At 64.3% G+C, this 45335-nt stretch carries 34 protein-coding genes (1 of these 34 cut by a window edge); 13 read left to right on the top strand and 21 right to left on the bottom strand.

Going from position 1 to position 45335, the window contains the following annotated elements:
• The 4 genes from ACN0YF_RS02890 to ACN0YF_RS02875 all read right to left on the bottom strand — a co-directional run.
• Positions 1-840 (bottom strand): alpha/beta fold hydrolase (locus tag ACN0YF_RS02890; protein WP_417493277.1); only part of this gene is annotated, 840 nt, incomplete at its 3' end.
• The gene (locus ACN0YF_RS02885; RefSeq protein ID WP_417493276.1) at positions 837-1691 is read right to left on the bottom strand and encodes an SDR family NAD(P)-dependent oxidoreductase; all 855 of its coding nucleotides are present in this window, start codon (positions 1689-1691) and stop codon (positions 837-839) included. The genes ACN0YF_RS02885 and ACN0YF_RS02890, both read right to left, overlap by 4 nt.
• Positions 1692-1815: 124 nt before the next feature.
• Entirely contained in the window at positions 1816-5007 is a 3192-nt protein-coding gene (locus ACN0YF_RS02880; protein ID WP_417482452.1) for an efflux RND transporter permease subunit, read from the bottom strand.
• 39 nt (positions 5008-5046) lie between these two features.
• Positions 5047-6234 carry an efflux RND transporter periplasmic adaptor subunit gene (locus tag ACN0YF_RS02875; protein WP_417482451.1) on the bottom strand — a complete coding sequence of 396 codons (1188 nt, stop codon included), beginning with the start codon at positions 6232-6234 and terminating at the stop codon, positions 5047-5049.
• Between ACN0YF_RS02875 and ACN0YF_RS02870 the strand changes: the two genes are divergently transcribed.
• On the top strand, positions 6216-6965 hold the full coding sequence (locus tag ACN0YF_RS02870; RefSeq protein WP_417493275.1) for a TetR/AcrR family transcriptional regulator: 750 nt from the start codon (positions 6216-6218) through the stop codon (positions 6963-6965). The two genes, ACN0YF_RS02875 and ACN0YF_RS02870, sit on opposite strands and share 19 nt — an antisense overlap.
• Here ACN0YF_RS02870 and mgtE read toward each other — a convergent pair.
• Positions 6962-8341 (bottom strand): magnesium transporter, encoded by a 1380-nt coding sequence (mgtE, locus tag ACN0YF_RS02865; RefSeq protein ID WP_417482449.1) that lies wholly within the window; start codon positions 8339-8341, stop codon positions 6962-6964. The two genes, ACN0YF_RS02870 and mgtE, sit on opposite strands and share 4 nt — an antisense overlap.
• A gap of 100 nt (positions 8342-8441) precedes the next feature.
• On the opposite strand from mgtE, the gene ACN0YF_RS02860 reads away from it, so the two are divergent.
• From ACN0YF_RS02860 to ACN0YF_RS02845, 4 genes are read left to right on the top strand one after another with little or no spacing between them, the layout of a single operon-like run.
• On the top strand, positions 8442-8723 hold the full coding sequence (locus ACN0YF_RS02860; protein ID WP_417482448.1) for a hypothetical protein: 282 nt from the start codon (positions 8442-8444) through the stop codon (positions 8721-8723).
• Positions 8720-9199 (top strand): ATP-dependent zinc protease, encoded by a 480-nt coding sequence (locus ACN0YF_RS02855; RefSeq protein WP_417493273.1) that lies wholly within the window; start codon positions 8720-8722, stop codon positions 9197-9199. The genes ACN0YF_RS02860 and ACN0YF_RS02855 overlap by 4 nt, the downstream gene beginning before the upstream one ends.
• A gap of 59 nt (positions 9200-9258) precedes the next feature.
• Positions 9259-10164 carry a 30S ribosomal protein S6--L-glutamate ligase gene (gene rimK / locus ACN0YF_RS02850; protein WP_417482446.1) on the top strand — a complete coding sequence of 302 codons (906 nt, stop codon included), beginning with the start codon at positions 9259-9261 and terminating at the stop codon, positions 10162-10164.
• Positions 10164-11207, top strand: coding sequence for a succinylglutamate desuccinylase/aspartoacylase family protein (locus ACN0YF_RS02845; protein WP_417482445.1), 1044 nt, complete (start codon positions 10164-10166; stop codon positions 11205-11207). Before rimK ends, ACN0YF_RS02845 begins: the two co-directional genes overlap by 1 nt.
• Positions 11208-11258: 51 nt before the next feature.
• Here ACN0YF_RS02845 and ACN0YF_RS02840 read toward each other — a convergent pair whose 3' ends face one another.
• The 5 genes from ACN0YF_RS02840 to ACN0YF_RS02820 form a co-directional block, all read right to left on the bottom strand.
• A complete protein-coding gene (locus ACN0YF_RS02840; protein ID WP_417482444.1) occupies positions 11259-12026 on the bottom strand; it encodes a metal ABC transporter permease in 768 nt (255 codons plus the stop codon).
• Between the two features lie 5 nt (positions 12027-12031).
• On the bottom strand, positions 12032-12949 hold the full coding sequence (locus ACN0YF_RS02835) for a metal ABC transporter substrate-binding protein (RefSeq protein WP_417493272.1): 918 nt from the start codon (positions 12947-12949) through the stop codon (positions 12032-12034).
• A gap of 17 nt (positions 12950-12966) precedes the next feature.
• Positions 12967-14316: a carbohydrate porin gene (locus ACN0YF_RS02830; RefSeq protein ID WP_417493271.1), complete on the bottom strand. Its 1350-nt coding sequence runs from the start codon at positions 14314-14316 to the stop codon at positions 12967-12969.
• A gap of 67 nt (positions 14317-14383) precedes the next feature.
• Positions 14384-14785, bottom strand: coding sequence for a hypothetical protein (locus tag ACN0YF_RS02825; protein WP_417493270.1), 402 nt, complete (start codon positions 14783-14785; stop codon positions 14384-14386).
• 145 nt (positions 14786-14930) lie between these two features.
• Entirely contained in the window at positions 14931-21947 is a 7017-nt protein-coding gene (locus tag ACN0YF_RS02820; protein ID WP_417493269.1) for a hypothetical protein, read from the bottom strand.
• A gap of 323 nt (positions 21948-22270) precedes the next feature.
• Here ACN0YF_RS02820 and ACN0YF_RS02815 point away from each other — a divergent pair, with 323 nt between their 5' ends.
• A complete protein-coding gene (locus ACN0YF_RS02815) occupies positions 22271-23476 on the top strand; it encodes a TIGR03032 family protein (protein ID WP_417493268.1) in 1206 nt (401 codons plus the stop codon).
• A 20-nt stretch (positions 23477-23496) separates the two neighbouring features.
• Here the strand turns inward: ACN0YF_RS02815 and ACN0YF_RS02810 are convergent, their stop codons facing one another.
• A complete protein-coding gene (locus ACN0YF_RS02810) occupies positions 23497-25296 on the bottom strand; it encodes a histone deacetylase family protein (protein WP_417493267.1) in 1800 nt (599 codons plus the stop codon).
• A gap of 120 nt (positions 25297-25416) precedes the next feature.
• On the opposite strand from ACN0YF_RS02810, the gene ACN0YF_RS02805 reads away from it, so the two are divergent.
• Positions 25417-26097, top strand: coding sequence for a putative 2OG-Fe(II) oxygenase (locus ACN0YF_RS02805; protein ID WP_417482439.1), 681 nt, complete (start codon positions 25417-25419; stop codon positions 26095-26097).
• 97 nt (positions 26098-26194) lie between these two features.
• The gene (locus ACN0YF_RS02800) at positions 26195-27973 is read left to right on the top strand and encodes an arylsulfatase (RefSeq protein ID WP_417493266.1); all 1779 of its coding nucleotides are present in this window, start codon (positions 26195-26197) and stop codon (positions 27971-27973) included.
• Here ACN0YF_RS02800 and ACN0YF_RS02795 read toward each other — a convergent pair.
• Positions 27954-28589, bottom strand: a complete 636-nt coding sequence (locus ACN0YF_RS02795; RefSeq protein WP_417493265.1) for a TetR/AcrR family transcriptional regulator — start codon at positions 28587-28589, stop codon at positions 27954-27956. The two genes, ACN0YF_RS02800 and ACN0YF_RS02795, sit on opposite strands and share 20 nt — an antisense overlap.
• Positions 28586-28966 (bottom strand): hypothetical protein, encoded by a 381-nt coding sequence (locus ACN0YF_RS02790; protein WP_417482436.1) that lies wholly within the window; start codon positions 28964-28966, stop codon positions 28586-28588. The genes ACN0YF_RS02795 and ACN0YF_RS02790 overlap by 4 nt, the downstream gene beginning before the upstream one ends.
• A gap of 116 nt (positions 28967-29082) precedes the next feature.
• Between ACN0YF_RS02790 and ACN0YF_RS02785 the strand changes: the two genes are divergently transcribed.
• From ACN0YF_RS02785 to ACN0YF_RS02765, 5 genes are read left to right on the top strand one after another with little or no spacing between them, the layout of a single operon-like run.
• Positions 29083-29793 carry a glutathione S-transferase family protein gene (locus ACN0YF_RS02785; RefSeq protein ID WP_417482435.1) on the top strand — a complete coding sequence of 237 codons (711 nt, stop codon included), beginning with the start codon at positions 29083-29085 and terminating at the stop codon, positions 29791-29793.
• Positions 29794-29796: 3 nt separating this feature from the next.
• Entirely contained in the window at positions 29797-31452 is a 1656-nt protein-coding gene (locus ACN0YF_RS02780) for a sulfatase-like hydrolase/transferase (protein WP_417493264.1), read from the top strand.
• 9 nt (positions 31453-31461) lie between these two features.
• Positions 31462-32787, top strand: a complete 1326-nt coding sequence (locus ACN0YF_RS02775) for a DsbA family protein (protein WP_417493263.1) — start codon at positions 31462-31464, stop codon at positions 32785-32787.
• Positions 32784-33878 carry an MBL fold metallo-hydrolase gene (locus ACN0YF_RS02770; protein ID WP_417493262.1) on the top strand — a complete coding sequence of 365 codons (1095 nt, stop codon included), beginning with the start codon at positions 32784-32786 and terminating at the stop codon, positions 33876-33878. The genes ACN0YF_RS02775 and ACN0YF_RS02770 overlap by 4 nt, the downstream gene beginning before the upstream one ends.
• Positions 33879-33891: 13 nt before the next feature.
• On the top strand, positions 33892-34848 hold the full coding sequence (locus tag ACN0YF_RS02765) for an SUMF1/EgtB/PvdO family nonheme iron enzyme (protein ID WP_417493261.1): 957 nt from the start codon (positions 33892-33894) through the stop codon (positions 34846-34848).
• A 10-nt stretch (positions 34849-34858) separates the two neighbouring features.
• Here ACN0YF_RS02765 and ACN0YF_RS02760 read toward each other — a convergent pair whose 3' ends face one another.
• From ACN0YF_RS02760 to gspD, 8 genes are all read right to left on the bottom strand, one after another.
• The gene (locus tag ACN0YF_RS02760; protein ID WP_417493260.1) at positions 34859-35689 is read right to left on the bottom strand and encodes an enoyl-CoA hydratase-related protein; all 831 of its coding nucleotides are present in this window, start codon (positions 35687-35689) and stop codon (positions 34859-34861) included.
• A gap of 187 nt (positions 35690-35876) precedes the next feature.
• Complete coding sequence (locus ACN0YF_RS02755; protein ID WP_417493259.1) at positions 35877-37007, bottom strand: hypothetical protein; 1131 nt, start codon at positions 37005-37007, stop codon at positions 35877-35879.
• 79 nt (positions 37008-37086) lie between these two features.
• Positions 37087-37548: a hypothetical protein gene (locus ACN0YF_RS02750; RefSeq protein ID WP_417482713.1), complete on the bottom strand. Its 462-nt coding sequence runs from the start codon at positions 37546-37548 to the stop codon at positions 37087-37089.
• 134 nt (positions 37549-37682) lie between these two features.
• On the bottom strand, positions 37683-38954 hold the full coding sequence (locus tag ACN0YF_RS02745) for an SEL1-like repeat protein (RefSeq protein WP_417493258.1): 1272 nt from the start codon (positions 38952-38954) through the stop codon (positions 37683-37685).
• Complete coding sequence (locus ACN0YF_RS02740) at positions 38944-40161, bottom strand: SEL1-like repeat protein (RefSeq protein ID WP_417493257.1); 1218 nt, start codon at positions 40159-40161, stop codon at positions 38944-38946. Before ACN0YF_RS02740 ends, ACN0YF_RS02745 begins: the two co-directional genes overlap by 11 nt.
• 2 nt (positions 40162-40163) lie before the next feature.
• Positions 40164-43292 (bottom strand): FG-GAP-like repeat-containing protein, encoded by a 3129-nt coding sequence (locus ACN0YF_RS02735; RefSeq protein ID WP_417493256.1) that lies wholly within the window; start codon positions 43290-43292, stop codon positions 40164-40166.
• A complete protein-coding gene (locus tag ACN0YF_RS02730; protein ID WP_417493255.1) occupies positions 43289-44044 on the bottom strand; it encodes a general secretion pathway protein GspK in 756 nt (251 codons plus the stop codon). The genes ACN0YF_RS02735 and ACN0YF_RS02730 overlap by 4 nt, the downstream gene beginning before the upstream one ends.
• A 59-nt stretch (positions 44045-44103) precedes the next feature.
• Positions 44104-45335, bottom strand: the 3' portion of a protein-coding gene (gene gspD / locus ACN0YF_RS02725) for a type II secretion system secretin GspD (RefSeq protein ID WP_417493254.1). 664 nt of this gene lie beyond the right edge of the window; only the last 1232 of its 1896 coding nucleotides appear in the window; the start codon falls outside the window, past its right edge; its stop codon occupies positions 44104-44106.

Below are 45335 nucleotides of genomic sequence, written 5' to 3'. Positions count from 1 at the left end.
GAGGGCATCGAGATGCAGCCGGTGATCGAGGACGCGATCGCGGTCGCCATACAGCACACCGACCGGCATTTTCAGCTCGCTGAAACGGGCGGTCAGGTCCGGCAGGTCCAGCGCGACGGCCTGATAGTCGGTCGAGGCCGCCATGAAGGCACGCGGGCGCAAGCCGAGCAGGCCACCGCCGCGCATGCTGAAATCGGACGGCGGCGGATTGGGTGCGAAAACAAAGGCCAGGCTCTCCTCGCCCCGGCGGATCGACATCGGAACCGCAAGGGTTTCGGCCACCAGCCGCCTCACGCCCGGATTGGCGATCTTCAGCGCGTCAAAGACTTTCGCGCCCTCGTCAGGAAGCGTGGTCAGAGGGGCAATCAGGGCGAGACCGGACACGGATTCCGGGTAGAGCAGGCCCAGGGCCAGCGCCACCGCACCACCCAGCGAATGACCGACGATCAAGGGTTTCTCGATACCTTTCGCCGCCAGAAATTCGGCGATCATCCGCGCCTGTTCCGGGATGCGCGCCTGTTCATCACTGTCGCGCTCGGAATAGCCGCTGCCGGGACGGTCCAGCGCGATCACGCGGTACTCGCCGGCCAGGGCGCCGGTCGTGGCATAGGTGAAATTCTGCAAATGCCCGGCCAGCCCGTGAATCATCACGATCGGCCGACCCTCGCCCTGGTCGGTGAAATGGATCTTGCCGCCGGCAACATCGGCGATCTCGCCCGCCGGCGGCAGCGCCGTCTCGACCTTGCCGGCCACCATGCGGGACCAGACCCACAAGCCGGCCAGAACCGCCAGGCCAAGCAGGAGCAACGCCCCCGCGACGATCGCGATGGTAGAAATCATGACTCTGCCCCTGTTGTTGAATCCGCGTCCGCCTGCATCGCCTTGGGACCGATCAGGCTCCAGTAATGGGCCGGGAACAGACGTTCGAAGAACGCCATGAAATGCGCATCGCGCCCGACCAGCACGCGCGGACGGCGGCGGGCGACGCCGCGAAGAATGATCTCGGCCGCCTGCTCGGGCGGCATGACGAGAAGCTTCTCGAAGCGTTCAAGGCCTGCTTCAAGCTCGGCCTTCGACGCGCCGGCCGCATGGCGGGCATTTTTGGCGATGGAGGTCTTGATGCCGCCCGGGTGGACAGTCGTGACGCCAACCGATGTGCCCGCCAGCTCATGGCGCAGGGAGTCGGAGAAGCCGCGCACGGCAAACTTGCTGGCGCTATAGGCCGTCTGACCGGCAGGGGCGACGAGCCCGAACAGGCTGGAAATATTCGTGATATGTGCCTGGTCGGCTTCCTGGAGCAGGGGTAGTAAAGCCCGCGTCATGCGCACGACGCCCCAGAAATTGATCGACATCAGCCAGTCGAAATCGGCTTCGGAGACATCCTCGAACCGGCCCCCGACAGCGACGCCGGCATTGTTGAACAACAGGGCCGCACCGCCATGCGCCGCGCGCACGGCTTCAGGAAACGCGATGATCGCCTCCCGGTCAGAGACATCGAGATGATGCAGGCTGACCCGGTCCGGCGCGATATCGAGGGCAGCCGCGACCCGCTCGAGCCCGTCCTGGTCCTTGTCCGCCAGCGCCAGACGGCAGCCCCGCGCTGCGAGACCCTGCGCCAGGGCGGCGCCAATTCCGCTCGCCGCTCCCGTGACAACCGCGTTGCGGCCGGCGAATTCGAACTGGGCTGGCATGGGCACTCCTGGACATATTCCGCGCCGAATACACGGATCACGCGAATACTTGCCCAAGTATGCCGTCACGCCAAGCCACAAAAGCGGAAAGCCCCGCCTTTCCCGAACCCGGTATGGCCCGTAATCAGGCCGTGCTGTCATCCTCATTGCCCTGGCCGGTGTCCGGCTTGGGCAGGCGCGCAGAGATCCAGCGTCCAACGACATAGAAGGCCGGCGTGAAGATCAGGCCGAAAATCGTCACGCCGATCATGCCGGAGAACACCGCCACACCCAGCGCCTGGCGCATTTCCGCACCGGCTCCGTGGGCAAAGGCCAGCGGCGTGACGCCGAGGATGAAGGCCAGGGCCGTCATCAGAATCGGACGCAGGCGCAGCCGCGCCGAGATCACCGCCGCCTCACCGGCCGAAACGTGTTCACGCTCCTCGGACTGTTTGGCGAATTCGACCAGCAGGATCGCGTTCTTGGCCGCAAGGGCGATCAGCACGATCAATCCGACCTGGGTCAGGATATTATTGTCCATTCCGGCCAGATTGACCCCGATCATCGCGGCAAGCACGCACATCGGCACGATGAAGATCACCGCCCATGGCAGGGTGAAGGCCTCGTATTGTGCCGCCAGCACCAGGAAGACGAAGACCACCGCCATGGCGAAGACGAACAGGCCGGAATCGCCGGCGGCCTTTTCCTGGTACGCCAGCTCGGTCCATTCATAGCCGAAGCCCGGCGGCAAGTTGGCATCGGCGATCTCTTCCATCGCCGTCAGCGAGTCACTGCTCGAATAGCCCGGCGGCGTGCTGCCCTGTACCTCGACCGCCGAAAAGATGTTGTGGCGGACGACGCGGGTCGGGCCGGAATCGGGGCTCACCGTCGCGATCGCGGAAATCGGCACCATCTCACCGGTCAGCGACCGCACCCGCAAGCGTCCGATATCGGCGACATCGTCGCGGAAGGGTGCATCGGCCTGGGCCATGACGCGGAACGTCCGACCCAGGAAATTGAAATCATTGACATAGCTACTGCCCAGATAGATGCCGAGCGTCGTGTAGACATCCTCCGGATCGACCCCGATGCGCTGGGCGCGGTCGCGATCGACATCAACGCGGATACGCGGCGAGCTGGTGCTGAATGTCGTATAGACACGCTGCACGCGCGGGTCCTGGTTGGCAGCCCCGATGACAGCATTGGCGGCCTGTTGCAGCGCTTCCATGCCCTGGCCCGAGCGATCCTGGATCATCAGCTTGAAACCACCGCCATTGCCCAGGCCACGGACGGCGGGCGGTGCGATGATGAAGGCAAACCCCTCCGGAATGGCCTGGCCGAGAACGCCGGTCAGACGCTGTGACAGCTCCACCGCCGACATGCCCGGGCGGCCCAGCCGTTCCTCATACGGATCCAGCCGGATAAACATCGTCGCGGCATTCGAGCCCATGGTGAAGCTGGAACCATCCAGCCCGACCAGCGCCGCCAGCGTATCGACACCCTCGGTGTTGAGCAGCACTTGCTGCGCACGCTGGACGACTTCATCGGTCCGCGCCAGAGACGCGCCCGGCGGCAGCTGGATGACGCCAATCAACGAGCCCTGATCCTGTTCCGGGATGAAGCCGGTTGGAGTGTCCATGAGACGCCAGGCTGTCAGGCCGAGCAGGGCGCCATAGGCGATCAGCACGATTGCGAGCGTGCGCACCAGGCGCGCCACCGACTGGCCGTAGAAATTCGCGAGCTTGTCAAAACCGGCATTGAACTGGCGTCCCGCATAACGCAGCGGCGCCATGAAGCCGAGACGGCCCGGAGTCTCGCCATCGCTATGGGGTTTGAGCAGCAGCGCACACATCGCCGGCGTCAGCGTCAGGGAAACGAAAAGTGAAATCACGGCCGCCGACGCGATGGCGACGGCGAACTGGCGATAGAAGATTCCGGGAATCCCGCTCAGGAAGGCCGTCGGGACAAAAACCGACACCAGAACCAGTGTCATGGCGACCAGGGCGCCGCTGACCTCATCCATGGATTTGCGCGAGGCATCGCGGGCCGACATGCCCTGCCGCATCAGGCGTTCCACATTCTCGACCACAACGATGGCGTCATCGACGACAATGCCGACCGCCAGCACCATTGCGAACAGCGAGAGCGAATTGATGGAATAGCCGAGCGCCAGCTGGACGGCGAAAATGCCGATGATCGAGATCGGAATGGCGGCAATCGGAACGAGCGCCGCGCGCCAGCTCTGGAGGAAGATGACCACCACCAGGACGACGAGAAAAACCGCTTCGATCAGCGTGCTCTGCACGGCCTCCACCGAGGCCTCGACGAATTCGGTCGGGTTGTAGGGAATGATATAGTCCATGCCCTCGGGGAAGGAGAGCGCAGCATCCTCGATCGTGTCGATCACGCGCTCCGCCGTAGCCAGCGCGTTGGCGCCGGGCTGCTGCACGATCGCGATACCGACGCCGGGAACGCCACCGAAATAACCGCGCACGAGATAGGATTCCGAGCCGAGCTCGATCCGGGCAACATCGCTGAGCCGGGTGACCGCACCGTCGGCATCACGGTGCACGACCACATCGGCGAACTCGTCGGTTCCGATCAGGCGTCCACGGACCTGGACCGGCAACTGGAAGGCGGCTGGCTGATCCTGGGCGAAGGGGGGCTGGCCGAGATTGCCGCCGGCAGCCTGGATGTTCTGGGCCCGCAGGGCGCCTACGATATCGGCCGCGGTCAGGCCGCGCGCGGCAGCCCGGTCCGGGTCGATCCAGACGCGCATGGAATAGCTTCCGGCGCCGAAGATGCGGACATCGCCAACCCCGTCCAAGCGCAGCATGCGGTCACGCAGGTCGGAGGTCGCGTAATTGCCGAGATAGTCGGCATCGAGCTCACCATCGACCGAACGCAGGGCGATGAGCAGCAGGAAGCCGCTCGCCTGCGCCTGCACCGAGACACCGGTCTGGCGCACGGTATCGGGAAGCCGGGTCTCGGCCCGGTTGACGCGGTTCTGGACGAGGACCTGGGCGGTATCGATATCCGTGCCGGGCTGGAAGGTGACCGTGATCGAGGCCTGGCCGTCGGCCGTCGAGGACGACGCCATGTAGAGCATGCCCTCGACACCGTTGATCTCCTGCTCCAGCGGCGCGGCGACCTGTGCCGCCACATCTTCCGCGGTCGCACCGGGATAGCTCGCGCTGACCTGGATCGTCGGCGGCGCGATCTCGGGATATTGCGCCAGCGGCAATTGCGGATAGGCGAAGACACCCATCAGGATCGTGAACGCCGCCAGCACCATCGCGAAGATCGGCCGGTCGATAAAGAAGTGGGAGAGGCGCATGATGTTGAGTTCCTGGTCGCGGGGGACGGCGCGAAATGATTACTGCTCGGCCGGGTAGGCTGCCGATGCCGGCTGGGACTGGGTCAGCGCAGTGGGCGCGGTCGTGTCCAGCCGGACGATCTCAACCGGCTGAGGCGTGACCGGCGCGCCCGGACGTGCCCGCATGAGACCGTTGACAATCACCCGGTCCGTCGGCTCGAGCCCGGCCGAGATAACCTGCAGATTGCCGCTCGGCGGTCCCGGCACAACAACGCGCAGCTCGACAACATTCTCGGCATTGACGACGTAGACGATCCGCCGCGGCCCATCGGACAGGATCGCTGTCTGCGGGATCAGCAGGGCTTCGTAGAAGGCACTGCCACCCACACGGGCCGCACCCAGCATGCCCGGCCGGATCAGGCCATCAGGATTGGCGACGCGCGCCCGCACCCGGATCGTGCCGGAAGCCGGATTGATACGGTTGTCGGCAAACACGATTTCACCGACATGCAGATAGTCGGTCTCGTCCTGCAGCCGGATTTCGACACGCGAGGCGATATCCGTACGTTCACGGCGCTGATAGCGCAAATAGACGGCCTCGGACGCGTCGAACTCGAAATAGAGCGGATCGGAACCGACAATCGTCGTCAGGACATCGCCGGAAGAACTGCCGCCGGAAACGAGGTTGCCCGGATCGACCATGCGCGAGGATGTGCGCCCGGCCGTCGGAGCCGTGACCTGGGTGAATTCGAGATTGAGTGCTGCCGCATCGGCGTTGGCGCTGGCCGAGGCCACGCCGGCCTCTGCGGTGCGCACGGCTGTCCGGCGCTGTTCGAGCGTTTCTTCGGATATGGCACGCGAGCTCACCAGGCGCTCGGCCCGGTCAAGGTCCGCGCGGGCCTGGACCAGTTGCGCACGGGCCTGGGCGAGCTGGCCGTTGGCGGCAGCGAGCACGGCCTCGAAGGGACGCGGGTCGAGCGTGAAGAGGAGCTGGCCGGCCTCGACGATGGCGCCATCCTCGAAATGCACCGCATCGATGTAGCCACTGACGCGGCTGCGCACATCGACATGTTCAGGAGAATCAAACCGGCCCGTAAACGCATCCCAGTCGGCCACGCGCTCGGCGAGCGGAGTCGCGACCTCAACGGGCGGCGCACCCGGCGCTTGTTGGGAACCGCCACCGGCACCGCAGGCTGTCAGCGCAAGCGAAAGGCAGAGAATAGCGACGAATGAAGCGAGGCGAGTCATGTCTGATCCTTGGAAAGCCGGTCGGTATGCCTGCGGCCGAGGCCACAAGTCATCACCCGGTGACATTCAATGTCGGATTGGCTATGGTATGTCAACAGCTGATGACAAACTCGCTCATGAAAGACCCAAATTCAATGGCCAGACCTGCCCGACCACGTAATGCCGAAGCCACACGCGCTGCGATTCTCACCGCGGCACGCGACTGCTTTTCGCATGAAAGCTACGACCAGGTCGGGATCCGCGACATCGCCCAGAAGGCGGGAGTCGATGCGGCGCTGATCTGCCGCTATTTCGGGTCCAAGGAGGATCTGTTCAAACTTCTGCTGGCGCGCCCCGACAAGCCGCTGGAAATCATCGAACAGGGACGTGAAGGCCTGAGCGCCCGCGTATCGGAAATGGTCGCGAGCAAGTCGGGCGACCCGGAGGCGATTGAGGATCTGCTGATCATGTTGCGCTCCGCCTCGTCGAAGACGGCCGCCAGCCTGGTGCGAGACACTATGGTGAAGCGCTTTGACGAACCAATCGCGCGGCTGCTGGAAGGGGAATACCCGGCACTGCGCGCGCGCCTGATGGGCAGCGTTATCATCGGGCTGATCGTCAGCGAAATCATCCGGGGCCCCTGGGACGGCAATGGACCGGTGCCGGACGACTTCCTGCAGCGGATCCAGGATCTGGTCCGCTTGAGCATCAAGGAATTTCAACCCGGCGGCGAGGCAGCGGACGCCGGCTAGACCATCCAGGGCATGAAGGCCGAGGCGAGGCTGAGCACGAGGAAGAAGCCGGCCATGTCGGTGATGGTGGTCAGTAGCGGACCACTCGCGGCCGCAGGGTCCTGACCGAAGCGCTTGAGCAGGAGGGGCACCACGCCGCCGATGGAGACGGCGAGAATGGTATTGAGCGCCAAAGCGAAGCCGATCACGGCTCCGAGAACGGCATTGCCTTTCCACACCCAGGCCACCAGCCCGATCAATATCCCCAGCACGACGCCGTTGAGCACACCGACCGAGGCCTCCTTCGCCCAGACCCGGAAGGCGTCGATCGGCTTGACCAGGCCGAGCGATAATTCACGCATGGTGACGGCGACGGCCTGGTTGCCCGAGCAACCGCTCATGTCGGAGACCATCGGCAGGAAGACGGCGATGGCGATAATCGCCGTCAGCGTCTCCTCATAGGCGGAGATCACACAGGCAGCGATAATGTTGAGGACGATATTGGTCGACAGCCAGGCCAGACGCCGGCGCGCCCGCAGCAGGGTCGGCATGGAGCGCAGCTCATCGCCGACCACACCCTGACGCTTGAGCCCGTCCGACTCGGCCTTTTCCAGCACCGCCTCGTCCATCGCAGACCGCGAGACGACGCCGGCCAGCCGGCCATCGGCCTCCACCACCGGGATGCCGAGAAAGGCGTGCCTGTCGAAGACATCCCGCAACTCGTCCAGCGAGGCCCCGGTCGAGACCGTGATCGGTGGCGTCATGATGCCGGACAGGGGCGCGCTGCGCTTGGAGGTCAGAAGACCGCGCAGGGACACCACACCGACGGGGCGTTCCCCGGCATCGAGGATATAAGGGTGCTGGCCGCGATAGCGTTCGAAATCCTCATCATCCGACGCCAGCCGGCGCAGGACCTGGCCCACCGTATCGCCCTCATGGAAGGTGAAGGCCTCGGCGATCATCAGGCCACCCGCAGTCCCGTCATCATAGGAGACCAGGCGGCGGACATCGGCCGCGTCCTGCTCGTCCATCTCGGCCAGGATCGCCTCGGCATCCTCATCGCTGAGCTCGCCTATCACATCGGCCTGCACGTCCGAATCCAGCTCGTCGATAATATGGACGGCCGTACCGGCCTCGAGACGCTCGACCAGTTCGACCGCAATCTCGTTCGGCGCTTCATTGATCAGTTCGGCAGCGCGGTCAGCGTGCAGCATGCCGAAGACGCGGTCGCGCTCCTTCGGCGGGAATTGCAGGATTTCGCGCAGGGCATCGCTGAGCGTCAGCGTCGCCAGCAGGGCTTCAAGGCCATCGACATCATCAGTCTCGATCGCATCGCGGATCCGCGCGTGGATATCGACAGGCTCTTCAAGCTCGGGCTCTGGATTGGCAACGGACAAGGCAAGCCCTCCATTTCGGCGACTGTTATTTGAAACGATATCTCGTATGACAGAAAAAACTTTCCCTAGACAATTATTTTTTACCCTGCGATAAATCCGTATGGATGCTGAAACCCCTTCCCTGGCCCGGGCTGCCGACAAGCTCGTGACGCTGTTCGACGCGCCATTCGGTGGCAAACCGAAGGGCCGTTTCCGGATATCGAACAAGCTTGTGCGCCAGATCCTGGGACGTCGGCGCCTCTATGAAGACGACATCCGCCAGCTGACCCGCGCCCTGCTGGAGCGTGGCTATGTGCTGGTCGACATGGACAGTTTCTTCGTCGTTCTCAGCGCGAACTCATTCGTGAACTACCGCCGTGCCAATGAGGAGTGCCTTCGATGACGGCAGCGCGAACCGCCCGGCAGCCGACCCGGATCGGATGGCGCGAAATAGTCGGCCTGCCCGGTCTCGACATCCCCTCGCTTCACGCCAAGATCGACACGGGCGCGCGCACCTCGGCCCTCAATGCGGTCATCATCCGCGAGTTTGAGCGCGACGGCACCAAATGGGTCGAGTTCGACGTGACCTTTACAGAGGACCGTCATGTCCAGCGCTGTTCGGCCCCGGTCGCCGACCGCCGCGAAATCAGGAACACAAGCGGCATCCCCCAACTGCGCTATGTGATAGAAACAAGCCTGACCCTGGGCTCCCGCCGGTGGCAGATCGAACTCTCCCTCGCCGACCGGGAACCGATGAAATTCGACCTGATACTGGGCCGGACCGCCCTGAGAAACCGGCGCATCTGCGTCGATCCCGGCCGGTCCTTCCTCAGCGGACTGCCCGTACACCCCACGCCGGACATCATCCGCTCCGCCTGAACACACCAAGCACCAGCCAGCCGGCTGGCCGCCCGCCATTTTCCGAAAGGACGTCCGCCATGAAAATCGCCATGCTGGCCCGCAATGCCAATCTCTACTCGCACAAGCGCCTGAAGGAGGCGGCCGAAGCCCGCGGCCATGAGCTGGACATCATCGATACCCTGCGCTGCTACATGAATATCGCCTCGCGCAATCCGGCGATCTATTACAATGGCGAGAAACTGCCCAAATACGACGCCGTCATTCCGCGTATCGGCGCCTCGGTGACCTTCTACGGCCTCGCCGTGCTGCGCCAGTTCGAGATGATGGGTGTCTATCCGCTCAATGAATCGGTCGCCATCGGCCGTTCGCGCGACAAGTTGCGCTCGCTGCAGCTGCTGGCGCGCGACGGGATTGGCCTTCCGGTCACCACCTTTGCCCACGACCCGAAACAGACCACCGAAGTCCTGGCCGTAACCGGCGGCTCACCGCTGGTCATAAAGTTGCTCGAGGGCACCCAGGGTATCGGCGTCGTGCTGGTCGATTCCGACCGTTCCGCCAAATCCGTGATTGAGGCCTTCCGCGGCGCCGGCGTGAATATCCTGGTCCAGGAATTCATCAAGGAAGCCGGCGGCACCGATATCCGCGCCCTGGTGGTCGGCGGCAAGGTTGTCGCCGCGATGCAGCGCACCGGTGCCAAGGGCGAATTCCGGTCCAATCTGCACCAGGGTGGCACCGCCGCGCCCGTTAAAATCTCCCCGGAAGAGCGCTCCACCGCCGTGCGGGCCGCCAAGAGCATGGGGCTCAATGTCTGCGGCGTCGACATGCTGCGCTCCAATCACGGTCCCGTCGTGATGGAGGTCAACTCCTCGCCCGGTCTTGAAGGCGTCGAAAAGGCGACCGGCATTGATGTCGCCGGCAAGATCATCGAGCTGCTGGAAAAGACCACAGTGCCCGGCAAGACCAAGACCAAGGGTGCCGGCTGATGCCCTCGCGCCCGGGTTTCCGGATCGGCAATCACGAGATCGCCGCCGGCACACGCGCCACGGTCGATCTGCCGGTCAGCGTCCTGTCGGACCACACGCCGGTGACAATGTCGGCGCATGTTGTTCACGGCAAGCGGCCCGGCCCGACCCTGTTCGTCAGTGCGGCGATCCATGGCGACGAGATCATCGGCGTCGAAATCGTGCGCCGCCTGCTGCGCAGCCCTGCCCTCGCCCGGCTGCGCGGAACACTGCTCACCGTGCCGATCGTCAATACCTACGGCTTCATGTCGCACTCGCGCTATCTGCCCGACCGCCGCGATCTCAATCGCTGCTTTCCCGGCAGCACGCAGGGTTCGCTCGCAGCACGGCTGGCGCACATCTTCATGACAGAGATCGTCAAGCGGTCGGATGTCGGCATTGATCTCCACTCGGCCGCGATCAATCGCACCAATCTGCCGCAGATCCGGATTTCACCCGCCCATCCGCGCACCATGGAGCTGGCTGAAGCCTTTGGCGCACCGCTGATCCTGACCTCGAAGACCCGGGAGGGCTCGCTGCGCCACACGGCGCAGGAGGCCGGGGTTGATGTCCTGCTCTACGAAGCCGGTGAAGGCCTGCGCTTCGATGAATTCGCCATCCGGGCCGGGGTCTCCGGCATATTGCGGGTGATGCGTCAGCTGGAAATGATCAGCACCAAGACCGTGCAGCCGACCCGCACGGCGCCGATGAAATCGCGCTCGAGTTTCTGGATGCGGGCACCGGCCGGCGGTCTGATGCGCAGCTACAAGACGATTGGTGACCAGGTCTCGCCCGATGACGTGCTGGGCGTGATTTCCGACCCCTTCGGCGAGATCGAGATCGAGCTGATTGCCGAACAGGGCGGGCTGATCATCGGCCGCACCAATCTTCCCGTGGTCAATGAAGGCGACGGCCTGTTCCACATCGCCAAGCTGAGCGGCAAGGCCGATGCGGAAACGACCCTTGAGGACATGGCGTCGGAGCTCGATGCCGAACCGATCTTCGACGAAGACGAGATCATCTAGCCAGTCACCGTATCCGCCAGGGCCCGGGCCCCGGCGGATACGGTGTCAGCTCTAGTGTTCCGCCGGACTGACTTCGCGGCCACGGATCAGGATCGATCCCGCCATCAGCACGACGATTGCCACGACAATGACGGCACCGGTCGGCAGGTCGAACGCGGCCGAGGCAAGCAGTCCGATGACATAGCCGGCCAGGGCCACACCATAGGCGATGGCCAGACCGAAGCGTTCCGGCCAGAAGCGGGCCGCCAGTGCCGGTGCAATCAGGGTCGCGAAGACGAGATAGATCCCGACCAGCTGCACCGATTGCGTCACCACAAGCGCGAACAGGCCGTAGAAACCGATCCGGCCAATGCGGTCACGCGCCAGGAACCAGACCGCCAGCACCACGAGATACATCAGTGCGACAGGCCAGAGGCTGTCGAGCGAAACCCAGAGGATCTGCCCGACCAGCAGGTCCTTGAGATGCTCACCGCCATGGGGATTATTGGCCAGCAGCAGAAGTTCCACACTGGCCGCAAACACGAACAGCACGCCGATCAGCGCCTCCTGCACGGACGGCCAGCGCTTCTCGGTCCAGCGCAGCAGCAAGGCTCCCAGCATGGCAGCCCCGACGGCGGCGACCTGGACTTTCCAGCCCGAGGCGTCGAAGCCGAAGGCCGCCGCAGCGGTGACACCGAGACCGGCGACCTGGGCTATTGCCAGGTCGATGAAGACGATGCCGCGGGCCAGCACCTGGCGCCCCATCGGCACATGGGTGGAGATCACCAGCAGTCCCGCCACCAGGGCGGGAAACAACAGACTGAGTTCAAGCGCTCCCATGGCGCCTACTCCTGCCCGGCGGCGGCGAGCAGCCGGCGCAGGGTTTCATCATAGAGGCTGAACAGGTCATCAGCCCCTTCCGTTCCACCAACGGTGAAGGGCAGTTCCACAGCAGGAATGCCCGAGCGTTCGGCGATGAAATTGGTCGGACGGTCATCTTCATAGGCCGCACGGATCACCATGCGCACCGGTTGGGTCTGCAGCGTCTGGACCACTTCGGCGAGATGCCCGCTTGATGGCGGCACACCGGGCTGGGATTCCAGCACGGCAATACGGTCGAGGCCGAGCCACTCCTCCAGATAGACCCAGCTCTGATGCTGGGTCACGACCGGAAGTCCCCGCAGGGGTTCGGCCGCGGCCTCCCAGCGCAGCAAAGCCGCGTCCCAGCGTTCCAGAAAGTCTGAGAGCCGCGCCTGATACACCGCAGCATTGTCCGGATCGAGCTCGGCAAAGCGCTGCGCCAGGGCGCGGGCGACGAGCCCGATATTGTTGGGATCGGTCTGGATGTGCGGATTGCCGGGAGCATGGACATCCCCCTGGCTACGATCCAGCGAGGTCGGCACTTCCAGCATGGTGACGAAGCTGGTCGCCTCGAAATTCCCCGGCTGGCCTTCGGCGATGTCGCGATTGGCCGCCTGGCGCAGGACCTGTGGCAACCAGCCGATTTCCAGTGTCGCACCGGTGCAGATCAGGATATCGGCGCGGCGGGCCCGGGCGATCAGGGATGGCCGGGCCTGGATCTGGTGTGGATCCTGGCCGCCGGTCGTGGCGGTGTAGATATTGACATGATCACCGCCGAGCTCCTCGGACAGTGCCGCCCATTCCGGTTCGCAGGCAAAAACCCGCAAATCGGCGAAAGCGGGAACGGAGACGGCGAGGCTCAGCGCGGCGGCGAAGGCAGCGCCCGTGATGGTTCTACGCATGGTGCTTGGTCCTTCGATCAATAGCGGTGGGCGCTGTGCGGCCCGTAGATGACGGTGTATTGCAGCCGGAACTCATCATTCTCGATGGGGCCGGTCTCATCATGCGTGAATTGCGCCCGCAGACGACCGAACTCGCTGGTGTCGAATTCCAGCAGCGCAGTCACAGCCCAGGGATCGAGGCCATCGGCATCCAGCGCCGAACCGGCCAGCGCCGCCGGCACATTGTCCGGGCTCATCGCGGCATAGCGCAGACCGGCACTCCAGCGGCGGCGGAATTGGTACACCCCCTGGGCATACCAGCCGCTGCGGTCGAGATTGACCGCTACCGCGTCATAATCACCGTCCATCGTGTCGAAGAAATACTCGCCCGACAGGGTGAGGTTACGATCGCGGCGATTGCCGCCCGGTGCCCATTTGTAGACGAAGGACACAATCCCCAGCGTCTCACTGCCGGTGAACAGGCTGCCATCGATCTCGCGATCCTCGGCTTCGGCATTCATGTAGGAGGCCGAGGCGAGCCAGCTCGAGCTGTCGCCAATATCACCGCCGGTCCGTACCCAGACGGCCTGGGTGCCGGTGCCGCCATTGGCCGCTCCGCCAGCCGGGAAGCTGTCGCCCTTGTAGAGCTCGGCGCCGAATTCGACATACTGGTCCAGCGGGGCAAGCCAGCGCATCTGCACGCCGTCATCGCCATACTGGCCGCCGAGGAAGGCACGGTAGGGCAGCGGCTGGTCGGAGAAGGACCAGTTATGGCCGTGCACTTCATTGAGATAGCCGACACCGGAGAAGAGGCGCCCGCCACGCAAGGTCACGCCGCCGCCCAGAGCCGTGGTCTGGATATAGGCTTCTTCAACCTCGACCTCGCCTTCGGGGGTCAGGGCGAAGGTCAGATTGCCATACAGGGTCGGATCGATATTGGCGGTCAGGACCACCTCGGACTCACCCAGATTGAAGCCGCGCTCGGGACGGCCGGCCTCTTCGTCAAGCGCGAAGCCCGGCATGCCGACGCCATCGGGGTCCTCGCTGCTGGCCGTGTACTGGCCGTTGAGGACCACGGAGATGGCCGGATTGAAGGCATTATCGCCGGTGCGTGCCGGGCGTGACGCGGCCACCGTCTGGCGGGGTGCCGGAACGACCGCGGGGGCCGCCGCGACGGCGCGCTGGGCCGAATTGGCGGTCGCCTCGGCATTGGCCGCGCGGCTTTCCGCTTCGGCAAGGCGGGCCTCGAGTTCCGAAATCCGGGATTGGTATTCGCTCCGCATCGCGTCGATTTCGGCGCGGATGGACGACAGATCGTCGTCGGCGAAGGCAGGGCTACAAATACTCGTCAGGCCGGCAAGTGCGGCCGCATTCATTAGACGTCTCATGGACGGTCTCCATCAAAAGCTGGATTGGCCGCCATCGCTCGTGTCGGACGATGCGGCAGATCGGCAGTCAGGTGTGGAGTGAGATCGGTGGGCCGCGCACCCGCCAGGCGCCGTCTGGCACCGCGAGCGGAGGGGGCTGGTGAAGCACCGGGCGTGCCACCCTGGAAACCATAAAGGCCGCGGACAGGATGCCCTGTGACACCGGCAGGATCGAAACGGCACCGATGGAGGCATGACAGAGCTTGCATTGCGCCGCCGGGGCCGGATTGCCCGGCATGGGCGCATCAAAACCGGACTGCGCCATCAGGCTGGCGTGATCCTGCTCGAACTCCTGATAGTGCGCGTTGCGGTGCGCCATGGCCGCCGCGCCCTGCAGACTCATCAGCAAGACCACGACCAGGCCAAGGCCCAGCCGCCGCCAATCGGGCATGACTGCCGAATTGCGATGATGACTCTGCTGCAGGCGCATGAGCTTTTGTGACTCCCTCAGAGACAGAATGCCACTGATATAAGATAACGTCACATTACAGAACCGACAGGATGTCGCATGCCGGCCGCAAAAAGCCCGGCACGAGGGTGCCGGGCTGATTGTATGCGACACAGTCTTATGGAGGCTAGAAGCGCTTGGTGATACGGATTTCGGCCCCGACGCCCTCGAGATCGCCAAACTGGGCGAAGCCGCCAATCGTTGCCGAATAGCCGTTTTCCGTCTCGCTGCGGAAGCGGGCCCCCAGCACATACTCCTCTTCGATGCCGCGCCCGGCAATCGCGAAACTGTCCGGTCCGTTGAGGCCGGAGGCCGCGAAGCTCGGTGAGAAGGCCGCGACGGCATCGCCGGTATGGCGCACTCCGGTAGCGCTGACGGCGAACGAATTGCCGCCCCCCCATTGATGCTCGAAGCTGGCGCCATAGCCGTAAGAAACCCGGTCGAGCTCAATGCCCGGCATGGCGATGGCGGCGACGCCATCGGTGCCGATCTGATGCGCGGACTGATCATACCGGTCGGCGGCAATAACAAGATGCGGCCGGACAGCCCAGCCATGGTCGTTATAGCCATCCAGTGTCAGGCGCAACGCCCCGGCCAGCGTATTGAAATGTGTGCTGCCCGTCTGGGTCTGGCCAAGCCCGGCCGCCGGCGCGACGATCTCCATCCGCGTATCCTGCTGCCCCCGGCCCAGGGCCAGGCTGCCATCGAGATGGGCCTGCAGGCCTGTCGCTCCGGCATTCAGATCATAGCGGCCGAACAGGCCGTAGCGGAACATTTCCGTCGACACATGATCGTCATCAGCACCCGACAGCGCCGATTCCAGATCGGCATAACCGACCGCAAACCCGAAGCTGAACGCACCGGCCCGGAGGTCTGCGGTACCGAAGGCGAGTTCGAGGCCATTCGTGCTGTACTCGATATTGACGCCGCCATTGCCCTGCTCATAGCCGGCCAGTTGCAGCGATCCCCAGACATGGGCCTTGTCCTCGCTTGAGGACCAGTCCGGCAGGGCATTGTCGAGCGAGGCAACCTGGACCGGTTGCGGCCCGCGCGCAGGTGCACCATTGCGGTCCATCAGGCCCGTCAGGAACAGGAACTGGGATGTGCGGGCGACCTGGATCCCGGCATCAATGATTTCCGGATTGAGCTGTTCCAGGGTTTCCGCAAGCAGCGGCCCGTCCGAGATTCCTGCGACGGCATAGCCGAAGTCAGAAAAATCATCATTGTCCGGCAGCGCCGCCAATTGGTCTATCAGGGCATCGGCAATGCTGATCTGGTTGGGGGTCAGCCCGTCTATGGTCCCGGCATCAGCAAAGACCGTGACGAGATTCACGTCGAAACCGGCCCGGTCATATTCGAGCACTTGCGACGCCAGCAGGGACTGGTCGAGCAGGCCTGTCACGCTGTCGAAACTGCCCGCGAGCCCGGTGCTGGCGTCGATCAGTGTGACCGGGGCACCGAAGGCTCCGTATTGCCGCAGGACCAGCTCGCCCGCGAGTGTGACATCACCCGATACCGCGAGCCGGTCATTCCATTGCCCTGAGGCGCTGAGATCCAGCGTCAGATCGCCCGTCGCTGCCTGGGTGAAATCACCGTCAATACCGAAACGGCCAACACCGCCCGCATTGATCCCCAGGCTGCCGGCATTGGTAAGATTGCCGATCAGGCTCGCATCAGCGCCGGTTTCAAGCCCGGCACCGGCGTCGATCATGACGTCCCGGGAGGCCAGCGTCCCCATCAGGTAATTCTCACCGGCGTGGAAATGGGTCTCGATCAGGCCCTGGTGCAGCCCGTCCAGCACATAGCCGCCGCCGAAGAAGTGGTAGAGTTCGAAATCGGCAAACACGTCCGCCGCCGGGTCCCCGGAATTGGTGATCCACACGCCCGGGCCGCTGAAGTTCAGCCTGTCGGTGCCGTCGCCGCCGCGCGCGACACCGAAGCTGCCACCGTCATAATTGAGAACGTCTTCGCCATCACCGAGCAGGATGGCGCCATTGACCGCGCTGCCCGCCGCCAGGGTGACCACATCAGCGCCATGGCCGGTACCGATATGCCCATTGACGGTGCCCAGAATATTGAGCGTGTCATTTGAGGTGCTGGCGCTGGTATCGGTGCCGGTCAGAATGCCCCAGACGCCGCCGGTCACGATCTGGCCGGCGCGGATAACGAGATCCGTGCCCTCAACCGTCTCGGTCCATATGCCGTAGCTGCCGCCGGTGATGTCGCCGCCAGCATCGATGGCCAGCTCACCGGCCAGGTTCTCCGCGCGCACCCCGATGGTGCTGCCCGTGACGTCGCCGGTCGTCGTGATGGATAGCCCGCCGCTGCCGGCATTATAGGCGCTGATGGCGACACCATTATCAGCCGTCACCGCGGCGGCGTTGATCGAGAGCGAGCCCGTTGGAGACAGATTGGCGGCGACGATGCCTGCGTCCTGGCCAGCCACATCTCCGGCTACATTCACCGACAACGCCCCGGAACCGGTGCCGGCATAGGCCGTAACCGCAGAACCGGCGAGCGCCGTCACGCTGGCAAGGGTGATCGAAGCATCCCCCGAGCCCAGATGTGAAACCGCGATACCCGCTCCCGATGTCGAGGTGAGGTTGCCAGCGGTGATCGACAGATCTGCCGCCCCGGTGCCGGTCTGCGCCAGAACACCCGTGCCGCTGCCGGCATTGACGTCGGCCGCATTGATTACAAGGTCGCCCCTGCCGTCATTGAGGACCGCGATGCCGTTCACCCCACCGGAAACCGTACCGTTCGCGGTCAGGGTGAGGTCGCTTCCGCCCGTTCCATTGAAGGCCGAGATGCCATTCCAGTCCGAGCCGGTGACTGTTTCGGTCGTGATGACCAATCCGCCCAGGCCGTGGTTCACACCCTGGACACCGGTCCACCCACTGGTGATCTCGCCTGTCGCCACAATGGTCAGATCGGTGCCTGCAGCAGAATTGCTGGCAAATATCCCGAATTCACCGCCGGAGACGGCAGCCGCATTGATCGTCAGCGCACCGCTGCCGGAATTGAAGGCCTCGATCCCGTCATCGGCGCCGCTCACCAGGCCCGTTGCCGTCACCGAGAGATCGGTGCCGGCGGCAGTGTTCCCGGCCACAATGCCGTCAACAGCTGTGCCGGTTACGGCGGCTGTCGTTGCGCTCAGTGCGCCGCTGCCATCATTCCAGGCGAGCACACCGTTGATGCCTCCCGTGACCGTTCCGCTTGTTGCAATGGAAAGATCGGTCCCGGCGCTGGAATTGGTGGCCACGACGCCTTGTTGGCCACCCGTAATGGCCGCCGCAGTGATGGAAAGCGCGCCGCTGCCGAGATTCGCGGCGTAAACGCCAAAGGCGCTGCCGGTGATCTCGCCGCTTGCTGTCACGGTCAGATCGGTGCCTGCAGCGGAATTGCTGGCATGGATCCCGTGGGTCCCGCCAGTGACGGCGGCCACATTGATTGTCAGCGCACCGCTGCCGTAATTGAAGGCGTCGAGCCCGCCTGCTGCACCGGTCACCAGACCCGTCGCGGTCACCGAGAGATCGGTGCCGGCGGCACTGTTGACGGCAGAGATCCCGTCTGTGCCCGCGCCGGTAACCGCTGCGGACGTGATACCCAGGGCTCCGGTGCCATAATTGCGGGCATAAATGCCTGCATCGCTGCCGGAAACCGGGCCGGTCGCCGTGATGGTCAGGTCGGTGCCGGCAAGGCTGTTCAGGGCCAGGATGCCCTGACCGTCCGCGCCGGTGACTGCGGCTGTGGTGATGCTCAGCGCGCCGCTGCCATCATTCCGGGCCGACACGCCGTCATCGCCCGCCGTGATCGCTCCGCTCGTGGTAATGGAAAGGTCGGTCCCGGCGCTGGAATTATAGGCGAAGACGCCATCTTCACCGCCCGAAATGGCCGCCGCATTGATGGACAGCGCGCCGCTGCCGAAATTGGTGGCGTAAACGCCAAAATCGCCCCCGGTGACCGTGCCGCTCGCCGTGATGGTCAGATCGGTGCCGGCAAGATTGGTGGCGTAGATGCCATCCCCGTCCGCACCGGTGACGGCCGTCGCCGAAAGGTTCAGTTCGCCGGAGCCCTCGCTTCGGGCCCGGATGCCGTCGGAGCCGCCGCTGATCGCACCCGTGGCGACCAGGGTCAGATCGGTACCGACATCATCATTGATGGCCCAAATGCCCATTGTCGTGGTGCCGGTAACAGCCCCCGTCGCCAGACGCAGCGCGCCGGTGCCGCTGTTTCGGGCGAAAATGCCATTATCACCGCCGCTGATGGCACCGCTCGCCGTGATGGTGATACCCGTGCCGATCAGAGCATTGCGGGCATAGACCCCGTCACCTGTCGCGCCTGTGACCGCGCCGAGATCCAGGGTCAGATCTCCGGTGCCGGTGTGGTGCGCATCGACGCCATCTTCACCGCCCGAGACCAGACCGCTCGCCAAGATCGTCATCCCGGTGCCGTTCGCGCCGGAGACGGCGCTAATTCCGTCAGCCTCCGTGGCGGTAACATCCGCTGCCGTGATGCTCAGCGCGCCGCTGCCAGCCCCCTGAGCCCGAATGCCAAAGCGACGACCGGTGACCGTGCCGGTTGCGGAGACCGTCAAGTCGGTTCCCGCCGTACCGCTGTAGGCGTAAATGCCCGCGGTGTCCGTGCCGGCAACGTCCACTGCGGTAATGCTCAGCGCGCCCGTACCACTGTTTCGGGCCCCGATCCCGACTTCACCCCCGGTGATCGCGCCGGTCGCCGTAATCCTGAGATCGGTACCGAAGTTCGCTGCGTAAATTCCATAGTGGGTCGTGCCATTGGTGGCCCCAGCCGTGATGCTCAGCGCGCCGCGACCCAGATTCATGGCAAAAATGCCGGACAATCCACCCTCGACCGGGCCGGTTGCCGTGATCGTGAGTTCGTCTGCGCCCGCGCCGTTGCGTGCTTCGATGCCATAACGTGCCTGACCGGTGACTGCCGCCGAACTGATGTTCAGCGAGCCGGTGCCGGTATTTGACGCCGCGATGCCGGTTGTCCCACCTGTGGTCGGGCCGCTGGCCGTGATGGTGAGGTCGGTGCCGACACTGAGCGCTACGATGCCGGCACCTGCGGTTCCGGTGACCGCATCGGCTGTGATAGTAAGCGGACCGGTACCGAGATTGCCAGTCTCGATCCCGTAATTCGCGCCGCTGACCAGACCTGTCGCGGCCACCGACAAACCGGTGCCGGTCGCGGCATTGAATGCATATATGCCGCTGGCGCCCGCGCCAGTTACGGCGGCCGTCGTAACACTCAGGGCGCCGGTGCCATAATTGCGGGTGTAGATGCCGCTACTACCGCCGGAGACCGCGCCGCTCGCGGTGATGGTGAGGCCGCCGCCGGCGGCAGCATTGACGGCTCGGATACCATCACCGCCGGCTGTGACGGCCGCAGCATTGATCGCCAGGACGCCGGTGCCGAGATGCTCGACATCAATGCCGTTGCCCGCACCTGAAACCGTACCGCTCGCGGCAATCGACACCCCGGTGCTCGTCGCGGCGGTGCGCGCATAGATGCCATAATCCGTCGTGCCGGTAACGTCCGCGGCCGTAATGTTCAGCGCGCCTGTGCCATCATTCGTGGCGCGAATGCCGGCAAAGCTACCGGTGACCGGACCGCTCGCCGTGATATCCAGGTCGGTCGCTGTCGCACCATTCGAAGCAAAAATGCCGGAAAACCCTGTACCGGTGACGGCCCCGTCCGTCGTGATGCTCAGCGCGCCGGTGCCGCTATTGATGGCGCGAACACCATCGACACCACCCGAGACGGCGCCATTCGCCGTGATGGTCAGATCCGTGCCCGAGCCATTATTGGCGGAGATTCCGTAATTGCCCGTACCGGTGACGTCCGCAGCCGTGATGATCAAGGCGGCACTGCCCAGATTCGAGGCCCAGATGCCCGTCTCACCGCCCGAGACCGTGCCGGTCGCCGAGACGGTCAGGTCGGTGGTGGAGCCGGCATTATTCTGGGCGTGGATACCTTCGATGGCCGCGCCCGACACGGTGCCTGCGGTGACGGTTACCCGGCCTGACCCGACTGCCCGGATACCGTAATCGGCGCCGCTGACGGCGCCGTGGGCGGTAATGATGAGATCGCCGTCAACAGCCGAATTGAAGGCGCGAATTCCATCCCCCGCCAGGCCGGTGACCGCCGAGGTCGTGGTGATATTCAGCGCGCCGATGCCGTAATTTCCGGCGAGGATGCCGGTATTGCCGGCGGTGACGGTGCCGCCCGCGCTGATATCGACATCGGTGCCGTTCACGCCACTGAAGACGTTGATCCCGTCACCCGCCGCAGTGATGGCAGCGGTATCGATCGTCACTGAGCCAATGCCGTAGTGATCGACCTCAATCCCGTCCTCGCCACCGGTTATCAGGCCCGAGGCGTAGATCGAGATATCATCGCCGATCCCGGTGTCGCTGACCCGGATCGCGTCACCGGTCGTGCCGGTGACAGTGCCGAGATTCAGAGTCACATCGCCGTTGCCGGCATGGTGCACATCGATGGCATTGTCGGCGCCAGCGACGGTACCGCTCGCGGAAATCGTCAGCCCGGTAGTGGTCGCGGCGGTGCGGGCATAGATGCCATCAGCTGTCATGCCGGTGACGTCCGCAGCGGCAATGTTTAGCCTGCCAGTGCCCCCGTTCGAGGCGCGAATGCCGTACTGATTGCCCGCGATATCGCCGTGCGCCGCAATGGTGAGATCGCTGCCGCCTCCGGTCTGTTGCATGAACACGCCATCGGTCGTGCCCGTAATGCTTGAACCGGCTGCGGTCAGGTTAAGGGTGAGCCCGTCGGCACCGGTCATGCTGACGCCGGCGCCAGCAATGTTCAGGACGGTCGTCGGGGTCACCGGCGAGCCAATATTAATCGTCAGATCATCAACCGTCGTGGTGATGCCGTCGATGGTGGCCGGGCTGGCCGTAACGCAATCGATCGTATCGCCGGCCGTCGCAGGTGTCGGCGTGCAGCCCGCCGGCACGGCCTGGCCGAGCGCCATCGCAGGGAGAAGGGAGGCCAGAACACCGGCAGAGGCACTGACCAGAAAGGCCTGGGCAAGGCGCGAACGCCCATAGGAACGACCAGCGAGCGGGCGCCCGGCACTCGAAACAACACAATCACTCATACTCACAGGAATCCCCCCTGTACGCAGGCAAAGAGTCCCCAAGACAATCCCCTGCACGCTGTAACTGTAGCCCAAAACGTCCGCTTTTGAAAACACCACTCCAGGAAACGGAGTGCAATAGGCGCGCCATTTTCCTGTTCGCTGAATCAGGCCCGCCACCCGGGACGGGACATCGCGGGCCGTTCTGGACGATGCCATGTGCGGGCCGGAACCAGGCTGCGCGGCAAAACTTGACGCCCCCGCCAAACTCGAGGCGGAATAAGCACCAGAAGGAGCGCCCGCAATCCGGCGTGGTCGCCAACCAAACACAGGGCGGATCCGTTTTGAGCCAGAAAGACACTCCTGTTCCGACTGTGGCAGCGGGGACGGGAGCCGAAGTCGCGACCAACGCTCGTGAAACCGCCAAGCCTGCGGCCGATGCGCCGGACACGATCGAGCCCGTCACCGAGACTCCCGCCGACCAGGCTACCGCAGCGGTTCCCGCGAAGGTTGATATCAGTTTCTCACGAGGGCTGGCGCCGTTTCTGGCCGCCAATGCGATCTCGATCGCCTTCACGTCCTATCAAAGCGGACGGCTCTATCTGATCGGCCATGGTCCGGACGGGAAACTCTCGCTGCACGAGGCGCTCTACCCGCAGGCCATGGGTGTCGCCGGCGATATGAACCGCATCTATCTCGGCACCCTGACCTCGATCGTGCGGATGGAAAACGTCCTCGCGCCGGGCCTGCTGGCCAACAAGGCTCACGACAAGGTCTATGTGCCGCGCAATATCCAGACCACCGGCGATATCGATATCCACGAAATCGGCATCCGCGAGAATGGCAGGATTGTTTTCGTCAATACGCGCTATTCCTGCCTGTGCGAACCGAGCCTCACCCATAGTTTCAAGCCGATCTGGAAGCCCGATTTCATCTCCAAGATCGCGCCGGAAGATCGCTGCCATCTCAATGGCTTGGCCATGGTCGATGGACGTCCGAAATATGTCAGCGCCGTCAGCCGCTCCGACGCCGTCGATGGCTGGCGCGACCGGCGCCACGATGGCGGCGTGCTGATCGATGTCGAGACCAACGAGATCATGGCCGAAGGTCTGTCCATGCCGCATTCGCCGCGCTGGCATGACGGCAGGCTCTGGGTCCTGAATTCCGGCACCGGCGAACTGGGCCATATCGATCCAGCCACCAAGGCCTTCATCCCCGTCGCCTTCTGCCCCGGCTTCCTGCGCGGGCTCGGCTTCCATAATGGCCATGCCATTGTGACGCTCTCGAAGCCCCGCCATGGCCGGTTCGAAGGCCTGGCGCTCGACGACAGGCTCAAGGAAAAGGATGTCGATGCCTGGTGCGGCGTGCAGGTGATCTCGCTCGCCACCGGCGATGTCGTGCAATGGCTGCGGCTGGATGGCGGTATCAGCGAATTGTTCGATACCTGCGTCCTGCCGGCCGTCGCCAATCCGCTGACCCTCGGCCCCAACTCCCAGGAGATCCGGGACTTCATCACCATTGAAACGCCGGACTGGGCAACATCAGCCTGACGCCGCCCGATCCGGCCTGATCAGACTTTTGATGTGCGACGCCTGGAATTGTCGCGGGATGGCGCGGTCTGCCCGGCCGCAAAACCGAGCAGGAATTGCTGCACACCTCGCCTGATATTCGCGAGGCTATAGCCGCCCTCCTGGACGATCAGGGTCTTGTATTTTTCCTGGCCGATCGCTTCAGCAATGCGGTGCATCCCCTCCGGTGTGATGAAGAAATTGCCCGTCGGATCGCCCTTCATGATGTCGACGCCAAGGCTGACCACCAGATAGTCCGGTGCAAAGGCCCTGATGCGCCGCAGCGCCCGTCCGAGCACGGTGAGATAGCCGGCATCATCGACGCCGGGCCGGATCGGGTAATTGCGGTTGAAGCCGAGCCCGGCATCGCGGCCGCGCTCATCCTCGAAACCGGCGAAGAAGGGGTAGCAATCCTCCGGATGGCCGTGGATCGAGACGGTGAGGACATCATCGCGCTCGTAGAAGATATCCTGGGTGCCATTGCCGTGATGATGGTCGATATCGAGCACCGCGACGCGAGCCGGCCTGGCCGTCTTGCCGGCGGCCTTGCCCTGGCCTGACAAATGGTGCGCGGCAATCGAGGCATTGTTGAAATAGCAAAACCCGCCAAAGGCCCGCCGCTCGGCATGATGCCCCGGCGGCCGCACCACGACATAGGCCCAGGGGCTGGTGCCGTCCCTGAGCAGTTTGGCACCACTCAGGGCCGCATCAACGGCACGGCGGGCGGCCGGATAGACGGCGCGGGTCAGCGGCGTTGAGGTGTCGATACAGAAATACCCGGCCCGCATGTCGAAATTGCGCGGCAGGCGGTCGGCATGGCGGATCGGGAATATCTCCGGATAGACGATGCGCCCTTCGGGAATACGGGTCGCGGTCTCCTCGAGAAATTTCACCATGCGATGGTCATGCACCTCGAGGATATGCTCCAGCCCCCAGCGGCCGGCCTCGTGATCATTGACCGGCAGGCCTTCCAGCGCCTTGCGCACCGCAGCGACGCGGGCCGGGCGCTCATAATAGCCCTTGAAGGGCGAGTGCTCGATCGAGGGTGCTTCGTCGGCGGTGATGACGACATCGATCGGGCGCGCCAGAACCGGCAATTTCTTCGGGCGCAGATTGGTGTATTGCGGCGGCCGGATCCGCACCGGTTCGTCCTTGATCGAAGCCAGCAGCTCGACCAGCACCGGATCGTCGGCGGCCATGCCATTCTTGGCCTGCATGATACGGGAAATGACGGCTTTCAGCGTGCGGCGGTGGAGCGGTTTTTCATCGCCCATCCCGTCATGCAGCAGCATATTGGCATCGCCCATATTCGACTTCGTGACCAGGCGCTCATAGCCGGTACCGAGCACCGGCCGCGCGCCGAGCCGCTCGTAAAAGGCCATGCGCCTGCGGCCATCGGCGAGGAGCCCGTGTTCATTGAGCAATTCGGCCTCGTCGGGGAGGCTGTCGAGAAAAAGCCGCTTCGAGCCGCGCTTGCGCTGATCCTCGCGCGTCATCTCATACAGCGCCCCGCCAATCCCGCGCGAGGCGCGCGCCGGATCGCTGGCGATATAGTCGAAATAGGAGACCTTGATATCGGCAAAAAAGAATGTGACGGAGAAGCCGAGCACCTTGCCGGCCTTCGTGGCGCAGAGCAGAATGACCTCGCAATCGGGCGGGTATTCTCCGGCGGAATAGCGGGCGATTTTTTCGATATAGGCGGCATTGAACGGGAAGGTCTTCAGGAATACCTCCTGCATGCCTTCCAGGTGGCGCTGATAGTCCGGATCGATGCCCGCTATCACCCGCACGAATTTCAGCATTGAAGTGATCCGTGTCGCAAGGTGCCAGTCCGATGCTCACTGGCGTCCCGCACGCGGAAACATCCCGATCGGCCTGTCGGGCAAGGGATAAGCCTGCCCGTCACTGGAGTCTCAAATCGCATGACCGAAAGCAAGCAGGAAGTTTCACGGCGCTACGACCTTTTTCCCACACCGGTGATGAGCTGGGAGCATGATCGGCCCGATCTCAATGCGGCGCTGAAACAGGCACTGATCGACGATCCCTTCTATCGCAGCGCCGACCAGGCCCAGAAATCCGACTCGATCAATCTGTGCGATCTCTCCGACAAGGTCCCCGCCTTCAGGCAGCTGGAGGCGCAGGCGCTCGCTGACCTCACCGAATATTGCCGCCAGATCGGCTGGATCGGTGAGTTCGATGTCGAGATGCAGATGTTCGCCAATGTCTCGGCCGCGCGCCACTACGTGCCCTCGCACAATCATGTCGCCCATATCGCCTCGGTCTATTACGTCGCCACGCCGCCGACCGAGAAACCGGTGCTGCAGGCCGAGACGGCGATGAAGGGCTATTGGCAGCCGCCCGAGGGCGCGCTGATCCTGCATGATCCACGCTTCAACGCCTCGCTGATGGGCGGCTGGCAATTCCACGCCCATGTCCATCCGCGCCCCGGCCTGATGATCATGTTTCCGGCCTTTGTCTGGCACGAGGTCGTGCCGCATTTCCAGAGCGAGCCGCGCCTGTCGATCGCGGTGAATTTCACCCTCACCTATCGCAATGTCGACCAGGCCCAGAAGCTCACACGGCTGACCGTCGACCCGGCCTGACGGGGCCGTCCGCGACGTCATGGATTGTCCCGCCCGATATTATGTCATAGTGTCTGCCACAATAATGATCTGACAGAGATAACGGGACGGGGAAGCCATGCGGGCGAGAACAAGCGGAATTCTGGCCGGGCTGTGCCTGCTCGGCTCGCTCATGGCGACGCCTGCACTGCTGGCGCAACAGGAGCCGGTCGAGCCCGCCGGGCGCCCGAATTTTGTGCTCGTGCTGGTCGATGACGCCGCCTACATGGATTTCGGGATCTATGGCGGCGAGGCGCGCACGCCGGTGATCGACCGGCTGGCTCGGCGCGGCGTGATGTTTTCCAACTACCATTCCTCGCCGCTCTGCGCGCCCTCGCGGGCGATGCTTCTGACCGGTCTCGACAATCACCGCACCGGCCTGGCGACGATTCCCGAAGTCCTGCCGCCGGAACATCGCGGCCAGCCGGGCTATGGCATGGATCTCGAACCGGGCGTCGTCACTGTCGCCGACCGGCTGCAGGCGGCCGGATATCGCACCTATATGACCGGCAAATGGCATCTCGGCCATGGCGAGGGCGCGCTGCCCGACGCCCATGGTTTCGACCGTTCCTTCGTGCTCGACGCCTCCGGCGCCGACAATTGGGACGAGACGCCCTACATGCCCTATTACCGCACCGCCGACTGGTTCGAGGACGGGCAGCGCACGCATCTGCCGGACGAGTTCTATTCCTCTGAATTTCTCGTCGACCGGATGATCGACTATATCGACACCGATGCCGGCAGCGACGACCCGTTCTTCGCCTATCTCGCTTTCCAGGCGATCCACATCCCGGTCCAGGCCCCGCGCGAATTCACCGATAATTATGCGGGGACCTATCAGGCCGGATGGGAGACCTTGCGGCAGGCCCGCACCCTGCGGGCGATCAATCTGGGCCTGATACCGGAATCGACAGAAGCCATGCCTCTGCCGGACACGATGCGCGCCTGGTCTGACCTGTCCGCGGCTGATCGCGAACTCTATGCCCGCTCGATGGCGGTCAATGCCGGCATGCTCGAGGCAATGGACCACCATCTCGGACGCCTGGTCGAGCATCTCGAGGCCACGGGCCAGTTCGACAATACCATTTTCATCGTCACCTCCGACAATGGTCCGGAACCCAGCAATCCGGTCGCCGAACTCGGCTTCACGACCTGGATGAACCTGCACGGCTATAGCCGCGAGGTCGAAAACCTGGGCGAGAGGGGCAGCTATGCCTTCATCGGCCCCGAATGGGCCATGGCCGCCGCGGCACCCTTCAACCTGTTCAAATTCTACGCTTCCGAAGGCGGCCTGCGCGTCCCCTTCCTGGTCGCCGGTCCGGGAATCGAAGCCGGTCGCAGCAGCGGCGCCGCCGGCTATGTCACCGATGTCACGCCAACCATACTGGACCTGGCCGGGCTCTCCCACGCCACGGAGGAGCTGACCGGCCGCAGCCTGCGCGGCGTCATCTCCGGCGAGGCCGAGATCGCCTACCAGCCCCATGACGCGGTCGGTTTCGAGGTCTCCGGCAATTCGGCCCTGTTCCGGGGTGACTACAAACTGGTCCGCAACATGCCGCCCTGGGGCGATGGCAGCTGGCAGTTGTTCGATCTCTCGGTGGATCCGGGCGAAACCCGTGACCTGGCCGGCGAGCGCCCGGAGATTCTCGCCAGCATGCGGGCGGACTACCATGTCTATGCAGCGACAAACGGCGTTCTCGATCTGCCGGAGGATTATGACATCCACAGCCAGATCTCGATCAATGCGTTCAAACGGCAGCTCGAATTCTACGGCTGGCAATTCGCGCTGGTGCTTGTCTTTGGTATCGGGCTGATCACGGGCGGTATCCGCTGGTGGCTCAGCCGCCGGCCTCGATAGGCACCGGTCCTGCATCAGGCCCGGTGTCGAAGATCGCCAGCGCCGCGGCCAGCATCACCTCGGCCGCAGCCTCGGGGGACAGGCCCTGGTCGGCGCGCAACCGGCGCCAGAAGTCAAAACAGGTTGTCGCCGACAGGGCCTCGAAGGTTTTCGGGTCCAGGGCATCGTCCGGATTGACGGCAGCAGCCAGGCGCTCGCGCTCCGTGGCGACCAGGAAGGCGTGATCACCCTGCAAGGCCGGCGAGCCATGACGCCGGGCTTCGGCCGCGAGGCGGAAGGGCGTCATGTCCTCGAACATCGAGGCGCGATTTCTTACCACCCGCTGCAGGCGCTCGCGCCGGTCCGGCGTCGACAGGTCGAGCCGGGCCCGGGGCAGGAATTCACGGTGTACGGCGTGGATGATTTCCCGGTTGAGAGATTCCATATCCTGGAAACAGCGAAACACCGTGCGCGGGCTGACTTCCGCACGCTCGGCGACCGCATGCGCACTCGGCGAAACCACACCGCTCCGGACCAGTTCCAGCAAGGCCGTCACAATACGGGCGCGGCTCGCAGCGCGTCTGCGCTTGCGGCCATCGGTCGACAGGCCTGCAGGAACGGGATCGGTTGTGGTCACACAGCGCTCCGCATTTTCCAGCGGCCGAGCAACAGGACCAGCATCAGGCCGAAATCGGTGACGAACAGGGGCGCCGCCGCCAGCCCGCCCGCATCAAGCGCCATGCCGATGATCCGGCCACCGAGCAGCAACATCACCCAGATGATCGGAATCATCAGCTTGTTGCCGTCACCGGCAATCGCCGCCCGCGCGACAAGACCGCCGATCAGGAGCAGCGAGGCGCCAGCATCGCCGCGCAGGAAATTGATGCCCACGGCGCTTTCCGCGCTCAGGCCAAGCGGCTCCATCGGCACGCCGGGCACGAACAGGAAACCGGCGCCCAGCGAAAGAAGGACGAGGGCGGACAGAGCGACGAGGGCTCTCAGGACAAGCTGCATGTTCAATTCCGATCTTCGGGTTTGCATCCATCGCAAACAATTGACGCATAGTGTGACATATCATACCGTCACTTGAAACCACCGGCCTTGTCAAATGCCGGGACAGGGAGCGGGACATGATCGACCTCTACACATCAGCCACCCCGAATGGCTGGAAGGCCTCGGTAGCGCTGGAAGAACTGGGCCTGCCCTACACGGTCCACGCCATCGACCTGATGCAGGGCGAGCAAAAGACCCCCGAATTTCTCGCCATGAACCCAAATGGCCGTATTCCGGTCATTCTTGATCGCGACGCGGATGATTTCACCGTGTTCGAAAGCGGCGCGATCATGATCTATCTCGCCGAAAAGACCGGCAGACTCCTGCCTGCTGACCCGAAAGGGCGCTCGCGCGTCATCCAGTGGCTGATGTTCCAGATGGGCGGCCTGGGTCCGATGATGGGCCAGGCGAATGTCTTCTACCGCTACATGCCGGAAAAGATCGACATCGCGATCAAGCGCTACCAGGGCGAGACGGCCCGCCTGCTTGGCGTACTCGATGGCCAGCTGGAGAAGCATGAATATCTCGCCGGTGAATACTCGATCGCCGACATCGCCAACTGGTGCTGGGCGCGCACCGCCGCCTGGTCGGGCGTCGAGCTGGCACCCTTCACCCATGTGCAACGCTGGATCGACCAGATCGCGCAACGTCCCGCCGCGGCAGCCGGCATCCGCGTCCCCTATGACCTCGCGGAGATGCTCGCGAAGACGAAGGGCGCCGAAAGCGCCGCCGAGACCTTCGCGAAAAATGCGCGCTCGATCGTCAATACCGGCGAGGATCGGAGCTAGGCCATGACCAAACGTCTCTGGATCCCGCTTCTCGTCTTCGTCGGTGTGCTAGGCGCCGCCTACGGAACCTTCCTGCACTACCGGATCGCAATTCCCGGCATCATCAACCGCCTTCGTGACCCGATCATGGAGACCCAGCCGGTGGTGTGGGAGCAGGGTCCGCAGATACCGGCTGCAGCGGCGTCCGAGCGCCAGCCCAACATCATTGTCATCCTGGTCGATGATCTGGGGATCAACGATATTTCCACCTTCGGCGGCGGCGTCGCCGGTGGCTTGCTGCAAACGCCGAATATCGACGCCCTCGCCGCGCGCGGCGCCATTTTCACCAATGGCTATGCCGGCAATGCGACGTGTGCGCCCTCGCGGGCAGCGATCATGACCGGCCGTTTCGCGACCCGGTTCGGCTTCGAATTCACGCCCGCCCCGGTCGCCTTCCACCGGCTGCTCGGCTCGTTCGACTACGGCCCGCAAGAGGCCGTCTACCACGCCGATCGCGAAAGCCAGACCATCCCTCTTGATGAGCAGGGCCTGCCATCAAGCGAGATCACCATGGCCGAGCTCCTGCGTGACCAGGGCTACCACACCATGTTCTTCGGCAAGTGGCATCTGGGCGCGGCGGAAGCCTTCCGGCCGCAAAACCAGGGTTTCGACGAATGGCTGGGCTTCCTGCCCGGCGCGGCCCTGTTCATGGATGTCGACGATCCCGAGGTCGTCAATTCGATCCATGATTTCGATCCGATCGACCAGTTCATCTGGCCCAATCTCGACTTTGCCGTCCGTCACAATGGCGGCCCGCGCTTCCATCCCGATCAATACATGACCGATTATCTCGCCGACAACGCGGTCGCGGCGATCGAAGCCAATGCCAACCGGCCCTTCTTCATGTATTTCGCGCTCAATGCGCCGCACACACCGCTGCAGGCCCTGCGCTCTGATTATGATGCCTTGCCGCAGATCGAGGATCATCGCCTTCGCGTCTATGCCGCAATGATCCGGGCGGCGGATCGCGCCGTCGGCGAGATCACTGCGGCGCTGGAAGAACAGGGTCTGGCCGACAATACGCTGATCCTCTTCTCCAGCGATAATGGGGGCGCCAGCTATATCGGCTTCCCGGAAATCAACGCCCCCTATCGCGGCTGGAAGGCCACCTTCTTCGAGGGCGGCATTCGTGTGCCGATGTTCCTGAGCTGGCCGTCCCGGATTCCCGCAGGGTCCATCGCCGATGCCCCGGCAACCCATGTCGACATCTTCGCCACCGCGGCCACGGCGGCGGGCGCGCCCCTGCCGCAGGACCGGACGATGGACGGTGTCGACCTCCTGCCCTTGATCGGCGCCGATGCGGCGTCAACGGCGGGCCGTGACCTGTTCTGGCGCTCGGACCGCTACCGCGTCCTGCTGCGCGACGGCTGGAAATTGCAGATTTCAGAACTTCCGCCCCGGAGCTGGCTGTTCAATCTCAACGAGGACCCGACCGAGCAGGTCAATCTCGCAGAGCGCGAACCGGAACGCCTTGCTGTTCTGACAGCGGCCCTGAATGCGCTCGACGCAGAGCAGACTGAACCCATCTGGCCAAGCCTGGTGGCCCCGCCAGTCTATATCGACCGCAATATCCTGGAAGTGAAAACCGAAGACGATGAATTCATCAATTGGGCGAATTAAGGGGTGGGGATGCGGGTCTGGCTGAGACGACAAGTCTATCGCGCGCTGACGAGTACGGATCGGCGCGAACGCCGGCGCAAGCGCGCTGAAGCGAAGCGCCAACGCCTCGGCGAGCCGCATCACGTCCACTATTTCCATCGCCCGGCCGACCCGGTCTGCGCCTTGATGGCACCTCTGGCCGCGGCATTGTGTGACCGTTTCGACATCGAACTCACAGTGCATCTCGCCGCGCCGCCCGCGGCTGACGTCAATCCCGACCCCGACCGGTTGCCCGGCCACGCACGCCGCGACTCGGCCGCCCTCGCCGGCCAATACGATCTGCCCTTCATTGATCCCGGCCACGAACCGGACGCGGAACTCGCAGCGCGCGCCGCCCGGATCATTGCGTCAGCCCTGGGCAATGGCGATGCCATCCAGGCGGCCACCGCAACCGGCGAGGCATTATGGCGCCGGGACGAAGCCGGCATGACGGCCGCAGCCGCCGGTTTTGGCGAGGCGGGCGAAAAAGTCACGGTGCAAGCCACGGAACGCGGCACGGCCCTGCGCGATCAGCTCGGTCATTTCCAGAGCGGCACCCTGTACTATGCCGGCGAATGGTATTGGGGCGCCGACCGGCTGCACTATCTCGAGACCCGCCTGGCCGAACTCGGCGCGAGCCGCACCAGCGAGGCGCCGGCATCGCTTGCCCCGCCGCTGCTGGAAAGCCAGGCAAGCGGCGATTGCGACGGCGCCGTGCTGGACATCTATCCCTCACTGCGCAGCCCCTACACCTATCTGGCCATAGAGCGCGCCTTCGCACTTGCCGATCGCTGGAATGCGCGGGCCGAGATCCGCTTCGTGTTGCCAATGGTGATGCGAAGCCTGCCGGTACCGCGCCGCAAGGGCGTGTATTTCATGCTCGACGCGAAGCGCGAGGCTGAACGTCTGGGCCTGCCGTTTGGCGATGTCTGTGACCCGCTCGGACGCCCGACCGAGCGTGGCCTTGCCGTCCTGCACCATGCGATGCAACAGGGCGAGGCCGAGGGTCGCGCCTTCCTGCTCAGCTTCCTGCGCGGCGTCTGGGCCGAGGGCATCGATGCCGGCTCCGATCGCGGCCTGCGCCGGCTGGTGGAGCGTGCCGGTCTGGAGTGGGGCGCTGCCAAGGCAGCACTCGAAGATGAAAGCTGGCGCGAGGTTGCCGAAGCCAATCGCGAACGCCTGCTCGGACTGGATTTGTGGGGCGTGCCCTCCTTCCACACCGGCGAGGTCGCCGTCTGGGGGCAGGACCGTCTCTGGCAGATCGAGGACGAACTCTCTCGCCAGGCGGTGCCGCGGGCGATGGAACTGCGCCAATGACCCTGCTCAAGCGCGCCCTGTTCGCCATCCTGGCCCTCGCCCTCGTCCTCGCAGGCCTGGCCGCTATTTTCCAGACCCGTCTGGCAACAGCGCTGTATGAGCGGCGTGTGGACCGCCAGATGTCGCTCGACCGGATCGGCACCCTGCCCGACGGCCTGCACCTGGCCTTTTGCGGCACCGGTTCGCCCCTGCCCGACCCGTCCCGGGCGCCGAGCTGCGCCGTCGTTATCGCCGGCGACCGCTTGTTCGTCGTCGATTCCGGCGCCGGTTCGGTCGGAAACCTGCTGCTCATGGGCATACCGGCCGGCGAGATCGAGGCGGTCCTGCTGACGCATTTTCACTCCGACCATATCGGCGGCTTGGGCGATCTCGCCCTGCAGCGCTGGATCGGGACCGGGCATACAGACCCCCTGCCGGTCATGGGTCCGGCGGGCGTCGATGATATCATTGCCGGCTTCAACCAGGCCTATGCCCGGGATGCGACCTACCGCACCGGCCATCACGGCGAGGCCATTGCCCCGCCCTCCGGCTTCGGCATGATCGCGCTACCTTTCGAGACAACCGGTTTTGAACAGACAGCGCCGGTAAAACTGCTGGAAAATGGCGGGCTCACAATCTGGGCTGTCGCCGTCGACCACGATCCGGCAGGCCCCGCCGTGGCCTATCGCTTCGACTATCAGGGCCGCTCGCTAGTCATGAGCGGTGATCTGGTGGCCGACAACTCGCCCGGCTTCCAGGCTCTCGCGGCAGCGTCAGACCTGCTCGTCGTGGAGGCCCTGCAACCCCGCCTTCTGGACATCATCAATGAGGGCGCGCAACGGCGCGGCAATGACCGGCTCGACACGATCATGACCGATATCCGCGATTACCATACGACACCGGAACAGGCGGCGGCGGCAGCGCAAATGGCGCAGGCCCGCGCGCTGGTGCTCAATCATGTCGTGCCCGCCGTGCCGACCCGCAGCCTCAATGCCGCCTTCCTGGGCGAGGCCGGCACCGCTTTTTCCGGGCCGATCCGCGTCGCCGAGGATGGCATGGTCGTCAGCCTTCCGGCGGGCGATGACAGCGTTTCTTTCCAGAGCTGGCGTTGAGACGGGAGAGCGGATGATGCAGGTCTGGAAACTGGGCGCCGCCGCAGCGCTGCTGGCATCGGGCGGTGTAGCCACGGCCTTCTTGCTACCGCACCGCGAGGCCGTGTCGTCCGCGGCACCGACCCACCAATGTGACAGCATCCCCGCCGATGACCGCGTCCATGTTCCGGCCGGCCGGTACGAGATCGGTGCACCGCGCCAGTATCGCGAAGAGACCGGGCCGATACAGGTGGAAACGGCTGGCTTCTGGATCGACCGGCATGAGGTCACCAACGCCCAGTTCGCCCGCTTCGTGGCGGAGACCGGCTATGTCACCATCGCGGAAAGGGACCCGGACCCGGCCGCCTATCCCGGGATTGACCCGGCCGCTCTGGTGGCGGGCTCCGCCGTGTTCGGGGTCAGCGCCGGCCAGGGCTATTGGTGGAGCTTCCTTCCCGGTGCCTCCTGGCGCGCGCCCTATGGGCCGGGCAGTTCGATCGACGGGCTGGACAGCTATCCGGTCGTTCACATCGCCTATGCCGACGCCCTCGCCTATGCGCACTGGGCTGGCGGCGAACTGCCGAGTGAAGCCGAGTGGGAGATCGCGGCGCGGGCGGGGGCGGCGGGCCATGAATTCGAATGGGGCGATGAGTTCCGTCCGGATGGAGAGTGGCGCGCCAATAGCTGGCAGGGCCCCTTTCCGGCGATCGACACCGGCGATGACGGCTTCGCCGGTCTGGCGCCGGTGGGGTGTTACCAGCCCAATGATCTCGGCCTGGTCGACATGACCGGCAATGTCTGGGAATGGACCTCTAGCCCGTTCAGCGCCGACCCGGCGACCGGAACCATCCGCGGCGGCTCCTATCTGTGCGCGCCGAATTTCTGCGCCCGCTTCCGCCCTGCCGCCCGGCAGGCCCAGGAGTGGGACTTCTCCGCCTCACATATCGGCTTTCGCACCATCAGCCGCGATCCGGCCCCCGGGCAACCCTGATCGCCGCAGCTCAGTCCGTCGATCCGGACGCTGCCGGCGGGACCAGCGGAGCGAATTCGGCCGTCCGTTTCTCGGCCCGGGCAACCAGCGCCTCGCCGACCTCGGCAGGGGAGAACATGCCGGCATTCCAGTTGGCGATGAATTTCAGGCCGTCGGCAATCGCCGCATCGCGCGCATTCTGGAGGCTGCGCTTGATCCCCGCCGTCATCAGCGGAGATTTGGCCGCAATGGTTTTGGCAATCTCGAGCGCCCGGGCCCGGCACGCCTCATCACTGGCCTCCACGGAGGCAACCAGTCCATATCGCGCCGCCTCCTCGGCCGGCATGCGCCGCCCCGTCAGCGCCATATCGCACATCACGCCATAGGGCAGGGCATGAACGCCGCGTTGCAGGCTGCCGAGATCGGCCACGATGCCGATATTGCTCTCCTCGATGCCGAAACTGGCATTCCGGGAACAGACCCGGATATCGCAGGCCAGGGCCAGATCCAGACCGCCGCCCAGGCAGGCCCCCTGGATGGCTACCACGACAGCGAAATCTGTCTGCTCCAGGCGGGTCAGGGCCTCTTGCAGGACCAGAAGGTTGGCGCGAAAGCGAAAACGGTCATGCGGACTATCGCTGCCGCCAAGCGCCGTGAAGGCATCGGTATCCATGCCGGAACAGAAATGCCGCCCCTCCGCCTCGATCAGCAGAACGCGGGTCTGGCCGGCACGATCGAGGGCATCAATCGCCGCCGGAAAGGTTTGCCAGAAAGCCGCCCCCAGCGCATTGGCCCGCTCCGGACGCGTGAAGGTGAGGCGGGCGATTGGCCCGTCCTGGACGATTAAAAACGGCTCGGACATCTATTCACTCCGGCAGGGTTGCTTGGATCTGGCGTCACCATAGCAGGCCGAAACCGGTCACGGGAAACCGCCAGCCGCAGCAATCACCTGCCGCAAGGCGATGGCCGGACCGGCCGCATAACGAAATCACCCCGCACCGGCAGACGCCGGGCGGGGTGTTGTACTTCGACACTCAAGGACGATGAGGTCAGTCGGCCGCGCGTGGCGAGCCGGAATCGGCGACCTGCTGCTCGAGCGCAACCAGACGGGTGTTGAGTTGCTCGATATAGATGTGAGCGACTTCAAGCTCGTGCAGGATTCCGCCGACCTTCTCGGTCACGTTGAAAGGCTGATCCGGGCTGGTCGGCCCGACGGCGTCCAGATACCGGTTTTCCCACATCGATGCGGCGTGGTCCTCGATCGAGGCAACCTGGAAATACTCCGGATCATACGTGCGGTCACAAGGGCCAGGATTACAGGTCGGCCCGACGGTCGTCAGACCGGTCGCATCAATCGTCGCCCACACGTCATTGGGGCCGGTGAAGCGAATATCGGTATCGTTGAAAATCATCTGGGTGAGCCTGGAGTCACCCGCGGCATTCATGGCAACGATCCGCCGGTTCGGACTGTCGGCTTCGAGACGAATTTGCACGCCGCCACCGTCATTACTGGTGAGGTGGAGGAATTTCGTGCCGTTACCGCTGAAGCTGGCCAGCGAACCTTCGGTGGAGCGCACATCCAAGACAGCCTGGTTGGGATCGGTCGTCCCCATACCGACATGGCCGGTGGATTCCAGATACATGGTGTTCGACGGCGTGTTGGGCTCCACGCGGATCGGCATACGGCTGCCGTGAGTCAAATCACGAAGAAAGAAGTTTGCTTCGTTGCCGCCAAGGTCCCAGGTCTGCGCCGTGAATCCGGAGGTGCCGTTCTGCTCCAGCCGCAGGGTCGGCGTATTGCCGGAGACGGTATGAAGGTTGACGACGGGGGTGGATGTCCCGATCCCGACATTGCCGGAACTCGCTACGTAGAGCGAGCTGGCCGGAGCACCGGCGACAACGCGGAAGGGGATGCGGCCTGCGGTCGAATCTTCAATGGCAAAATAATTTGCGCCGCCATTGGCCGAATCATTGGCTACCAGGCGCCAGTCATTGTTCGGGAATGATGACGAGACACTCGTGTCATCGAAATGGAGACGAAGGTTGTTCTCTTTCAGCCGGAGCGTGTCAAAGCCGAAATTCTCGCCATTGTTACAGTCCGTGCCGACACAGAGGCTAAAGGTGATGATGACATCGTCCAGATGCTGGATATCAGCTGACGCCTGGCCAGCCATGCCCATCAGGGCGGCGGCCGCAATCGCGGCGGTACTCGTCGTGTTCAAGAATTTCAACATCGTCATCCCCAGTTGATGTGTGAGATCAGCGCTCAGTAGCCGCCGAATCCTGCTGCAAAATCTGCCCGTTCAGCACCCGAAACGTGCCGGTCGTCGTGGTTCCCACCAATCCAGGCCGGGCCCCGCCCGAACGGCCATTGGCGCCGTCAATCTCCGGAGTTGCCCGGACAAGCTGCTGCGTCGTCGCTGCGGCCAGCTCATAAGTGTAAAGCCCGTCAGGCACCGAGCCGAAATCGGCCAGGCGGAAGGTCGGGGCCACGCGCGCCGAGGTAACTTCACCCGTATAGCCTTGCGGGCCCGAGACCCGCAGGGTGAAATTGCTCAATGAAGAGTCGGCGTTGAAGCTCAGGCGCGAACCGATAAACTGCGGAGTCACGTCGCGTGGAAGCTCACCCTGCGTCAGTGTTGCCGGTCGCTGAGCCATGGCCGGAACCATGACCATACCCGTCGCAAGCGCGACTGCAGCCAAGAGGCTTCTGGTAAACATTCAGCTATTCCCCTGTTGAGCGCTGCGTGAGCGCATCTCCCATGCTGCTGAACTTATACACGAACCGGTGCACTGCGACACCCCTCGGGCGCGATTTTCTTTCCCGGGCAAGGGCCGCGCGGATCGTATGGGCCTCAATCGCCCTCCTGGTCGTGCAGGATGTCCGATACGGCCTGTTGTGCGCGCCGCAACTGCGCGACACTCATTTGCGCCGCCAGCGCATCACGGACAACATCGGCCTCGGGGACCCCGCGCAGCGCCGCATGGCTGACCCAGGCATAGGCCATCAGATAGTCTTGCGGCACCACCCGCCCGTTCGCATACATCAAACCCAGCATAAATTGCGCCGACCCCATGCCCGCCGCCGCGGCCCGTTCAAGCCGTTCGACGCCGCGGGCTGTATCTATTGGCACACCGGCACCGTTCAGATAGCGCAGCGCCGTGAGATAGAGCGCAACCGGCTCGCCATAGCGCGCCGCCTGCTCATCCTGGGCGCCCAGCGGCGCGTCCCAGTCAGGCACGGCGAGGCGTGAATCGAACGGGAAACCGACAGTCTCCAGCAAGGCCTCGAGGGATTGTCCTCCGGCACGGCGGCCCAGCTCGAGCAGGCGAAGCGATTCAGCCTCATCGACAGCGACGCCGTAACCATTGGCATACATGACGGAAAGGTTGTTCAGCGCCTCTCGCTGGCCCTGGCCCGCAGCGGACGAGAAGAGTTCGAAGGCGCGGTCATAATCGCGCTCAACATCCTCGCCGCGAACATAGATCAGCCCGAGATTGTTCTGCGCCCGGGCATCGCCGCGCTCACTGGCAGCGGAGAACAGCGCGATCGCCTGTTCAGGGGCCCGTTCAACACCGCGACCCTCAAGATAGAGAACACCCAGGCTGGTGACCGCCTCGACATTTCCCTGCTCGGCCGCCCGCCGATACCATGTTGCGGCCTCTTCGGGCCGCGCCTCGTCGCCCAGCCCGATATCGAGCGCCAGCGCCAGATCATACTGGAACTGCGCATCGCCGGACATCGCGGCCCGGGTCAGGTATTCGATTGCCAGCACCGGGTCACGCGCAATCACACGTCCCTCGACAAGCGCCCGGCCGAGCGCATTGACCCCGGCCATGCTGCCGAGATCGGCCGCACGGCGGTAATGCGCCAGGGCTGTCGGAAAATCCTGGAGCACTCCGACGCCGTGCGCATACAGTTCACCGAGCAGGAACTCGGCCTCGGCAGAGTCGCCCCCGGCGAGATCTTCCAGACGCTCCAGGGCTTCAGCGTAACGCCGGTCCTCGAGCGCGGCCCGGGCCGGCGCCAGATCGTCGCCGGGAGCCGCAGGCGACTGCGCCGCTGCTGCCCCGGCCATCAACAGGCAGAGCAGTGCGAGAATCGGCAGACCAGACCTAGTCCTCACGATGGGCCGCCCTCCACTCGCTCGCGCGCGCCTGCGCCCGGGCCAGGTCGTCCGGTTCGAGGAACTGGGCAAAGACCGTCCGCTCTTCGGCGGCGCCTTCGACGCCGGCCGCCGCTGCGAGATTCGCCCAGACATGGGCCTGGACATAGTCCTGGGGCACGCCGTTGCCGGTGGCATAGTGACGGGCCATCACCAGTTGCGCCTCCGCAGAGCCGGCCTCGGCGGCGCGCGCATAGTATTCGAGCGCCTGCACCGCATTTTGTGGCACCGCTTCGCCGTCATTGTAGAGACCGGCGAGCTCGTTGAGGGCTCCGGCCTCACCGGCCTCGGCCGCAGCCTCCAGCCAGGGAAGAGCCGCCGCATCGCCCGCTCGCGCAGCGTCAGCGACCCAGCCCGCCACCTCGGCCGAGCTCTGGGACTCGATCACGCCGCTGGCCGCAAGTGCACCCAGACGGGCGCTGACGCCCGGGGCGCCGGCGTCATTGGCATTCACATACCAGCGGATGGCCTCCGGAAAATTGACCTCCGTTCCCCGGCCCATTTCATAGAACAGACCGACTGCGGCCTGCGCCCGCACGAGGCCGCCATCAGCGGCCGCGAGATACCAGCGAAAAGCCTGGGCATCATCGGCCGGCACGCCGGTGCCCGAGGCGTAGACATAGCCAAGATTCGACTGGGCGCGGATATCGCCCGCCTCGGCCGCCAGCGTCAGCAGCTCGATGCCGCGCGAGACATCCTGCGTCACTTCAGTCCCGGTCAGGTAATAGGATCCCAGCACAGCCTGGGCATTCGCCTGCCCGAGCGCAGCCGCACGCTCATACCATTGCACGCCTTCAGCCGCCGCCGGAGCAGCCTCCGCACGCTCGGAATAGATTTCGGCGAGCATCTCACGGGCAGCCGGGTGGCCGAGCGCCTCGGCCCGGGACAGCCACGACACGGCCTGGTCTTCATCGGCGGTGACGCCCTGGCCAATACGGTACATCAGACCGAGACGGTATTGCGCCAGGGGCACGTCATTTTCAGCCAGACCGGTCAGCAATTCGACCACCCGCGGGTAGTCGGTATCGGCATAGGCAGACTCGGCCTGCGCCATACCGGCCTCGATCTCCTCCGGCGACAAACCGGCTGGACCAAGGCGCCCCAAGGCAAACCACGACACCGCCGCCAGCAGGACCAGCCCCGCCACGACAGCAATTATCAAACGCATATTCATGGCCGGCTTTCCTCCAACAGGACCTGTCCCTGGTCATTTTGTGTGCGTGTAATCCGATAGGTCGCGCCCGATTCAAGGGGCGTCTCTATCCGTGTCAGGCCACCATCGGCCCAGGCAATAGTGACCGACGCGACCTGCGTGGCCCCGCCCAGTCCGAAATGGGCGGTCGGCGCATCAAACGACATATACCCGCCGCCGGACTGCACTTCACGCATCTGCATCTGCTCGCCGTTTTCGCCGTAGCGAATCTCGACGCGAGCACCGATGCCATCGCGATTGCCGATCCGGTCGTCGAACTCGAAATCGATCGCATGATGATCGGTCGCATTGTTCAGGAAGGCGATGGCCGGTCCGTTGACCGGAACCGCCACGATATCGAGATCGCCGTCATGATCGAGATCGACCACCGTTGCGGCTGCGGTGATCAGATAGTCACCCAACCCCCAGGCCTCGGTCACTTCCTCGAACCCCTCACCGCCATTATTGCGCAGGAAGATATTGGAGGGCGTCACCTCATTGGGGACCCAGGTACCGTTGACGATGTAGACATCCTGCCAGCCGTCATTGTCGAAATCAGCGATCGACACATCCCAGCTCCAGCCGCCCACCTCAAGGCCAAGGTCGCGGCCGCGCTCGGCATAGCTGCCATCACCGACCGGCGACAGCAGGATGTTGCGGGCCAGAACCTGTGGAATGGCGGCATCCTGCTCGGCCTCAGTCATGGTGCGCGAAGGCAGGAAATGAATGTCGCAATACTGGCGCGCGCGAATCTGGCCGACCGGGACAAGGGCGCACATTTCCGGATTGCGGTTCTGGATCGCGATATCCTTGATCAGCATGCCACGGCATTCCGAACGATAGGGCTCGGCCAGCGGGGCGCAATGATTGGCGAAGGAAGGGTCGAGCGCGTTGCCGGGGCGGTACCAGGTCTTGATATCCATGTTCTGCTGGCAGACCGCCTGGTCCGCCGCGCGCAGGATACCGTCGCAATACTGCTCGATCGGCTGCATCCGCAGACGGCTGGAGATACCCGACGCCCGGCCGGCAATCTGTGCGAGGTAGATCTCGGCCTCGCCGTCATTGGTCAGGTCACGCGACGAGACCGACATGGTTGTCGTCGTGGTCATGGGAATGCGGCCATCCTGGTGGGTGATGGCGGAAAACCCACCCTCTCCGTCGCCGAGATAGAAATAGTCCGGCACTTCAAAATCATTGCCGACCAGCAGGTCCTGGGTCCCGTTATGGTCGATATCGCTGAGCAGGATCGACAGGGTCTCGCCGGGAATGCCTGGCAAGTCGGCGAAGCTGTCGCCTGACAGCGCGCCGTCATCGTTGAAGACAATCCGGTTGCGCGATTCCTCGCCGGGTACACGGCGGTACCAGCCGGCCGCCCAGTTCCCCAGCGCCAGGTCCAGATCGCCGTCGCGGTCGACATCACCAAAGCTCAGCGCCATGGCCAGAATGGCATTCTCGCGATTGCGCACCGGCCGCAGGCCGTCCGGATTGAACCGCCCATTCTGGTTGGGCAGGATGTAGAGGCCCTGCTGATAGGTCGCGAGAAACAGGTCGAGCCAGCCATCATCATCGATATCGACCAGCACGGCGTTGAACACCGGCATGTCCGCGACAGCGCCGAAATCCTGTTGCATGGACGCAAACTCGCCACTGCCGTCATTGAGGTAGATGTGCAATCCGGCCCGTGTCGAGGCGAAAACCAGATCGGGATCGCCGTCGCGATCAATATCGCCCGAACTGATGGCCCGGCCCTCCCAGAAGGGTGGCCACATGTCGGCAAAGGAAAACTCGACCGGATGATCAATACCGATCTGCCAGGCCTCGATCCGGGTGAAAGCGGTATCTCCGCGCGGCGCGGACGCGGCCGCATAGGGCAGGCGCTCGAGGCTGATCTGCCCGGCCGCCACGGCCGTATCCGCAGCCACGGAGTTTGCCGGGCCGGCCACCGGCTCTGCCGCGGCCTCGGAGGTGAGCATTTCGATCGCCCGGCGCGTCTGGAAGTCATGATATTTTTCCGCACCCAGCCCGGCGAAAAAGCCCAGTACCATCACGATAGCGCCGAGCATGAAGGCCGCGCGCCAGCCCACCGAAGTGCCGACGATCAGGAATGAGTAGATGCTGAAACTGCCGAGCGTGAAGACCAGCGCCATGATGTAGCCATGGCTGGCACCGCCATTGAGCAGGGCACCGGAGAGCACGACGTCGAAGCCGATCGGGACCGGCATGAACGTGCCGATCACCGCCACAATGCCGACGCCCAGCGGTCCGAAGTCACCGATTGCCAGTCCCTGCGGCGGCATCAGTGTGCCGGCGACCGCGCCGAGAAAACCGGCCAGCAGCATCAATGGCAGGGTCGTGCGCAGGATGAACCAGAGATTTCGCCCGTAATCGAGCACGAAATGAAGCACGGCCTGCGGGAAGGATTCGATCGGCAGGTCGTCGTTTTCCTCAAGCGCCGGCGCCATCGGCGCCTGTTCGGTGCCGGTCACGCTGGAGAGCAGTTTTTCCTGCGGGATGAAGCGGCACAGGACCGGGACCGCAACCAGGATCACCAACAGGCTCAGGACGAGTTTCGTGGCCGCGATATAGAAGGGCAGCAGGGAGAAGGACATCGTCATCACAACGATATTCAGGGTCGGCGAGGCGATCATGGCCGAGAGTGTCGTCTCCGCCCGTGATCCCCCCTGATAGAGTCCCTTGGCGATCGGGGCCGCGCAGTTGACGCACACGCCCAGCGGGGCTCCCAGAAACATGCCGTAAAGGGAATTGGAGAAGGGCAGCCGGAAATTGCGCCGCCGCATATAGCCCAGCAGGGTCAGGAAGGCGGCGCCGAACAGCAGGCCGAACGTCATCCCCTTCTTGTTGGTATCAATCCAGTTGACCGTCGAATAGGCGATCCGCTGCACCACCGACAGGCCATGCTCGATCGGCAGCACGGCCTCGAAGCCCAGCGGGTCCTCAAGCTGGATCGCGCCGCCCATCATCGCCTTCTCGTCCAGCGAGGGATAGCGCGAACCGGTCCAGAACATGTAGGCGAGCGCCGTGATCAACAGGGCCGCGAAGATCAGGCGCCGGGAATGCGCCCGCGAAACTGGATTGACCATATTCATGCTGGCTCCCCTCCTGCCGGTGCCGTGGCATTGCAACCACCCGGATTGAACTCCTCGACCGGAAAGGCAACCCAGTCGAATGGACGATTGCGATTGGCCCCGAACAGGGCCAGGGCGGCGAGGCTGGAGACCCCGCCATCAGGCCGGACTATGTCGGCCTGGAATGCAACCCGGACACCATCCATCGCACTTGCAAACTCCTCGGCCGCCAGTTCGATCTCGCCCTCCGGCGTCCCACCAAACACGGTGAGATAGGGGGCAATACAGGCCAGTCTTTCAGGCGTGATATCGAGCACCTGGACCAGTTCCGTCACACTGACAAAGGGCCGGTTCTCCGGCGATTTCCGCGACCCGGTCGGGTAGTCCGTGCGCTCCGCGCCCTGCGGCCGGGTCATTTCATCGTTGTCGCGCCAGTCGAGAATCTGGTCGGTCAGCCGCCGTGCGGTGGTGTCCGGCTCGCCGAGTGAGGTGAAAAGCGCCATCCAGGCCTCGTCATTGGCCATATTGATGTCCAGCCGGGTCTGGGCCGGCGCCAGGCTCACGCGGACCGGCGTGCCGGCTACAGTAACCGTGCGCGGCAGGCTGGCAATATAGCTGCGTCCGACCAGCGCGGTGTCAAAGGCCACCAGATCGAGCGCGGACAGCAGCGCCTCGCGATCCTCCAGCAAGGTGCGGCGCCCAGCCCCCAGCCGCAGCTCCGTCTGGGTCATCGCCATCGCACCGGCGAGGATGACCGCCAGCAGCACGGACATCCAAAGGACAAAGATGATAGCCGAGCCGGCCTGCCGATTATGCGATCCAGCAATGCTCATCACTCAAACAGGTCGCTGCGCCTGGCTTCCAGTGCCTCAAGCTCGCGGCGGACATGGATCAGCACATTCGCTGCGTCCTCATCCGTCGTGATGATCCGCGGCGTCAGGAAAATGACGAGCTCGCTGCGCTCGCTGCTGATGTCGCGGTTCTTGAAAATATTGCCGAGACCGGGAATGCGGCCGAGCAGCGGGATGGCGGCTTCATTGTCGGAATGCGCCTCGCGGATCAGCCCCCCGAGCGCGACGGTGTTGTCGCTGCGCACGGCCACGGTGCTGGTGAATTCCAGCTTCTGGATCGTTGGCGAGTCGATGCCCGACGTCGTGGTCGGACGCACGCTGCTCACCTCCTGCATGACATCGAGCACCACCATGCCGCTGGCATTGATCCGCGGCGTGACCTGCAGGATGACACCGGTCTGGCGCAACTCGATGGACGAGACCAGCGGCGCATTGGCTTCGGTCACGGAGCTGGCGGTCTGGGTCACGATCGGGACTTCATCACCGACCTGGAGATGGGCGGTCTGATTGTTCTGGACCATGATCGAGGGTGCCGAGAGCACCGTCACATCCGTAATGGAATTGAGTGCATTCAGCGTGGCGCGCAGGTCAGTTCCGGCAAAGGCATAGTTGAATCCGGGATAGACCGGGTTTGTGGTGCCGTTCACGTCGTCGGTGAAGCCCGTCATGGTCACCGAGGTATCGCCCTGGTTCTCGAAATACCAGCGCACACCGAAGCTCAACCCGTCGACCAGCCGAACCTCGGCGATCGTCGCCTCGATCAGGACTTGCGGCGGCATGACATCCATGCGGTGCACCAGATCCAGGATCTCGCGATATTCCTGGTCCGTGGCACGGATGATCAATGCATTGTTGAGCAGGTCAGGGATGATCGCCAGACGGCCTTCCGGCCCGTTGGTGCCTCCGGACGCCCCCATTCCCGCACGATCATCGCCGGTTTCCTGCGGGGCAAATGTCGCCGCGCCGCCCGTCTCGCCGCCGGCGAAGGCCGCCGTGATCTGCGAAGCGAGGGCACTGGCCGGCGTGTTGCGAACCACATAATAGCGCAGACGACGCTCATCGCCACCGGACGGCCGGTCGAAACGGGCAACCCAGGCGCCGATCTGGTCGAACTGGGCACGATCGCGCGTCACGACAAAGAGCAGGTTCAGGCGCGGCAGGGCGATGGTCGTCGTCGCACGATTGCCGCCGCCCAGACCTGCAAGCACGGCGT

It is taken from the genome of Maricaulis sp. (genome assembly GCF_048270265.1).
Taxonomy (GTDB): domain Bacteria; phylum Pseudomonadota; class Alphaproteobacteria; order Caulobacterales; family Maricaulaceae; genus Maricaulis.
Note: the sequence above shows the minus strand (reverse complement) of the source record. Positions and strands in the feature narration are given on the sequence as shown.

Excerpts from the sequence above, each read along its gene's own strand:
- ACN0YF_RS02805 (WP_417482439.1), top strand. The coding sequence starts at position 25,417 with ATGACCGAAAGCAAGCAGGAAGTTTCACGGCGCTACGACCTTTTTCCC.
- ACN0YF_RS02830 (WP_417493271.1), bottom strand. The coding sequence starts at position 14,316 with ATGAGACGTCTAATGAATGCGGCCGCACTTGCCGGCCTGACGAGTATT.
- ACN0YF_RS02785 (WP_417482435.1), top strand. The coding sequence starts at position 29,083 with ATGATCGACCTCTACACATCAGCCACCCCGAATGGCTGGAAGGCCTCG.
- ACN0YF_RS02780 (WP_417493264.1), top strand. The coding sequence starts at position 29,797 with ATGACCAAACGTCTCTGGATCCCGCTTCTCGTCTTCGTCGGTGTGCTA.
- ACN0YF_RS02775 (WP_417493263.1), top strand. The coding sequence starts at position 31,462 with ATGCGGGTCTGGCTGAGACGACAAGTCTATCGCGCGCTGACGAGTACG.
- ACN0YF_RS02825 (WP_417493270.1), bottom strand. The coding sequence starts at position 14,785 with ATGCGCCTGCAGCAGAGTCATCATCGCAATTCGGCAGTCATGCCCGAT.
- ACN0YF_RS02810 (WP_417493267.1), bottom strand. The coding sequence starts at position 25,296 with ATGCTGAAATTCGTGCGGGTGATAGCGGGCATCGATCCGGACTATCAG.
- ACN0YF_RS02860 (WP_417482448.1), top strand. The coding sequence starts at position 8,442 with ATGGATGCTGAAACCCCTTCCCTGGCCCGGGCTGCCGACAAGCTCGTG.
- ACN0YF_RS02875 (WP_417482451.1), bottom strand. The coding sequence starts at position 6,234 with ATGACTCGCCTCGCTTCATTCGTCGCTATTCTCTGCCTTTCGCTTGCG.
- ACN0YF_RS02885 (WP_417493276.1), bottom strand. The coding sequence starts at position 1,691 with ATGCCAGCCCAGTTCGAATTCGCCGGCCGCAACGCGGTTGTCACGGGA.
- ACN0YF_RS02835 (WP_417493272.1), bottom strand. The coding sequence starts at position 12,949 with ATGCGTAGAACCATCACGGGCGCTGCCTTCGCCGCCGCGCTGAGCCTC.
- ACN0YF_RS02840 (WP_417482444.1), bottom strand. The coding sequence starts at position 12,026 with ATGGGAGCGCTTGAACTCAGTCTGTTGTTTCCCGCCCTGGTGGCGGGA.
- ACN0YF_RS02845 (WP_417482445.1), top strand. The coding sequence starts at position 10,164 with ATGCCCTCGCGCCCGGGTTTCCGGATCGGCAATCACGAGATCGCCGCC.
- ACN0YF_RS02770 (WP_417493262.1), top strand. The coding sequence starts at position 32,784 with ATGACCCTGCTCAAGCGCGCCCTGTTCGCCATCCTGGCCCTCGCCCTC.
- ACN0YF_RS02765 (WP_417493261.1), top strand. The coding sequence starts at position 33,892 with ATGATGCAGGTCTGGAAACTGGGCGCCGCCGCAGCGCTGCTGGCATCG.
- ACN0YF_RS02880 (WP_417482452.1), bottom strand. The coding sequence starts at position 5,007 with ATGCGCCTCTCCCACTTCTTTATCGACCGGCCGATCTTCGCGATGGTG.
- ACN0YF_RS02870 (WP_417493275.1), top strand. The coding sequence starts at position 6,216 with ATGAAGCGAGGCGAGTCATGTCTGATCCTTGGAAAGCCGGTCGGTATG.
- ACN0YF_RS02755 (WP_417493259.1), bottom strand. The coding sequence starts at position 37,007 with ATGGGCATGGCTGGCCAGGCGTCAGCTGATATCCAGCATCTGGACGAT.
- ACN0YF_RS02800 (WP_417493266.1), top strand. The coding sequence starts at position 26,195 with ATGCGGGCGAGAACAAGCGGAATTCTGGCCGGGCTGTGCCTGCTCGGC.
- ACN0YF_RS02790 (WP_417482436.1), bottom strand. The coding sequence starts at position 28,966 with ATGCAGCTTGTCCTGAGAGCCCTCGTCGCTCTGTCCGCCCTCGTCCTT.
- ACN0YF_RS02820 (WP_417493269.1), bottom strand. The coding sequence starts at position 21,947 with ATGAGTGATTGTGTTGTTTCGAGTGCCGGGCGCCCGCTCGCTGGTCGT.
- ACN0YF_RS02730 (WP_417493255.1), bottom strand. The coding sequence starts at position 44,044 with ATGTCCGTGCTGCTGGCGGTCATCCTCGCCGGTGCGATGGCGATGACC.
- ACN0YF_RS02740 (WP_417493257.1), bottom strand. The coding sequence starts at position 40,161 with ATGCGTTTGATAATTGCTGTCGTGGCGGGGCTGGTCCTGCTGGCGGCG.
- ACN0YF_RS02735 (WP_417493256.1), bottom strand. The coding sequence starts at position 43,292 with ATGAATATGGTCAATCCAGTTTCGCGGGCGCATTCCCGGCGCCTGATC.
- ACN0YF_RS02760 (WP_417493260.1), bottom strand. The coding sequence starts at position 35,689 with ATGTCCGAGCCGTTTTTAATCGTCCAGGACGGGCCAATCGCCCGCCTC.
- ACN0YF_RS02855 (WP_417493273.1), top strand. The coding sequence starts at position 8,720 with ATGACGGCAGCGCGAACCGCCCGGCAGCCGACCCGGATCGGATGGCGC.
- ACN0YF_RS02750 (WP_417482713.1), bottom strand. The coding sequence starts at position 37,548 with ATGTTTACCAGAAGCCTCTTGGCTGCAGTCGCGCTTGCGACGGGTATG.
- rimK (WP_417482446.1), top strand. The coding sequence starts at position 9,259 with ATGAAAATCGCCATGCTGGCCCGCAATGCCAATCTCTACTCGCACAAG.